The sequence below is a fragment of the Yeosuana sp. genome, from assembly GCF_057126245.1.
Map to the genome: position 1 here is coordinate 1 of NZ_DBNGMQ010000073.1, position 45894 is coordinate 45894.

The window sequence follows — 45894 nt, forward strand, 5'->3', positions numbered from 1 at the left end:
GATTCTGAAGGAACCGTAGTACTTGACAGAAATCTGACTGGAGGAACTGAACCTGACACTATTGGAGGTGTTACCTCTGCGGGAGAACCAGGTAATTGGACTGTAACAATTACAGTTACTTCATTTAATGGAGACGGAAGTTATTCTTTAAGTGCTGGCAACTAAACTAAAAGCAGTTGATAAATAAATAATTTAAGAGGCTGTCAGTAATTCGACAGCCTTTTTTTTACGAAAATTACACCCACACAACTAATTAAGTCACATCAGATATAGTATGATGTAATCAAATATATGCAGCCATATTTATACGAATAAACATGATGTTGAGATGGTTTGTACGCAAAGACAATACGGGCGTGGATTTTGGTATTTGGGAAAGCCTCTCACCTTCTTAACTCTCTTGTCCAATAGAGATGTATTCTGGCGTTTCCAGAAAAATAGGTCTTTTAAAACGCAAACAAAATGATGCAAAAGCCGCATTAGAATTGGATACTGCTTTGAGAAAACTTGATACTAAAGATCCTGTTAAATACGATTTTGTTTTATTTGGACTTGGAGTTTTTGAAGGATTTTAATATTTGTTTTCCTTATATTTAAATAATAATTTTTAAATCGAGCATATGAAAACATATCTATCACTTTTATTAACCATATCCATTTCTACTGTATTTTCTCAAAATATTAAAATACCGATTGATACAACAGTCGTCACCTCACATAATTCAACCATTAATAATGAATTAATCTCATATAAGGCTACTGCAGGTACACAACCTGTCTGGAATAAAAAAGGAGAACCTATTGCAACATTATTCTACACGTATTATGAGCGAACTAAAACGGATAAAAAAAACAGGCCTCTCATTTTTTCATTTAATGGCGGACCGGGTTCTGCGTCTGTATGGATGCATATTGCTTATACAGGTCCTAAAATTTTAATTATTGACGATGAAGGTTACCCTATACAACCTTATGGCGTAAAAGACAACCCAAACTCGATATTAGATGTTGCTGATATTGTTTATATCAACCCAGTCAATACTGGTTATTCAAGAATGGTTCCTAATAAAGAAGGAAAATTACCTAAAAGAGACACCTTTTTTGGTATTAATGCCGATATTAAATATTTAGCCGAATGGATGAATACCTTCCTTTCAAGAATAAACCGATGGGAATCTCCTAAATATATTATTGGTGAGAGTTATGGTGGCACACGCGTTATGGGTTTAGCTAAGGAGTTACAAAATCAACAATGGATGTATTTAAATGGCGTTATAATGGTTTCTCCTGCCGACTATAAACTTTACAGTACGGATCAACCCGTTTATTCGGCTTTAAATTTACCTTATTATACAGCATCCGCATGGTATCATAAAATGTTACCTAACGAATTACAAAGTAAAGATTTGCTGGATATTCTTCCAGAAGCTGAAGATTACGCGATTAATAAGCTAATGCCTGCATTAGCAAAAGGCGGGTTTATTTCTGACAAAGAAAAACAAGATGTAGCTGATAACATTAGTTTTTATAGCGGTTTAAGTAAAGATGTGATCTTGCAAAACAATTTAAATGTGTCCACCAATTTTTTCTGGAAAGATTTATTAAGAGATGAAACAGGACAAACGATAGGGCGCTTAGATTCTCGATATTTAGGTATTGATAAAACCGAATCTGGTGATAGCCCCGATTATAATGCTGAATTAAGTTCGTGGTTACATTCCTTCACACCTGCAATAAATTTTTATTTGAGAGAACAGTTAAAATTCAAAACTGATATAAAATATAATATGTTTGGAGATGTACATCCTTGGGATAATGAAAAGGATAATACTAGAGAAGGTTTAAGGCAAGCAATGGCTCAAAACCCCTATTTAAAAGTGCTGATTCAATCAGGTTATTATGATGGGGCAACCACTTATTTTGGGGCTAAATATACAATGCATCAGGTTGATCCAAGTGGAAAAATGAAAGATCGTTTTAGCTTTAAAGGCTATAGAAGTGGTCATATGATGTATTTACGTCAAGAAGATTTAAAATTAGCGAACGACGATTTACGAGACTTTATAATAAACACGTCGTACAAAGGAAAGTCGGCAAAATATTAAATAAAAAACCAGACTAAAAAGTCTGGTTTTTTTATTATGAAGTGAATTATAATTATCCTTTTAACCATGCTTCTCTCAATTTGACTTGAGTTTCAGTTGCATCTACTTTAGGCATTAATCCTTCCCCAATAGTATAAGGTTGCGTTGTTGTTGTTTTAATAACAATTTCTTCTCCATCTCTTTCAAGCTTCACCTCTACTTCCATGCCTGGTCTCCAACCAAAAACTTTAACTAAAACTTGATTTGCGTTTTTAAGTGTTACTTCTGTTCCATCAACCGATTTTATAATATCATTAGGTTTTGCACCCTGTTCCGCCCAGAAACTGTTTTCTAAAACACTGTCTGTAAAAAAGATACCTCTATTTGGATCGCCACTCACAATTGGAGCTCCATTCATTAAAATATAGTTGGTTTCAATTTTGCCTTTTGATAATTCTAAACCTACTTTATCAAAAAATTTGTTGTAATCAATCGGAACATCACCAATAACATGTGTTTTAAAGAAATCACCTAGAGACGGATAAGTCATAGCAGTAATTTCATCTATAAGTTTATCATCTTCAAATGGTTTATTTTTTCCGTATTTAGTTATTAATTCTTTCATAAGCGACAAAATTCCTCTTTGTCCATTACTTCCTTCTCGCATTAAAATATCAACACACATGCCGATTAAAGCTCCCTTTTGATACACATTATAATATTGATCTTTATATGGTTCCTTTAAAACATTCTCACTCATAATAGTGAAACTCATAGCATCATTCATTCGCTTAGATGTTTGAATTTTACTCATCATTTTATTATAGAACTCATTTTCTATAATTAACCCTTGATTAATTTGAAATAAATTAGCAAAGTATTCTGTTACACCTTCATACATCCATAAATGTTTTGAAAATGTTGGGTTGTTATAATCAAAATAGTGAACATCTTCCGAATGCACCGATAAGGGACTTACTATATGAAAAAATTCATGAGAAACCGTTTCAATAAGACTTTCTTCCATGGCCTGGTTAGGTATAGATTCTGGCATTACCACCACGGTTGATGTATGATGCTCTAATGCTCCAAAACCTTTTGGCGAATCTGCTTTTCCTTCTGATAAATACAAAAAGATGTCGTATCTAGGCGTGCTATTAATATCTCCCAAAAATGCTTTTTGTGCCTTCATCATTTTATACATAGCATCTTTTAATGACGCAGCTGAATGCGTTTTATTCGGAGAATACACACTTAATACTACTTTAATACCTCCAACTTCAAACTCTTCAACACTTAATTCTCCGTACATCATTGGGTTATCTGTAATCTCAAAATATCTTGAAGCAAAATAACTCGTAGTGATGGTCTTACCATCGTCACTAACTTTATTACCCACATTTTGTAATGCTGATGATCTCACAAAATTTGCCGGTGCAGTAACATCTACTTTATATTGGTTATTTTTTAAAGCGTCAAAATACCCAATAAAACCATGAAGGTTTAATACATAATTAGTTGATTCAATATTGGTCCCTGCTGGAGAAAAGGGATGTTCTTTGCCAATTCCGCCTTCAGATTCCATATCAAACGTATCATTAACATAGTACGTAATGTAATCTAAATTAGTAGCATTATTAATGACCCATGTATTAGTGTCAGTTTTATTAAAAGCTAACTCATTACCTTTATAATCAATAGCTTTAAAATCATCAACATATTTACCAAAATTACTGATTGAATATGTCCCCTGAATAACTTTTGGCAATTGGTAGGTTACTGTTTCAGTAGTAAAACGCCCAGGATTTATAATAACCGGCGCTTTATCATCCTGTATATCCGATATATTGATTGATGTTTCAATAGGCAAGCTAGTTGCTAAATCATTTCCAGTTGTTTTTGTTGAGCTACAACTTGCAAATAACATGACTGCAAAAAAAGCAGACAATATTTTAATTTTCATATTAATGGTTTTTATTATTTTTTTAGACGTGTAAAATACTGCTATGTTACTCCTTATTTTCTTAATGTTTTGTTAAATTCGTAGCATGCAAAAACCCTTGATAAGCATTTTAACACCTTTTAAAAATACAGAGTTGTTTTTAGAGGAATGTATAACATCAATAATCCAACAAACTTATACTAATTGGGAATTATTAATTATTGATGATCATTCTAATGACAATAGCCATAACATAGTTACTAAATTTGCTAAAAAAGACTCTAGAATAAAACTTTTTAAAAATTCTGGAAGTGGACTTATTGATGCCTTAAAGCTTGCTTTTTCTAAAAGTACTGGCGAATTAATTACGCGAATGGATAGTGATGATATTATGCTTCCGCGCAAATTAGAAGTACTATCAAATAACCTGATAAAGTATGGTAAAAAACATTTGGCCATTGGCTTGGTAAAGTATTTTGCTAAAGATGGTATAAAATCAGGTTTTAAAAACTATGAAAATTGGCTAAATACCTTAACTAAGTTAGGAACAAATTATAATGAGATTTATAAAGAATGTGTTATCCCATCTCCTTGTTGGATGATTTACAAGGATGATTTAATAGCTTGTGATGCTTTTAACCCCAATATATACCCCGAAGATTATGACTTAACCTTTCGGTTTTATAAAAAAAATTATAAGTGTATTCCCTGTCAAGATATTTTACATAACTGGCGTGATTATAGTACACGCACTTCGAGAACGCATGAGCATTATGCCGAAAATCATTTTGTACCCTTAAAAATAAATCACTTTTTGGATATTGATTATGATAACCATAAAACGTTAACCGTTTGGGGCGCAGGAACAAAAGGAAAAATAGTTGCTAAAACACTCATTCATAAAAATATTGATTTTGAATGGATTTGTGATAACCCTAAAAAAATTGGAAAAGCTATTTATGGAAAAACCTTAAAGAATTTTAAAGCTCTAGATCAAATTAAAAACCCACAAAGTATTATTACTGTTGCTAATCAAACCGCTCAAAAAGAAATAAGAGCCTATTTACATGGCTTAAATTTAAACCCTAAAAAGGACTATGTGTTTTTTTGTTAATTATAATAATTAGAAGCATAAGTCAATTTCATTTTCTATATTTGAACAATCTAAATAGAAATGCAGTTTAAACACCCCGAACTTCTTTACGCTTTATTTTTACTGCTAATACCTATTATTGTTCATTTATTTCAGTTTAGAAAATTTCAAAAAGAAGCTTTTACTAATGTTGCTTTTTTAAAACAAGTTACCTTACAAACCCGGAAAAGTTCTCAACTTAAAAAATGGGTAGCATTAATTACTAGATTATTGCTTTTAGCTGCTATTATTTTTGCTTTTGCCCAACCTTTTTTTACTAAATCAGATTTAGAAAACTCAAAAAAAGAAACAGTCATTTATTTAGATAATTCCTTTAGCATGCAAGCTAAAGGAAATCAAGGAGAACTTTTAAAACGTGCTGTTCAAGACCTTATAAGTAACATCCCTGAAGACGAAAACATTTCTTTACTAACTAATGACGCCACTTATAAAAATACGACTATAAAGTCTATTAAAAACGATTTATTAAATCTTGGATATTCATCGAAATCATTATCTTATGATGCCGCACTGTTAAAAAGTAAAAAGCTGTTTAAGTTGTCAAATACAGTAAAAGACCTAGTTTTTATTTCAGATTTTCAACAAAGCAACACTCCTTTTAACCCGACGATTGATTCAGTTTTTAAAATTCATGCGGTAAAATTAAACCCAGTTAATTCTAATAATACCTCTATTGATTCTGCATATATTTCAAATATATCTAGCAGTGCTATAGATTTAAAAGTGATCATAAAAAACTCTGGTGAATTGATTGATAATTTGCCTATTTCATTATTTAATGCTACACAATTAATAGCAAAAACTTCTATCTCTGTGAACAAGAAGGCTGAAGCCTCTTTTTCAATACCCATAAATGAAACTATTAATGGAAAAATAACAATTGAAGACACTCATTTACAATATGATAACAGTCTGTTTTTTAACATCAATAAAACACCTAAAATAAATGTTCTAACAATAAATAACGAAGATGATTCTTTTTTGAAGCGATTATATAATGAGAACGAATTTAATTATACATCTACTCTTTTAAATCAATTAGATTACAATATTGTAAACGAACAAAATTTAATTGTTTTGAATGAGTTGGAAACAATTCCTGCTAGTTTATTAAGCGTTTTAAAATCTTTTACTATGCAAGGTGGCAACATTATTATTATTCCTTCAAGTACCATTAATGTTCCGTCATATAATTCATTTTTAAATAACTACAACACTGCTTTTATTTCCCTTATTGAGTCTGAAAAACTAATAACGACTATAAACTATTCAAACCCATTATATATAAATGATGTTTTTGAAAAACGAGTCAGCAATTTCCAGTACCCAAAAGTAAATAATTTTTATACTGTCTCAGGAAATTTAAGTTCCCAAATCCTACAATATGAAGATGGAAAACCTTTTTTGTATGAGAGCAATCGGGTGTATATTTTTACAGCCCCATTAAATACAAAAAATTCTAATTTTAAAAACTCACCCCTTATAGTCCCAACACTTTACAACATTGCAAAATTTAGTTTTAAAATCCCTGAACTATATTATACAATTGGTAATGAAAACTCTTTTGATATTTCTATAAATTTACATCAGGATGATATATTATCTCTTTTTAACGACGATGTTAACTTAATTCCAAAACAACAGTATTACAATAACAAAGTGGTTATAACTACTAACGAGGAACCATCTTTATCGAATATCTATACTGTAAAGGATAAAAATGAAAGCATTATAAATGTAAGTTACAATTACAACAGAAAAGAAAGTGATTTAGTGTATCAAAATCTATCAAATTTTAATTACATAACAGTAAGCAACTCCGTCGCTGACATTTTCAATACGTTAAAAAGTGAAACAAAAGTTAATGAGCTATGGAAATGGTTTGTTATTTTTGCATTAGCGTTCTTGATTATTGAAATGCTCATATTAAAATACCTTAAATGAACATACTTATAAAATCAGCTAGAATAATAGACTCTAAAAGTGAATTTCATAACACAGTTCAAGATATATTGATTGAAAAAGGAGTTATTTTACAAATTGGCTTAAACTTAAAAAATCCAAAAAAGTATCAAGAAATCACTTTTGATAATTTACATATTTCGCAAGGTTGGTTTGATAGTGGCGTTTGTTTTGGCGAACCTGGATTTGAAGAACGTGAAACTATCAAAAACGGACTTAAAACAGCGGCTGCTTCTGGATTTACAACTGTAGCCATGAATGCCAACACCAATCCTGTTATAGATTGTAATTCAGATATTACATTTGTAAATTCAAAAGGTGAAGGTCATGCTGTAAAACTTTTACCCATTGGCGCCTTAACAAAAGATGGTAACGGTAAAGATTTAGCTGAATTATATGATATGAAAAGTGCTGGTGCAGTTGCCTTTTACGATTATAAAAAGCCTATTTCAAATCCTAACTTAATGAAATTAGCTTTGCAATACACAGGTAATTTTAATGGTTTAGTATGCTCTTTCCCAATAGATAAAGAAATTTCGGGCTTTGGCGTTATGAATGAAAATATTACCAGTACATCTTTAGGTTTAAAAGGCATTCCAAACCTATCAGAAGACTTACAAGTGTCTCGAGATTTATTTTTATTAGAATACACGAACGGAAAACTTCATATCCCTACTATTTCTACAGCCGGTGCAGTTTCATTAATAAGGGAAGCTAAAAAGAAAAAGTTAGATGTAAGTTGTAGCGTTGCCATTCATAATTTATTTTTTACTGATGACATTTTAGCAGAATTTAATACGACATACAAAGTATTACCTCCACTGCGCACTCAACATGATGTTGACGCCTTATTAGAAGGTGTTAAAGATGGCACTATAGATATGGTTACAACAGACCATAACCCCTTGGATATTGAACATAAGAAAATAGAATTCGACCATGCTGCTTACGGAACCATTGGTTTAGAAAGTGCTTTTGGTGCTTTACAAACATTATTTAGCTTAAAAAAAACAGTAGACCTTTTAACTAAAGGGAAATCAAGATTTGGTTTAGAATCATCACCTATAAATATTGGTAATAAATTAAATATCACACTATTTAATCCTGATACTAAATATACTTTTTCTTCTAATAACATTTTAACTAAATCAAAAAATGCTATTTTTGAAAATCAGGATTTGAAGGGAAAAGTCTACGGAATTATTTCTAATAACAAAATAGCTCTAAACTAATTATATGGCAAATAAAGGTGCTGAAGAAGAAAAAGGTTTAGCAATTATTAGCTATCTATCTATTGTAGGTACTATTATTGCTTATTTTTTGAATAATGACAAAAGAAACAAATTAGCTTCTTTCCATATAAGACAATCTCTAGGTTTGTGGTTAATGTTTCCTATATTAGGATTTATAACCAGTTATTTTGATAGTTGGCTCGCAACCTTTGGATTTTATATGTTTTTTGGTGTGTTATGGATTTATGGTTTTATAAACGCCATTGCAGGTAAAGAACAAGAAGTTCCTTTAGTAGGTGGCTTTTTTCAAAAATTATTTGCTACTATAGGACAATAAATGATAAACAATTCTCTTTCATTACAACATATTATTAGAACATCTTCTTTATCAGAAAATGCGCCTTTATTGATTATGCTTCACGGTTATGGCAGCGATGAAAATGATTTGTTTTCGTTTGCAAATGAATTACCCGAAGAACTATTTATTATATCTGTCAGAGCTCCCTATGAATTACAGCCTTATGGACATGCCTGGTATGCCATCAATTTTGATGCAGTGCAAGGAAAATGGAGTGATAATGAACAAGCTATAGAATCAAGAGATTTAATTGCTAAATTTATCGATGAAGCAACATCAACTTATGCTGTAGATAAAAACAATGTGACACTTTTAGGCTTTAGCCAAGGTACCATATTAAGTTATGCTGTGGCTTTAACCTATCCTGAAAAAGTAAAAAATATTATTGCGTTAAGTGGTTATATTAATAAAGATATTTTGCCAAAGAACTTTGAAACGAAAGCGTATTCAAATTTAGAATTTTACTGTTCGCATGGTAGTGTAGACCAAGTTATCCCTGTAGATTGGGCAAGACAAACGGCACCCTTTTTAACTCGTTTAAACATTAAGCACCAATATTCAGAGTTTCCTGTTGGTCATGGCGTAGCTCCTCAAAATTTTTATGAACTTAAAGATTGGCTGTTACAGAGACTTAGATAATTTCAATGCGTCTCCATTTGGGAAATAAATGTATTCTGATAAAATCCCAAGCGATGACAATAAATGAAAAATAATATGCTGTTGGACTTTTATCTGATTATCATAGAGCTATAAAAAAAATGATTTTTATAATATTGAGTAAAATCAAACTCAAAAAATATAAGAATAATGTCTTAATTATGTTCTCAAAATAATGCATAAAAAAACCAGCTACAAAGCTGGCTTTTTATTACTCCTTTATAAAATTTTAGCTATTAACCACTAATCTAAAACCTTCACCATGAATGTTAAGTATTTCTACTTTCGGGTCCAATTTTAAATACTTACGTAATTTAGCAATGTAAACATCCATACTTCTTGAAGTGAAATAGTTATCATCTCTCCATATTTTAGTAAGTGCTAGTTGACGTGGCATTAAATCATTTTCATGCAAAGCCAATAACCTAAGTAACTCATTTTCCTTTGGAGACAATTTTATAGGATCCCCACCTTTAAAACGCAAGAAACGAAGTTTTGAATTTAAATCAAAATCTCCTATCTTAAATTCAAATTGTTTACTATCAGAAATTGTTTCTGTCGCTTTACGCTGCATGATTGCTTTAATTTTCATAAGCAACACTTCACTATCAAAAGGTTTATTTAGATAATCATCTGCGCCTACTTTATACCCCTTTAAAACATCTTCTTTCATGGTTTTAGCGGTTAAAAAAACAATAGGCACTTCTTTGTTTTTTTCTCTTATTTCTTTAGCTAATGTAAACCCATCTTTATATGGCATCATGACATCTAAAATACATAAGTCAAAATCGTCCTTCTTAAATTTTTCAAAACCTTCCATACCATTTTTTGCATGAACAACATCATAATCATTCATAATTAAATAATCTTTAAGAATGGTTCCAAAATTAGGATCGTCTTCTACTAGTAAAATTTTCTTGTTTATTTCTTCCATAATTATGTTATTAGTGGAAGCTTTATAATAAAAATGCTTCCTTTATCTTTTTCACTTTCTACTGTTATATGACCTTGATGGTCTTCTACTATTCGTTTCACATACGCAAGCCCAAGACCATGACCTTTTACGTTATGTATATTTCCAGTGTGTTCTCTGTAAAATTTTTCAAACACTCGTTTTTGTGCGGCCTTACTCATACCGCTACCGTGATCTTTAATTTTTAATATAATATTTGTTCCAATATTTTCTGTAGAAACCTCAATTTCTGGGGCATTCGGAGAATATTTAATAGCATTATCTAAAATATTAACTATCACATTTGTAAAATGTGTTTCATTAGCCAGAATTGACGATTTATCTGCTTCTAAAAACGTTTTTATATAGCCTTGTCTATCTTCAACTATAAGTTCTACATGCGTTAAGGCATCATTAATTATGTCGTGTAACTTAACTCTATCCTTACTTATATTAAGTTCGTTTCTTTCAAGTTTAGAAATTCTTAATACATTTTCAACCTGTGCATGCATTCGCTTATTCTCTTCCTTAATCATATTAAGATAGCGAATTACTTTTTCTTTATCATCAATAATTTTTGGATTCTTTATTGAGTCTAGTGCTAAATTTATGGTTGCTATGGGCGTTTTAAATTCATGCGTCATATTATTTATAAAATCTGTTTTTATTTGAGAGATTTTACGTTGTTTAACTAACTGATACAGAGCACTAGAATACGCTATAATAATGATTAATGTAAAAATTATTGATAACAAAATCATACCAATTATAGATGATAAAATAAATTTTCTATCATCCGGAAAACTTACAAGAAGTTTATAATTACTTTGATTATTTTCATCATAAAAAATAGGAACTTTATAAGTAGACTCTAATATTTTTTCAAAACCATCACTACGGACCTTTGTTGCTAAATCATTTCCATATATAGCAAATTCATAATCAATATCTATGTGGTCTTCTTTTAATTTTTTTGAAAGTAACTCAGAAATATGTTCCTTTGAAACTCGCTGATAGACGGGAATCGTTTTTGCATAGGCCTTAAAGTTTTTTTCAAAATAATTTCTTTCAGCGTCTAATAATCTTCCACTATTAACAATATTTACAATAGGTGATTTTTTTAAATCTTTCTCAGAAATATCTTCATTTTTATAAACTTCAAGGTTTGAACTCCCAAGGATGTTTTTGATATTAATACTATCTAAACCAATGTCAAAGAGCGATGAAGATAATTTATAGTTCTCTTCTAAAACTCCACTTTTATATATTAATGTTTCTTTTGTATTATTATTCTGCTGATATATAAATAATTGAGATACTGCTACTGAATCAACTTCTTTACTATTTACTAAATTTTGATACCTCTCAAAATAAGTATTTAATTCTTTTTTTTCAATAGCATTAGACACATAACTCAATGTTTTTTTTACATTAAACTCGAAACGTTCCTTCTCATTCTTAACAGAATCATTAATGTAATATGCCTGAACAAAAATGATTCCTATAAGAGACATACTCATTAACAGAACTAATAGGACGAAAATTCTTTTGCTCATTGTTCAAAATTAACATTTTAACATTTAGGGTTCTTACCTTTTAACCTTACCTTAACAAAAATGTTAAAATTTAAGAATTATTATATGGAATCAATAATTTGCTGGTGTATTTTAGCCACTTGATCTTTGGTTTTTTCAATGTCCGAATTAATGATAATGAAGTTAGAAAGTTTTATTTTTTCTTCATCACTCCATTGATTTTTCATAATAGCCTCTATCTTTTTTTTAGTTGTTGTATCACGTTTTAAAAGGCGTTTTATTTTTAATTCTTTTGGAGCAGTTACTGTAATAACAAAATCACAGTGTTTATAGAGCTCTTCTTCAAATAAAATAGCGGATTCTTTTATTACATATAATCCATTTTGCTTTTGTATCCATTTATTAAAATGCCTAGCCACTCTAGGATGTATAATCGCATTCATTTTATCTAGAACAGTCTCATCATTAAAAATAACATTTGCTATGAAAGGCTTGTTTAACTGATTGTTTACATAAGCTTTATTGCCAAACAATTCAATAAGTTTTCTTTTAATAACTTTTGAAGTAGCCATTAACTTTTTTGCTTCTTGATCTGCAATATATATGGGAACACCAAGTTGATTAAACATTTTAGCTACTGTAGTTTTCCCACTTCCAATACCACCCGTAAGTCCAACTATTTTCATATGCCTATGTTGATTCGAATGTGATTAATTTTTAATCTTGGATGTTTCATTGTGCTATGATAAATTCAATATGCTGCTGATTAATTTTAGCACTTTTTACTTTGTTAGTTACTTTATCCAGCTTAGGTAGCAACAAGGTTTGATTGTCATTAATATTATTATAATCACAAACAACTTTAAAATCTTTAGCAGAAATATCATTAAAATTTTTCAAGTTTGTATAATAAATAACTTTAATAGATTTTGGAAAATATTTAACTTTCAAATCTTCTGGAACATTTACTAAGTCTACAGGAACTTTTATGCTTCCTTCTGTAAATTTTTCAACCGTTGCTTTTAAACTCACCTCATTATTAGAAAAAAATAAATCGCTATTATTTTTAGGTAATTCTAATTTAATAGTTTTTGATATACTCGATTTAACATTTTCAAAAATAATTTTTTCAGTTTGAATGGAGTTAATTCTATAAACCAAATCATGAGGCCCTATTACAAGAATTGAATCTGGAACAACTTCAAACACTTTAAACGCATCATAGCCTGGACTAAAATTAATATTCGCATTCGCTATAACGGGAATCTTTTTTATCAAATTAACATCATACCTAAAATACAATTCATCTGGACTTACGTTAATCAATTCAACTTGACTTCCAAATTCTGATTTGCTTTTTAAAAATATTTTAGACTTATTTAAAATATAATATGAATCCTTTTTCACGACATCTTTCATGAAATCAACTTTAATTTCTGGATTTGTAAAATAGAATTTAAGCCAATTAAAGCCAATTGTTTTTAATGTTATATCAAGTTTAGCACTTGTATCATTTAAAATAACATATTCTTTTGGCACATTTACCTTCTTGACGTTAAAAACTAAAGTATTTGTATATACTTTAGATAATTTCGAAAAAATTAAAATTAGAAAGGCCATCAATAAGAATAAAAAGAATACGTTTATTCTTTTATTCTTAATACTTTTTATAATATTTGATTTTATCTTTTTTATCATTTTAGTTTATAAAATAAATCGGGGAATACCATTTCCGGTCTTTCTTTATGAAATTTTAATAATAATGTAGACCTAAAAAAACCATAACCATACCCAAAAAATTGAACTAAAATAGCCATTAATGAAAGCAATGAGACACTAAGGCTTTTAGTCGAAATTAGCGCTATAACAAAGGCAACAATAAAATACAAAATATACATGAACAAAAGCCATTTAACATTAATAAAAAATAATCCAATAGCTACTAATAAACCTAAACAGAATAAAGTAGGAAACCAATAGGTTACTTTTTGGGTGCTAGGATGCCATTTATTTAATATAGGTCTAACCATTCCAAATTTATAAACCTGTTTATAAAATTTCTTCCAAGAAATTCGTCGTTTATGAAACACATAGGCTTCTGGTATTAACTTTGTTCTATAGCCTAAATTCCAAAGGCGAATTGATAAATCTGGATCTTCCCCAGGATGAATCGTTCCAAAACCTTTTGAGTCTTCAAACGCTTTTTTTGAAATTCCCATATTAAAACTTCTAGGTTGAAACTTGCCAATGCTATTTTTTTTTCCACGAATACCACCTGTAGTAATAAATGAGGTCATTGAAAAATTAATGGCTTTTTGAAGACTTGTAAATGATTCGTGCGCTGCATCAGGACCACCAAAACAATCTACATAGTCCGTTTTTAACCCTTTGATAACTTCGTCTAGATAATGAGAAGGCAATATACAATCTGAATCTAAAATGATGAAATAATTACCCTTGGCATGGTTCATTCCAAAATTTCTAGAATCACCCGGGCCTGAGTTTTCTTTAAAAAAATAAGAGATATTCAGTTTTGAATTAAAACTTTCAGACACTTCTTTCGAAGATATCGTTGAGCCATCTTCAACAATTACAATTTCATAATCATTATTGGTTTCCAACGCAACAAAACTTTGTAAAAGCTCTTGTATTTCATCAGGACGATTATAAACAGGTATTATAAATGAAAACTGTAATTGCATAACACAAATGTAACCAATCAAATCAAAAAAGCCACCGTTTTACAGGTGGCTAATATATCTTATTTTAATAAAAAAATTATTCTTTCATAAAAGTATCCATAACTGCATCACTTACCCCCATGTTACTAAAACCCCCATCATTATACAAGTTTTGTAATGTTACCCGTTTCGTTAAATCACTAAACATACTAACTGTATAATTAGCGCAATCTAGCGCCGTCGCATTACCAAGTGGAGACATTTTATCAGCATAAGCAATAAAACCATCAAAGCCTTTTACACCACTTCCTGCGGTTGTTGGTGTTGGTGATTGAGAAATTGTATTCACACGAACTTTTTTATCTCTACCAAAGAAATATCCAAAACTACGAGCTATACTTTCTAAATATGCTTTATTATCAGCCATATCATTATAATCAGGAAACACGCGTTGCGCTGCCATATAACTTAAAGCAACAATACTTCCCCATTCATTCATAGCATCGGCCTTGTAAAGCGTTTGCATTACTTTATGAAAAGACATTGCAGAAACATCGGTTCCTTTTTGTGTCCATTCATAATTTTGATCTGTATAGTGTTTTCCTTTTCTAACATTGATAGACATACCAATAGAATGTAATACAAAATCAATTTTCCCTCCTAGAATCTCCATCGATTTAGCTACTAAATTTTCTAAATCTTCTAAAGATGTTGCATCGGCAGGAATAATTTGAGAACCTGTTTTTTTGGCTAGCTCATTTATTTGTCCCATACGCATGGCCACCGGAGCATTTGACAACACAAATTGTCCGCCTTCTTCATGAACACGTTCTGCTGTTTTCCAAGCAATTGAATTAGAGTCCAAAGCTCCAAAAATGATTCCTTTTTTTCCTTTTAGTAAATTGTATGACATACTTTTTAGTTTATATGTTTATTCGTTTAATTAGTGCCCAAATATACAATTAATTCAATAATTCCTTTGCATGTGCAATAGCCGAAGAAGACATTTCAATACCGCCTAACATTTGAGCTATTTCAACAATACGTTCATCATGATTTAATACCATTAAGTTAGTTGCGGTAACATCATTAATATCTTCCTTATATACTTTAAAATGTGTGTGCCCTTTTGCTGCAATTTGAGGCAAATGTGTAATAGAAATAACCTGCATAGCCTTACTCATAAGCAGCATAATATCTCCCATTTTATTTGAAATCTCTCCTGAAACACCGGTATCAATCTCATCAAATATTATAGTTGGCAATTGAATATATTTAGATAGTACAGATTTTATGGCCAACATTATTCTAGATAATTCTCCGCCAGACGCTGCTTTTTTTAATTCGTTAAATTGACCCCCTTTATTTGCTGAGAATAAAAAAGTAAGTTCATCTTTTCCATTAGAATAGTAGGCATCGCTAAAAACACTATTAATTTTAAATTGAGCATTTGGCATTCCTAAACTAATTAAAATAGATTCTAAATGTTCTAGTAATTCCGGAATGGCATTTTCTCTATTGTTATGAATAGCAACTGCAATTTTGTTTAACTGAACGGTTTTAGATTCTATTTCAGCCTCTTTATCTTTAATCGTTTCATCAAGATTCTCGGTAATCGACACTTTTTCTTCTAAATCATTTTTTATTTTTACAAGTTCCGAAACATCACTTGCAGTATGTTTTTGTAATAAATTATTGATACTTAATAATTTTGAATTAACTACCTCTAGTCTATTTGGATCTGCTTCTAATTCATCATTTAAAGTATCAATCTCTCCGAAAATATCATCCACTTCAATTAAACTACTTTCAATTCTAGCATATAAATCAACATATTTTGAGGAAAATCCTTTTAATTTCTGAAAATGGTTCTTTAATTCATTAAGTGATGGTAACACACCTATTTGCTCATCATTTAATAGTTGATAAGATTCCGCTAGTTTTTCCTTTATAGCCTCAACATTACTTAAGGTTTCATATTCTTCTTCAAGTAATTCTATTTCTCCTTCAATAAGTGAAGCCTCATTTAATTCATTTAATAAAAAGGAATTATAATCATGTTCTTTAATAGCGTTTGCCTGAAAACTTAGTAACTCTTTAAGTTCCTTTTGTAAGATCCTATAATCTTTTAATTGAGATTTATACTGTTGAAGATTTTCGTCATTATTAGCCAATGCATCAATGACCTGAAATTGAAATTCATTACTTACAAGTTGTAAAGTTTGATGTTGCGAATGAATATCTATTAAGCGTTCTCCAATAATTTGTAAGCTACTTAAATTAACTGGGGAATCATTTACAAAAGCTCTTGATTTGCCTGATGGTAAAATTTCTCTTCTTATGATAGTTTGGTCCTCATAATCACAATCTTCTGCTTCGAAAAGTGTTTTTAAATGGTAGTTTGACACATCAAAAACTGCTTCAATAATACACTTTTTGGTGTCATCTTTTAAACTGCTTAAATCTGCCCTTTTACCAAGAATAAGAGACAAACCGCCTAATAATATGGATTTCCCTGCTCCTGTTTCACCTGTAATTATTGATAACCCATTGTTGAAATCAACACGTAAATCGTCTATTAGAGCGTAATTATGTATGGATAGTGAAGTTAACAATTTTGAAATCAATTTTAAATTATAAAACTAAAGATAGTTGAGTTTTAATTTTAAAGCAACTTAAAACTTAATATTTCTCCATTTACTGGCATAAGTAGGCGCAACTTTTTGTAAGGTCTCTTTAACACTTGCGATATTTACGCTCGGACCATCACTAAATATCTTTTCAATTTCATCTGATTTAGCATCAAAAAATGTTCTCAATAAGAAGGAATTTGGTCTTCGCGTATTCATAGCTTCAAACTGTTTAAGAGAAGTCGCTATAGTCTCTTTGCCTTGTTTGGCATTTGCGCTCATGATATCTAAACCTTCTCTGTGATAGCTATACATCACATTTCTAAACTCTTTAAACGTTGGAGATAGCAAATTGTCTATTAAAGCGAATCTGCTTTGTAAACCATCTTCTAGTTTCCAGCCTTTATAGTTTTCCTGTTGTGAATAATTAACAATGGTTTGCGCTTGTTTTAAATAAGGATCTCCTCCATTTTTAGAAAACGAATCAGCATCCAAAGCTAAAATCATATAAATATGAAAGGCTATCGTAGATATTAAATTTGATTCGTATTGCGTAGGATTAAAAATAATATTTTGAAATTCTAAATATCTAAACGAAAAATCTTTGTCGTTAACATTATAAATTGGTGTACCGTATGATGACCCATAAACGGGTCTTGAAGATTGCGCTTGAATGGTTCCTTGAAACGCCTCTCCACTATAATCGGTTATTGTAATAACCATGTTACAGTTAATTCGTTCTTGAGGCGCAAAGGTTCTATTAGTCCATGTAGTTTTGTTGACAAACTCAGTTAATTGCCTTTCTAAATTTTTAAATATTGTTAGGTTCTCATTTCCTGTTTGTTGTGCATTTACAACAATACTGCAATTAAGTTCTTGCGAGAATGTGGTAAACCCTAAAGTAAAAAAAAGAATAAATAATATATTACGCATTTACTTGTTTTATAATTTCACTCATTAAATCTTTGGCTACTTCTGTTTTAGATTTTAATTGAAACTCATTTATGGTCCCTTTATTATCGATTAATGTGACTTTATTAGTATCCGATTTAAAACCAGCTCCTTTATCATTTAACGAATTTAAAATAATTAAATTTAAATTCTTAGCTTTTAATTTTCCTTTTGCATTTTCAATTTCATTATCGGTTTCTAATGCAAAACCAACTAAAAATTGTTGTTTTTTAATGGCTCCTAAAGACGCCAAAATATCCTTAGTTTTTTCTAGCTCTAATGTTAACGTTATTTCTTTCTTTTTTATTTTTTGAGTTGCTACTTCTTTTGGTTTGAAATCTGCAACAGCGGCGGAAAGAATAGCTATATCAACCTGACTATAATATTGGTGCGCGGCATTATACATCTCTTCGGCAGATACAACCGGTATAATTTTTATAAAGCTATGCGACACCGTTTCATGAGTTGGCCCAGAAATTAAAATAACCTCAGCACCTAGATTTGCTGCTTCTTTAGCAATTTCAAATCCCATTTTTCCACTTGAATGATTTCCTATAAATCTAACAGGATCGATAGCTTCGTAGGTTGGCCCTGCCGTAATAAGCACCTTCTTTCCTTTTAATGGTAACTTTTGTAAAATATCATCTTCCACAAAGGAAGCAATATCTTCTGGTTCTGCCATTCTGCCTTCTCCAACTAAACCACTTGCTAATTCACCACTTGTAGCGGGAATCATGATGTTCCCGTAGTTTTGCAAAACCTTACAAGATTCAAGTGTGCTAGGATGCTTATACATATCTAAGTCCATCGTAGGTGCAAAATAAACAGGACATTTAGCAGATAGATAGACTGCTAAAAGTAAATTATCGCAAATACCATTCGCCATTTTAGACAATGTATTAGCGGTTGCAGGAGCAATAATTATATAATCTGCCCATAGCCCTAAATCTACATGACTATTCCATACAGCATTATCATCTTCATCTGAAGTAAATGAAGAAAACACCGGGTTTTTTGAAAGTGTTGATAAGGTTAAAGGTGTAATAAAGTCTTTTGAAGCCGGTGTCATCACAACTTTTACATGAGCACCAACTTTCACTAATAACCTAACAAGTGAAGCAATTTTATAAGCGGCTATACCAGCACTAACGCCTAATAGTATATTTTTGCCGCTTAATATTGACATAGTGAAATTATTCCTGAGAATCTTCCTCAGTATTTCTATAATAAACTTTATCTGTTAACCATTCTTGAACAGCTAATGCATGCGGTTTTGGAAGTTTTTCATAAAACTTTGATACCTCAATTTGCTCTTTGTTTTCAAAAATTTCTTCAAGACTATCATTGTAAGTAGCAAATTCTTCTAACTTATCAATAAGCTCTTTTTTAATTTCAGAGTTAATTTGTTCGGCACGTCTAGAAATAATTGAAATAGCTTCGTAGATATTCTCTGTCGGTTCATCAATTTGATTTCTATCATACGTTACTGTATTAACAGGAGCAGTTGTTTTTTTTAAATCTATTTTCATTATATATTCGGTTTATTGCTGTAGTTTTTTAATTCTTCTTCTATTGTACTAACCATATCATTTACCTCCTCCATATATTTTGATTTTGGATAAGCCTTTATAAAAGCTTCTCCTGTTGCTTTTGCAGCATTCAATCTTACCTGCTTTTTCCAAGGTACACTATTAATAGCTAGTTTAAAAGAGGCATCTAATTTATAATATATGGCTTCTTCACGCAATGAAGAGCCTGGAAAATCAAAAATAAAATTATCAAATGACTTTATAGAAGCTTCAAAATCTGAAATCTGATCGTATTGCTTAGCAATACTAAAAGCCTTCTTTTCTAATTTATAGTCTAATTCTTTAATCAATGTATTGGCCTCAGATACATATTCAGAATTTGGATACACATTGATAAACTCTTGAAGTTTTTCTATAGCTGCTTTTGTTTCTGTTTGATCTTTAGTATAGACAGGAGATAACATATAATTACTCTTGGCTGATAAAAAAGATGCTTCTGCCACCTTTTCACTTTTTGGGTAACTCGACGCAAAACGCTCAAACTGATAACCAGAAACATAATAATCTTTCATCTTAAAAAAAGACTGCGAATACAAATACATTAATTTTTCTGCTTGAGGTTTCCCCCTGTAATTGGGTACAATTTGCGCAAAAAGTTTATTTGCTTTTGCATACTTTTCAGCATTGTAAAGCTCTTCTCCTAGCTTAAATTTTGTAGCAATATCTTCAGATTTTAAGGCCTTTTGATACTCGCTGCAAGAACTTAAACTAACTAGTAAAATTAAAATGTATATAAACTTATTCATAAATTGAAAAACAGGATGCAAAATTAAGGTTTTAATATGGATTTTAAAAATATTATTTTAAAGCTAAAGTAAGGCTTGATTTAGAGCATACATTGGGTTTAAGTAATATTTAACTTTTTGAAGATTCAAGGCGATCAAAAAGTTTATAATCCAGAACCATTTTCCCTTTTTCATTGTAGTAGTATGCTTTTGTAAATTTGCAGTCTAAACGAATTTCTTTTAATACATATGAATGCATTTGATGAACTTCCTGATTAAAGGATTCATCATAATAACTAATCATAATTATTAACTCTCCATGCAGGTTACTAATTTCTTGTTTTGAATATTGTAACAACGGACTATTTTTATCAATTTCATGAACAATTGTCCAAGTTGTTGGTAAATAATTAATTGTATCTCCTTCTAAATTGAGTGAGTAATAATTATTCTCATAGATCCCCTTCACTATTTTGCTTTGAAAGTGATAACGTTACAGTGATTTTGGGATTAATCATGGTTGTCTTTCTGTTATTGACAAGTCTAAACATGATCGCTCTAGAATCATTAAAATCTCTTAAAATTAGATTCCTACTAAATCTTATAGCAGCTTTTGGTTTGGAGAAACGACCATAAATTAAACCAGTAACAAAATCGAAAAGCAATAGGCCTAAAAATGCCTCAAAAGACGATACTATACCACTAGCCATTCCTTGAGGTGACATATAGCCATAACCCAAGGTAGTAAATGTTTGAGCAGAAAAGAAAAAAGCATTTAAGAAATTTTCAAAAAGATTGCCTGCACTTGAAGTAATTTGCTCTACGCCTATAAAGAGATATATCAAGGCAAAAAAAGCATTAATAAGAAACCCAACTAAAAAAGTTAATCCAAAAAAAGTAAACCAAGATATGTTTACCAAATAATGGTAAGCTTCTGAAAGTCTGCGTGGTTTATTTAAATATTCTAAATTAAAAGAACCACGAGTATTCATCATGCGCTTAGCATGTTTCGAAGATGTATTACCTAAACCAGGGCCTTTTATTTGTCTCAATAACTTAAAAGTTTGCTACAAAACCTTTAATCTTATCTTTTAATTGGTTAGAAGCTGGTACCAATGGCAATCTAACGGAATCATTACATAAATTTAGAGCTTCAAAAACAGCTTTGATACCTGCTGGATTATTCTCTTCAAAAATATATCCAACAACATCCATTAATTTATAATGAATCTCATATGCCGTCACATCTCCTTTTAATCCTAATCGAATCATATTTGAGAATTCTTTTGGGAACGCTTGTCCAATAACAGAAATCACACCAGCTCCACCGGCCAACACAATTCCAAGGGCTAAATCATCATCACCTGAAATTACAAGAAAGTCTTTTGGCTTGTCTTTTAATAAACTTAAATACTGTGATACATTGTTTCCTGCTTCTTTAACGCCTATTATATTATTAAAATCATTAGCCAATCTTAATGTGGTCTCTGGCTCCATATTTTTTGATGTCCTTCCAGGAACATTGTACAAAATAACATCAATAGGACATGCTTCTGAAACTGCCTTAAAATGTTGATAAAGGCCTTCTTGCGTTGGTTTACTATAATAAGGAGATACCGATAAAATAGCGTCAAAAATACTTAAGTTCATATCTTGAATTTCCTCAATAACTTGAGCCGTATTGTTTCCACCAATACCTAAAACCATGGGTAACCTACCTTTATTAGTTTTTGCAATGGTTGCTATGATATCCTTCTTTTCTTGTTTAGTAATGGTTACACTTTCTCCAGTTGTACCACAAATAACCAAATAATCTATACCATTATCTATATTGTAATTAACAATATTTGATAAAGCTTCATGGTCTACACTTAAGTCTGATTTAAACGGTGTAACTAATGCAACGCCAGTACCAAGAAATTTACTACTCATCTTAAATTTTATTTAATATAGTTAAGTACTTAAAAAGTTCACTTTTAAATACATTGAATTCATTTAAACCCGTTTTTATAATTAAATCATTTAAACGGTCATCAGTTTGAAATATCCCAATTTTAAAAAGAGCTCGAGATTTTGCTGTTATTAATTTAAGTTCTAATTCATCAGTTGTATAATAACTAATTAATGCATCAAATTCAATATCTAAAAATGACTGTAACTCTACATTTTTAATGTTGCCTTTCCATCCAAAATCTTTTTCATTAAAACATACATCCCAAGAGTTTGGGTTGTCCTCATCATTATCTGAATAAGCAATTATTTTTAAATTATTTATGTGAATATTTAAATCTTCAGAAAGCGATCTAAACAATTCAAAATCAGCAACTTCATTAATATGTAAAACAACCCCCAAACTTTTAATCTTACTATCAGTAATGTTTACATCACGAATTGATAATATTTTGTTTAAGTGTTTTTTATTAGATTTTATCTTAAAACCCTTTAAAATCATTTACCTTTATACTTTCGGCAAAGGTAACAAAAGTACATTCAATTATTTCTTTTTATATATGAGGTTTACATATTTAATTTTTTTGTTATTTATTTTTCTTTTTTTAGGTTGTAAGAACGAAAAAAAAAACTTATTTAGAATAGAAGGCAAACAAATAACTATATCAGATAGTCTTAAATACAATCTTGAAATTAATGCCTTTATTAAACCATACAAAGATCACATCACAAAAGATTTAGATAGTGTTTTGGCTTACGCCGTTGATACATATTCTAAAACCGATGGCGATTTTAATACGGCTATAGGTAACTTTATGGCCGATGCAACATATGAACAAGCCAATCCGATTTTTAATTCCAGAACTGGAAAAAATATCGATATGGTTTTATTTAATCATGGTGGAATTCGCTCAATAATCTCAAAAGGTAATATTACTTCCAGAACAGCTTTTGAACTTATGCCTTTTGAAAATAGCTTGGTTGTTGTTGCACTTAAAGGAACGCAAATTGATAGCTTGATTACCTATTTAAGTGAAAGAAAAAAGGCACATCCTTTTTCAAAATTAAAATTAGTAATAGATAATGACCATAATGTTGTTAGCGCATCAATAAAAGAAAAACCTATTGATAAAAATAAAATCTATTATGTTGCAACTAACGATTATTTATATAATGGTGGAGATGGTATGAAATTTTTCAAACCTAATGACAGCGTGTATAATTTAAACTATAAAATAAGAAATCTGCTTATTGATTATTTTAAAAAAGTTGATACTATTAATCCTGTTGCAGACGATCGATTCGTTCAAATTAACTAATTCTATTAAAAATGAAACGTAGAGATTTTATACAACAAACATCTGCAGGAACAGCATTAATTACTTTAGGAAGCATCGGATTATCTTCTTTTACAACCTTAGTTGAATCAAAAAAAATAACCATATTACATACGAATGATGTTCATAGTCATATTGATCCGTTTGGTCCCGAAGATGGAAGAAATTCTAATAAAGGTGGCGTTTCTAGAAGAGCAAGTTTAATTGAATCTATTAGAGCCGAAAATCCTAACACTTTGTTACTAGATGCTGGAGACATCTTCCAAGGTACACCATACTTCAACTACTATGGTGGAGAGCTTGAATTTAAACTTATGAGTATGCTTAAGTATGATGCTGCTACTTTAGGTAATCACGACTTTGATAATGGAGTTAATGGATTATATGCCCAATTACCACATGCCAAATTTGAGTTTATTTCTTCAAACTATGATTTCACAAATACCGTAATGGACACTCATGCTAAAGCATATAAAACATTTAATTTTGACGATATAAAAATTGGAGTTTTTGGTCTTGGTATTGAATTAGAAGGTTTGGTTGACCCATTAAATTATAAAGAAACAAAATACCTAGACCCTGTTGAAATTACTCAAGAAATGACAAGAATTTTAAAAGTTAGGGAGCAATGTGACCTCATTATCTGCCTGTCGCATCTAGGGTATCATTACAAAAATGAACTGAATAAAATTAGTGATCTAAAACTAGCGGCTGCAACAAAAGACATAGACTTAATTATAGGCGGCCATACCCATACGTTTCTTCCAAAACCTACCATTGTAAAAAATTCAGAAGGTGAAAATATACTGGTAAACCAGGTTGGTTGGGCAGGTATAAACTTAGGTAAAATTGATTTTTATTTTGATTCTGATAAAAATAAAGCCGCAAATGGCACTTCAATTATTGTTTAAACTAAAATGTTTTTGGTTGATAGATTTTCGTTTTTATTAATATATAATTTAGGTGTTTTATTATACTCCATAATATAATTAAACAAGAAGAACAAACCTACAACATGCAAAACTCTGTCTAGCATTAAAAAGCTCCAGTGATATATAAAGTACTGACTGACATAATTTAGAATATCACTAAACACAAAACTTAAAGCCATAATTAAAAATAGTATCGATAATTTTGTTTCAGAATTTATATAAACCCCAAAGGCAACAATAACCAAGACTATTAACGAAACACTTTTCATACCAAACAGAAACACCTCTAAACTATCTGGTATTATGCTCTTTAATATCCCATAAACGGTATATAAAAAGTACATATTAATTAAAACCACAACTACTAAATATAGCGATATAAACTTATTAAATTGCTCTAACTTAAATTTAGGTATCATAAAAACTACCAAGCATAAATAACTTAAAAAGTACATAATACTTGAGGCTTTAATAAAGGTCTCATTTGAAAAAAATATAGAAGCTGAATCGCCTAAAAATGAATAAAACAAGAATAGAATAAAAGGAATACTAATTATTTTATTCTTTATAAAAAAGAATATCAGGAAAACTGGTATAAACAAAGGTTTTGTTGATTGTAAAAATAAAGCATCTTCACTAACGGTTCCAATAACGTTTAAAACGATTAAAAAAAATAAAGCTCCAATAAATACTATATTGAAACTAAATTTAAATACACTTTTCATAATAATATAACATAAGCTAGGTTAATCAAATATAATAAAATTTCAATTAACATCGATATAATAAATGTTTTTATCGATGAAATACCTATATTCTTATGTTTGATTTGTTTTATGTAACTTGATTTAGAACCTAATAGCAGAATATTTAATGGAATTTTTCAATTAACTATTCGTGTTTTGCCTCTAAATGACTGGAACAGTTTGAAAAGTAAAAATTATCACTTTTGGAGTTATTGGTGAAACTATTATAATACATGTAACAAGTTTCAATTATGTAAGGAATACTTTTTATATCAGAATTAATAAATTTTACACTTTCAGCAATAATCCTTTTCATATATAGAAAAGATATCCCTTAAATAACTATTTCTAGAAAATAAATTAACTTATAAATTGGTTAACTTCATTTGCAAGCAACGATTGTTTACAATAAAAATAAAAAGCTAAGAGCGTTAATGAGGTTGACAGAAAGTTTAATAAGTTTTGTTCTGCTATATACAAGTAAGCAACTCCAATAACTTCAGAAAAAACTATTGCTAACGAACCTAAAAACAAGAATAAAGATTTCCTGTCTTCTCTATACAAATAATTAAGTAAAGAAGAAGTTAATACTAACAACATAGATATATTATAAGTTATTTCCATAGCATACTCATACGTTAATACCATATAAGGATTTACAATAACTTGTAAAACATATGCTATGTAAATATTTAATGCGAACAATACGAATAAATGTAGTTTGAAATTTTTTATAATATAAGTAAATGAAATAGAATTTAAAATTTTTACTAAAAGTGAGATATAAGCGATAATATATAAACCATTACCTATAAAATAATAATATATATAAGGCATTGAATCCACAATGAAAATCATTAAATCTGATATAGAATAAGAAATTAAAAAAATACTAAAAAATAGATTTGGTTTAGCATTCGTACTAAAATATGCAATAGTAATTACGGGTAATATTAGAGCATCTAAAATATCAGCCCAATATAGGTTACTGGTAAATTGAAAAACAATAAACCCTACGTAAATTAACAACACGAAACCAGCAACTGCTTTTAACCTGTACATGACTACAATTTTATAGTTGATGCACAAATATAATAAAATAATACAATTAAACGATTAAAAAATACTTTTTATCGGATTATTTCTAATATTATTTAATTTTTTGTAAGAATTCATTTTCATTAATTATTGAGATACCTAATTTTTCTGCCTTCTCTTTTTTACTTGGTCCCATATTATCTCCAGCAACGATAAAACTTGTTTTTGATGAAATCGAACTACTAACTTTACCTCCATTTTTTTCAATCAGTTTTTTTAATTCGTCTCTTGACACCGTCTGAAATACACCTGAAACAACAATGATGCTTCCATTAAAAATATTAGTCTGGCCCTCTAATTCTTCGGCTGAAATTTCTAAATGTAGACCAAATTGCTTTAATCTATTTATAATATGAATATTGTCTTCCGAAGCAAAAAATTCTTGAACACTTTGTGCTATTTTGATTCCTATTTCATCAACATTGATTAAATCATCGTGTGAAGCATAGGCTATGGCATCAATACTCTTATAATGTTTAGCCAACTTTTTGGCCACCGTTTCGCCTACATACCGAATTCCTAATGCATACAAGACACGCTCAAATGGAATGTTAACCGATTTCTTAATACCTTCTATTAAATTATCCGCACTTTTTTCTGCCATTCTATCAAGAGGCACAATCTGTTCTTTGGTTATTTCGTATAAATCTGAATAATCACTAATGAGATGGGCGTTTACTAATAACGCTACAGTTTCGCCTCCAAGACCTTCAATATCCATAGCCTTTCTTGAAATAAAATGTTGAATACGCCCAATAATCTGAGGCTTACACCCATTATAATTAGGACAATAATGTTGTGCTTCTCCTTCCTGCCTAACTAATTTGGTTTGACATTCAGGGCAATGTGTAATATATTTAGTAGGTTGAGAATTTGGTAAACGTTTACTTAAATCGACCGCAACTATTTTAGGAATAATTTCGCCTCCTTTTTCAACAAAAACCTCATCACCTACTCTAACATCTAGTTTTTTCATTTGGTCTGCATTATATAATGAGGCGCGTTTTACAGTAGTTCCTGCCAATTCAACAGGTTCTAAATTCGCTACTGGTGTTATGGCACCTGTTCTTCCTATCTGGTACGAAATACTTTTTAATTTGGTAGAAACTCGTTCTGTTTTAAACTTGTAAGCAATAGCCCAACGTGGTGACTTTGCTGTATATCCCAGCTCATCTTGTTGCTGTAAACTATTTACTTTAATTACAACACCGTCAGTTTCATAGGGTAAATCATGCCTATGCATATCCCAATAATTTATATAGTTAAAAACCTCATCTATAGAATTTACCAACCTTAAAGCGTCAGGTACTTTAAATCCCCATTCTCTTGCCTTTACTAAACTTTCAAACTGCGTGTTAACACCCAGATTTGTTCCAGCTAAATTATATAACAAACAATCTAAAGGCCGCTTGGCAACTTCAGCACTATCTTGTAATTTTAAACTACCAGAAGCCGTGTTTCTGGGATTTCTATAAGGCTCTTCTCCTATTTCAATGCGTTCCTCGTTCATTTTATTGAAACCATCAAAAGGCAGAATAATTTCACCTCTTATATCAAACTTAGGTGGAAAATCGCCTTTTAATTTTAAGGGAACTGATTTTATGGTTTTTACATTAGCCGTTACATTATCACCTTGAAATCCATCGCCACGCGTTAGCGCTCTCACTAGCAACCCATTCTCATAGGTTAAACTAATGGATGCACCGTCATATTTAAGCTCACAGGTAAATTGAATATCACCATCAACTAATTTTTTAATTCGCGTTTCCCAATCGATTAAATCTTCTTTTGAATAAGAATTATCTAATGAATACATGCGAAAACCATGAGGAATGGTCTCAAAATTCTTAGTGATTTCTCCTCCTACGCGCTGTGTGGGCGAATTAGCATCAAAAAACTCGGGATGTTTAGATTCTAAGTCTTGGAGTTCTTTAAGTTTTATATCAAACTCAAAATCTGAAATAGTTGGATTATCAAGTACATAATAGTTATAATTATGCTCATTTAATTCAATTCGAAGTTTTTCTATTTGTTGTTTTATATCCATTTCTAAATTTGATTCATATTTAACCTCTTTGGCGTTGGTAATGGTTTATAATTATTCATTTTTTCCAACAAACCTTCAATTGAATCACTTATAACCAATGCATCTAAATTTGATTGCTTTAAAAAGCCTTTTTTTGCCATATTTTTGGCTAGTCCCAACAAATCATTATAAAAACCATTGATGTTTAAAATTCCAATAGGTTTGGTGTGTAACCCTAATTGACCCCAAGTTGTAATCTCAAAAAATTCGTCCATAGTACCAAATCCACCCGGTAGAATCATAAAACCATCGCTTTTCTCATACATAATTACTTTTCGTTGGTGCATATTTTCTGTTACAATTAATTCTGAAAGGTTGGGATGATACACTTCCTTTCGTTTTAAAAATTCCGGAATCACACCAATAATATGACCATCCTTATCTAACACCCCTTGAGCGACTTGACCCATAATGCCAATTTTTGCCGCACCATAAACTAAAGTAACACCCATTTCAGCAAACTTAACTCCTAATTGATAGGCCCGCGTAATAATATGAGCATCATTGCCTTCGCTACTGCCACAAAAAACTGATATTGAGTTCATATTCGTTTTAATGCTTTAATCATTCTATCTTTTTTAAAGATATCTTGTTTTAGTTGAACATTATCAAATCTATTGTCTTCTAAAAGTTGAATCATTCGGTTTCCAAGATACTCATTGATTTCAAAAAACAAAGAACCTTTATCACCTAAATTATTAACAGCATATTGGGTTATAGCTTGGTAAAACAGTAGCGGATTGTCATTTTTAACAAATAAGGCTAAATGAGGCTCGTTTTTTAAAACATTAGCTTTCATTTCTCTCATTTCTAACTCACGAACATATGGTGGATTTGAAACGATTACATCAAAATTTAATCTTTTAAATGCTTCACTCCATGTTTCTGAATTTAAAATATCTGCTTCAAAAAAATCAACAGTCACATTATTTAATGCCATATTTTGTTTGGCTAGATTGATAGCGTTTTTACTAACATCTAAGGCATAAACCTTCGCTTTTGGTAGTTTTTTTGCTAGTGAAATGGCAATACAACCACTTCCAGTACCAATATCTAGAATACGTGGTTGTTGGTTTTTGCTTGTTTTTTCTTGGTTAAGAATCCAATCTACTAGCTCTTCGGTCTCGGGTCTGGGAATTAAAACATTTGGATTTACTTTAAAAGGGAAACCAAAAAATTCTGTCTCGCCTATTATATATTGAATTGGTGTTTGTTGTTTTAAGCTCACTAAAGCATCTTGTAAATCTTGATATTTTTCATTAGGATATGAAATTTCAGGATTTAAAGCTAAATCAATACGTTTTAAGCTTAAATAACTCTCAATAAGCATAAAAAAGAAATTATCTATTTCTGTACGCTCATATAAGCCGTTTAATTCCTTTTGGAATAATTCTTTGATATCCTGTAACTTCATATATCTGTTATCATCCAAACACCACAGGAAAAATGACCAGTATCGCCCAAAGCCTTGTCTAAATGGGTAAATCCGTAAGATTCATAGATATGAATAGCGGCTTTTAATTGCGGCGCAGATTCTACATAAGCTTTTTTATATCCCAACTCTTTGGCAACTTCCATACATTTTTCAAACAATAATTTTCCGTAGCCTTTTCCACGTATTTTTGGTGAAAAATACATTTTTTGAATCTCACAAACATCTTTATCTTCAAAGTTTTTTAATGGCTTAACACCACCACCGCCAAGAATTTCACCATCTGTATCAATTACAAAATACACATCGTTGCTATTTTGATAAGACTCATACATATTTGGCGTTTCATCATCTTCGTAAGCAGTTCCTACTAAAGGAATTTTAAACTCATGAAAACACCCCCTTATAACAGCTTCTATTTGTGCATTATCTTTTGGTTGAATTTCTCTTATTTTGATATTATTTATACCCAATTTTTAATCTTATTTTTGTGATGTGAATATACATGAAAAATACATAAAACGATGTATTGAAATTGCAAAAAATGGACTAGGAACTGCACGTCCTAATCCGATGGTTGGCTGCGTTATTGTTTATAATAATAAGATTTTAGGAGAAGGCTTTACCAGTAAATATGGTGGTAATCACGCAGAAGTTAACGCTATTCATTCCGTTTCAGACAAATCACTTTTAGAAAAAGCTACCTTATATGTAACCCTAGAGCCCTGCAGTCATTATGGTAAAACACCACCTTGTAGCGATTTGATAATTTCATGTAAAATCCCTAACGTAATTATTGGATGTCTTGATGATAACGAAATGGTTGCTGGCAAAGGCATTCAAAAGCTCATAAATTCGGGTTGCAACGTCACAGTAGGTGTGTTAGAACAGCAATGCAAAACATTACATAAACGTTTTTTTACATTTCATAATAAGAAAAGACCGCACATTATTTTAAAATGGGCACAAACTAACGATGGTTTTATTGCTCCAGAGACCAAAAACAAACAAAAACCCATCTGGATTACAAATGAATTTTCAAGGCAATTAGTACATAAATGGCGTGCTGAAGAACAAGCTATTTTAGTTGGATTTAATACCGTTTTAAATGATAATCCAAGTTTAACCGTTAGAGATTGGACTGGAGAAAACCCTGTGAGAATCGTTATTGATAAAGAGAGAGAATTAGCTAAAACTGATAGTGTTTTTAACCATCAGGCTAAAACCATTTTGATAACAAAAAATGATATAGACTTTACTCATAGAGTAGCTGAGCAAATCTGTACTGTTCTGTTTGAAAACAACATAGTATCAGTTATCATTGAAGGCGGCACTAAAACACTGCAAACCTTTATAAATGAAAATCTTTGGGATGAAGCCAGAGTTTTTATAGGAGATTGCACTTTCAAAAAGGGTGTTAAAGCACCAACGATTTCAGGGCTTTTAGTTTCTGAAAAAAATATTAAAAATGATATCTTAAAAATATATAAAAATGATTAAAACATTAGTTTTTGATTTTGGAAATGTTTTTTTAAATCTTGATATTGACGGTGCATTAAAAAAAGCACTTGAGACTTTTAAGATGAATGAAGTTGCCGAAGAAATGACTGCAATTAATTGTCTTTATGAGCAAGGGTTAATGTCTACCAATGAGTTCATTGAATTTTATTTTGAAAATTTCCCTAATGTTTCTGAAGACAGCATTATTGATACTTGGAATTTTATGTTGAAAGACTTCCCGAAACAAAGGCTTGAGTTTTTAAAAGGACTCAAAGACGCCTCAAAATATAAGCTTATTCTATTAAGTAACACCAATGAACTTCATATTGATTGGGTGAAAACGAATATATCTTTTTTTGAAGATTTCAAAAACTGTTTTGATAAGTTTTACCTTTCAAATGAAATACAATTAAGAAAGCCTAATGATGATATTTTTGAATTTGTGTTAAAAGAAAATAACATAGAATCAAAACACACTTTATTTATTGATGATAATAAGGACAATATTAAAACTGCTAAAAAATTAGGTTTTAATACGTGGCACTTAAATCCTGAAACTGAAGATGTGGTGACACTCTTTGAAACTAAAAAAGAGTTATTTTAAGGTATTGACAAAAAAAGACACATATAAAACGATTAAAAGCTCATCTGAAGAAGTTTTGTTTAAAGACAAAAACAGTAAGTTTTTTGGGTATGCTTTTCCTGTTTTAAGTGAAGACGATGTAAAAAATCATTTATCTGAATTAAAGAAAATGCATCATGCAGCGAGGCATTGGTGTTATGCCTATCAATTAGGAACTGAATCTATTATATACAGAGCTAATGATGATGGCGAACCCAACAACTCTGCAGGCATGCCAATTTATGGACAAATACAATCTTTTGAAGTTACCAACATATTAATAGTCGTTGTTCGATATTTTGGTGGTGTAAAGTTAGGCGTTGGAGGTTTAATTAACGCCTATAAAACCAGTGCTCAATTAGCTTTGGAAAATTCCAAAATCATAACAAAAACAATTAATATAGACTACCTTATCACCTTTGAGTACAAAAACATGAATAAGGTGATGCGAATTATTAAAGAGAAAAACTTAACTATTCATAACCAAAAATTAGAACTTAATTGTCAGATTAGCATTTCTGTTAGAGAAAAAGATTCAGATTCAGTTTTTAAAACTTTTAAAAATATGTTTGAAGTTTCTATTAAAACCGTTTAAACTACGCATCAATAATATCTAATATATACTGAGGTGCTCTAACAGGCCGGTTCGTTTTCATATCAACAAAGGCTAAAACTACTTCTGCAGTAGTAATAATTTGTCCTTTTTCGTTAGTGATTTCATATTCAAATTCTATCTTAGCAGAAGGTCGTTTTTTAAGTTGTGTTTTTACATTAATTACATCATCATAATGCGCTGGTATTTTATAATTTAGGGCTAAAGAAATTACAGGTAACATAATCCCGTCTTCTTCCATTTTTTTATATGAAACTCCCATTTTTCTTAACCATTCAATTCTACCCATTTCCAAATATAAAGGATAGTTGCCGTGATATACGATACCCATTTGGTCTGTTTCACCATACCTCACTCTTATTTGAATTTCATCGAATTTCATTGTCATAATTAAATATTTTTTTGTAGTTTCGACTACGGTTTAAACATGAGAAAAAAATTTTTAATATTCAATAGCAAATGATTTTTTTTTTAAGAATTTTGTCCACATATTTGTCGAACAATTGGGGATTGAGAATAAACTTCTCTTTTTTATCTAACTAACAAACCAAAAAACGAAATTAATGAGTAAAACTGCGCAATCGGTATGGAAAAATTGTCTTGAATTCATAAAAGATAATATTCAACCGCAAGCCTACAAAACTTGGTTTGAACCAATTACCGCAGTGAAGCTTGACGACAATGCATTAAGCATTCAAGTTCCTAGTAAATTCTTTTATGAATGGCTTGAGGAACATTATGTAAAAATACTTAAAGTATCCTTAACTAAAGAGTTGGGCGAAAAAGCCAAACTTGTTTACATTATTAAAATGGAAAACACGTACGGCAACAAGCAACCTTTTACCGAAAAAATTCCTAGCTCTAACAGAGCTGCCGTTAAGGCACAAGATGTAGATATTCCTTTAAATAATAAAAACCCTGAATTACGTAATCCATTTGTTATTCCTGGAATTCGTAATGTAAAAATTGAATCACAACTAAATCCAAATTATAGCTTTGAAAATTTCTTAGAAGGAGATTCAAACAGATTAGCACGTAGTGCAGGATTAGCTGTCGCAAATAAGCCAGGAGGAACTTCATTTAACCCGTTATTGATTTTTGGAGGCGTTGGCCTAGGAAAAACACATTTGGCTCATGCTATTGGTGTTGATATTAAAGATAAATACCCAGAAAAAACGGTTTTATATATTTCTGCAGAAAAGTTTACCCAACAATATATTGACTCTGTAAAGAAGAATAACAGAAATGATTTTATTCATTTTTATCAAATAATTGACATCCTTATTATTGACGATGTTCAATTCCTTTCTGGCAAATCTGGTACACAAGATGTATTCTTCCATATATTTAATCATTTACACCAAAACGGAAAACAAGTGATATTAACAAGTGACAAAGCACCTGTTGATATGCAAGACATAGAGCAACGTTTATTATCTCGTTTTAAATGGGGGCTTTCAGCAGAATTACAACATCCAGATTTTGAAACAAGAGTTTCTATTTTAAAAAACAAACTATATCGTGATGGCGTGGAGATGCCTGATGATATCATTGATTTTGTTGCTAAAAATATTAAAACAAATGTAAGAGAGCTTGAAGGCGCTATTATCTCTTTAATAGCTCAATCGTCTTTCAATAAAAAAGAAATTACGATTGACCTTGCAAGACAAATTGTAGAGAAGTTTGTAAAAAATACGAAACGCGAAGTTTCTATTGACTATATTCAAAAAGTAGTATCTGATTATTTCCAAATGGATGTGGATACGTTACAATCAAAAACAAGAAAACGTCACATTGTACAGGCGAGACAATTGGCTATGTTTTTTGCTAAAAAGTTCACAAAGGCCTCTTTGGCTAGTATTGGTTCTCAAATTGGAAAAAGAGATCACGCAACAGTGCTTCATGCCTGTAAAACAGTAGATAATTTATCATCAACAGATAAACAATTCAGAAAGTATGTTGAAGATATTGGTAAAAAACTATCTATCTAATATTTCATTGTAATGACTAATATTTTAATGGTTTGCTTGGGTAATATATGCCGATCTCCATTAGCTGAAGGCATTCTAAAATCGAAACTCCCAGAAGATAAATTCAATATAGATTCAGCTGGCACTGCAAATTACCATGTTGGTAACTCACCAGATAGACGTTCAGTGTCTGTCGCTAAAAAATATGGTATTAATATTTCTACCTTAAAAGGCAGACAGTTTAATGTGAATGATTTTGATAGATTTGATTCTATTTATGTTATGGACGAAGCTAATTACATTAATGTTTTATCACTAGCTAGAAAAGAGCAAGACAGAGCAAAAGTTAAATTCATTTTGAATGAAATTTACCCCAATCAAAACTATGATGTACCAGACCCTTATTATGGTGGTGAACAAGGTTTTGAAAATGTATACAAAATGCTCGATGAAGCATGTACAATCATTGCAGATAAATTAACCTGATAAATATTGCTACAAAAATATTTAGTATTTTTAATCCTTAATTTTTAGATTAAACGATTAGATGAACGCTGTAAAAGGAAAACTATACCTTATTCCAACTACTTTAGGTGATAATGAACCTTTAGAAGTATTACCTATATCAGTCAAAAAAATTATTGAGCAAACTGATATCTATATTGTTGAAAACGAGAAAACGGCGAGACACTTTATTAAGAAAATTAGCTCAGGTAAATCACAAGCGTCCTTAAAACTATTTTTACTCAATAAGTATACAGATGCAAGTTTATTACCTGAATTCTTAGAGCCATGTCTTGACGGAATCAATGTTGGCCTTATATCAGAGGCTGGTTGTCCAGGTATCGCTGATCCTGGGGCTGATGTTGTTAAAATTGCCCATCAAAAAAACATAACCGTTGTTCCTTTAGTGGGGCCATCTTCTATTTTATTAGCTTTAATGAGCTCTGGAATGAACGGGCAAAGTTTTGCTTTTAACGGCTATTTACCTATTGACAAAGGAGATAGAAGAAAAGAACTAAAACATCTAGAACAAATCTCTTTTAAACAAAATCAATCACAAATTTTTATTGAAACTCCTTATAGAAATAATAAAATGCTCCAAGATATGTGTGACTCACTTGAAGCTAACACCTTGGTTTGTGTTGCCTGTGACATTACGTTACCAACAGAATACATAAAAACATTACCTATTAGTGAATGGAAAAAAAATATTGTAGACCTCCACAAGAGACCTACAATATTTATTATTCATAAAAGTTGATTATTGTGTTTTAAACCGAAATTGCCTTAGCATTCTTATTTGGTTTTAACGAGGACGTATCATACCCAGAAAAACGTTTCATATAATACTCCACAGTGGTGCCATAAGCATCAGAAAAGATTTCTGTTCCGTAACTTCTTAAATAATTTTTTACACTGCCTGGACCTGCTAAGTGAGCAGCAGCTAAAATACCCGATTCAGTGACAAGAATCCCATTCACTTTTTTCCCAACAAACCTTTTAATATCGCGTCTTAAAATCCACTTATTGCGCTCAGCATTTGCTATAAAAGCACGTTCTTGAAGTTCTGGGTTGTTTAAAAAATGTTCAGAATTATAAATCCCAATCATTTTTAAAGTTTCTTTTCCAAATTGATACTTACCTAAATAACCATACGTATTAACAGAAGAATAGTCTCCTCCTGATTCTTTAAATCCTACAGCTTCTTTAAATCCTACCAGAGATTTCCCTAAATAAGGAGAAAATGATTCATCTGGGTTCAACAATGCTAAATCACTAGAACTAGTTTCTGTATCTTCGCTAACTGTATAATTCAATACTAAGCCATCTGTAGAGTACTTACTAGAATCTATCGCTTTATTTGATGAAAGCGAAACATACAACAGAATAGATATTGTAAGTGCGAGGGTTGAATAACTTGCAATATTTTTTTTCATAATTTCTAAATTTCTTCAGCAAAAAAGCTTGAAAATTTGAGCGTGCAAAATTACACTTTTTTTTAAGTATATCAAAATTAATCGATTATGTGTATTCTTTAAAAGTATAACGGATGAAATACACACTTATTTTTGCTAAATTCTAGGGTAGGAAATGGAACTTTTATCGTATTAAAAGCAGTAAAAATTAATTTTAAAAATCGTGAGTTTGTATTAATATTTTCCAAATTTACATCAAAACTTATATAGAACTGCCTATGTCTATTATTATTTGTTAACATCTGATTGTCAATATCTTTCAATCCGTTTAACATACCGTGAGCCCCATAACCAACGGCAATGTTAAGCCATGGTAGAAATTTCTTTTCTTTAAAAAAAGCCTGTAAGTTAAAACTTAGCCAATATGTTTGACCGTTATAGTCTTTTAAAATTTGTTCATTAAAGCTTTTTCCTAACTTATCAGGGTTCTGAGATGCATACATGGTTTGATGAAAAGAGTATTTTATAGCAATTCTTTGCTCATCCCAAAGTAATTCTTGCCCAACAAATAAGCCGGCACCAAGGGCATTTGTGGCGACATCACCCCATGAAAATCCCCATTCTTTTGAAAAACCATCAAACACTTCAACAGCGGTAAGAAAACCAAAACCAAAAGTAGCTCCATAAATTAATTGATTGTTTTTAGGTGCTCCACTCCAATTAAATAGACCAGCTCCTAATCTGCTAAGTTGATACGATGAAAAAACATGTCCAAGTTTATCCATTTGCATCCATTCTTTATTATCATTAATGGTATGAAATTTAGATTTATCATACTCTGAATACCATAATTGATTTAAACCAATAAGGGTAACGCCCGCAATGGAAGCCTTAGAGATTAAAATTGTATTATGCCTTTGCTTATTTAAGGTATCACTAGGTTTTAAAAATGAACTAAGCGTGGTTTGGGACAATGAAGAAAAAGATACTAAAAGTAAAAATATAACATGTTTAACTATTACACGCAAAACTAATTTCTTATTCCTTGAGATGACAAATATCTTTGGTACTCTCTAGCATTAATATTATGTTGAGTCAGATTTTTTGCAAACTTATGATAACCTAGTCGTTTAGCATCAGCAGCAAAATAATAGTATTTATGTTTTTCGTAATTTAAAACAGCATCAATAGCAGATATGTCTGGCATAGCAATAAGACTAGGAGGCAATCCACGATACATATAGGTATTATAAGGCGAATCAATTTCTTTATGCACGTTTAAAACACGCCTAATCACCTTGTTCTTATATTCTGGCAATTGATAGGCTGCAAATTTGATAGTAGGATCTGCTTGCAATGGCATACCAACGTTTAGTCTGTTTATATAAACACCAGCAATTGTTGGTTGTTCTTCAGGTTTTTTAGATTCTTCATAAACAATGGAAGCTAAGGCAATTACTTGAGAAGGGCTTAGACCGATGTCTTCAGCCTTTTTGATTCTCGTATTTGTCCAAAATCGATTGTATTCTTTTAACATACGTGCTCTAAATTGTTCAGCTGACGTATTCCAAAAAAACTCATAACTGTTCGGAAGATACATTCCTAAAGCAGTTCTCTTATTAAAATTATTTTCCTTTAAAAACGTTTCATCAAACATTACCTGTACTAATGATATGCTATCTGCTTCAATTTGAGAACTTACTCTACCTGCCAGATTTTCAATGGTTTCCTGGTTATTAAAAGAGACTTGAATGGGTATATTATTACTTCTGATAGAATTAATAATATCGTTATTACTCATATCTTTTTTAATTAGATAACGACCAGCTTTAATATTTGAAATATATTTTTTTTGCTTCGCAAGCACATCAAACTTACCCATATTTTTTAGCAGCGGTTCTAGTTGCTCACGCACATTATTATAAGTTGAATTTGTTGAAATATACACATAGGCCTTTTCATTATTAAATGCCGTATTTGGTTTAAACATGGCACCATACACAAAATAGGCAAAGTACCCTGCCGCAACTAAGCCTAAAAACACAATTGATAAAAGAATTTTTTTGATATACATTTATTTATTTAATAATTGAAATAAGTATTCGTTTTTATAAGCACCTTCAACATAATTCCAATCCTTTTTTAAGCCAATTTTAAGAAATCCATGACTTTCAAAAAGCTTTATACTCCCTTCATTTTCTTCTGAGATATTGCAATATAACTGATGTAAATCTAAATGATTAAAACTATAGTTTATTAATAATTGTAAGGCCTCACTACCATAACCCAATTTTCTGTCTTTTAAGTCCTTTACCAAAATACCTAAACCTGCTCTGCTATTTTTGAAATCAAAATCAAACAAATCTATCATTCCTAATGGCTCCTCTTTATATGTGGAAATCACCAGCCTTAATTGTTTTACTTCAAAAATATCTTTATGGGAATGTTCTAAATATTGTTTGATTAAAAATTTGGAATAAGGAACCAATGTATTACTAAGTTCCCAAAGCGATTCATCATTTTCTATGGTATGAATAAAATCTAAATCTTCAGGTTCTAAAGCACGTAAATAGATATTTTCACCTTTTAATGTAATCATATAGTTCCTTTGTAAACAAATGTTGCCGGCCCTATAAGCCAAATATCCTTATAAGAATCCTCCATTCTATTAAAAGAGACTTTCAAATCACCACCCTGTGTTTTTAAAACAACAAGGTTTTTACTTGTTTCTCCTAAATAATTCATAGCTAATGCTACAGCTGTTACACCTGTTCCGCATGACAAGGTTTCATCTTCTACACCACGTTCATAAGTTCTTACAGCGAACGTGGCATCAGAAATCTTCTTTACGAAATTTACATTGCTTCCACTTTCGTTGTAAGGTTCTCCATATCGTATTTTAGCACCTTTACTTTTTATTTCAAAACCTCCTATGTCATTTTCAAACTGCACATGATGTGGCGATCCTGTATTTAAAAACACATGATTTACATGCTTTTCAATACGAGTCACATCCTGCATTTGAAGCTTCACAATATCATTTTCTATTTTCGCATGATGTAAACCATCAATAGCCTCAAAAATAGCTTTATCAGTTATTACGCCTAATTGTTTTGCAAAAGCTACTAAGCAGCGTCCGCCATTACCACACATAGTACTTTCATTGCCATCGGCATTAAAATATACCATTTTGAAATCCAGTTCTTTATGATTTTCCAATAAGATAAGTCCATCTGCTCCTATGCCAAAACGTCTGTCACATAAATGCGCAATATATTTGGTATTCTTTTTGTTAAACAATTGTTGACGATTATCTATCATCACAAAATCGTTTCCGGTTCCTTGATATTTATAAAATGACTGTTGCATAACGTAACACAAATATATAAATATTATACGGGTTTTTATGTTGTTAAATAGTCGTTAAAATTGACGTTAAAAATCGTTAAAAGAAAAATAGTCACTCAATAAATAATTATTTTTAAACGTTCTTATTAAAAAAATAAAACTGTAAAAATGATGAAGAAGATTTTAACTTTAGTAATTGTTTCGGCCTTCGGTGGGTTTCTAACTTTAGGTGCCTATAAGTTGTTTTTAGATGACAACAAGAATATTGTTCTAAATCAAACAGAAACGAAACCCTTATTTCTTCCGGCAAGTAACGTTAATAATATAAATGCGGTCTATAATGCTCCAGACTTGACGTATGCAGCCGAAAATAGTATTAACACTGTGGTTCATGTTAAAAATTTAGCTGTAAGTTCTGGCCAAATGACCATTGAAGATTTATTCTTCGGAAGACGTTCTCAACGCGCTCAAATAGGTACCGGTTCTGGTGTTATTATTACCGCTGATGGGTATATTATTACAAATAATCATGTGATAGATAATTCACAAGAACTTTCGGTCACACTGAATAATAATAAAACCTATGATGCAAAAATTATTGGTTCAGACCCAAAAACAGACATTGCCCTAATAAAAATTGATACTGATGAGGACTTACATTATGCTACTTTTGGAGATTCAGATCAAGTGAAAATAGGAGAATGGGTGCTCGCTGTTGGAAACCCTTTTAATTTAACTTCTACCGTCACAGCAGGAATTATTAGTGCCAAATCAAGAGACTTATCAGGAAGTAATACGCAATCTTTTCTTCAAACAGATGCTGCTGTAAATCCAGGTAATTCTGGTGGTGCATTAGTAAACACTAACGGAGATCTTATTGGTATTAATACCGCTATCTCTTCGCAAACAGGTTCTTATATTGGGTATTCTTTTGCAGTACCTAGTAATATTGCCAGAAAAGTGATTGAAGACATTATGGAATATGGAAATGTTCAAAATGGTATTTTAGGAATATCAGGTGGTGCTCTTAATAGTGGTATTGCTGAAAAAATTGGTGTTGCGGAAACTGAAGGTGTTTATATTGATCATGTTATTGAAGATTCTGGTGCTGAAAAAGCGGGTGTTAAAAAAGGAGATATTATTAAGGAAATTGACAATATTAAAGTATCAAAATTTTCAGATTTAACAGGGCACCTAAGTGCAAAACGACCTGATGATATTGTAAATTTAACCATTACTAGAGATGGTTCAATTAAAACAATCCCTGTAACCTTAACTAAAAAAGACACGTTTACACTACCCTTAGTTGGACAAGTAAAAAACGCCAAACCCGAAGATTTAAAAAAACTAAAAGCTTCCAATGGTGTTAAAATTATTCAGTTAAACATTAAGTATGAAGACTATTGGATAAATAATGGTGTTAAAGTAGGTTCTATTATTACATCCATTAATGACAAAAAAATAAGCACGGTTGAAGATGTTCAAAACATTATTAAGAACAGGAGTTCTAATGACCCTTTAAGAATTGAACTTATAAACACAAATGGGGAAAAAGAACGTTATAATTTTAGATAATAACTTTAAACAAAATCTATCCTTATAAACCTCTTTAGTTGATTCTAAAGAGGTTTGTTTTTTTATTAAAATACATTACGAAAACGTTTGAAATATGGTATTTTTGCCAAAATTAAAGAAAAACAAACTAATATTTTAAACAATGAGTTTTGACAAAACTTATGATAAAGAACTCGTCTTTCAAGCTGACAGAAGACGAGCTACCGTAGAATTTATTAAAATTATAAGCGATCTTTGGTATGACAAATCTATTGAGTTAGTTCTATTTAGAAACCAGTTAATTGATAGAAATGTGAGTCAAATTTTAAATCTGCATGAATATGCAGGAAAATTTGTTCAAAAACCGATTTCGGTTTTTGATTCGGTTGAAATTGCTCAAGCTATTAAAACATTAGATGTGCCACCTGCAAAACTTGATATAGGTAAACTTACTTATGAATATCATTTGGAAAGTAGTAAATATAATAATGCCACATCTTTTGTAGCGAGAAAATTAAAAGATGCTGGTAAAAAATCAGAAATAGAACCCAAAGATGTTGTATTGTATGGTTTTGGACGAATAGGCCGTTTGGTTGCTCGTGAACTTATGGCTAGAACGGGCAAAGGCTCTCAACTGCGCTTAAGAGCAATTGTAACTCGTGGTTCAACAGATGAAATTACGCTTGAAAAAAGAGCGGCTTTGTTACGTAATGATTCTGTTCATGGAGATTTTTCTGGTACCGTTTCTATTGATGTTAAAAAAAATGCACTCATTATAAATGGAACTACGGTTTATATTATTAACGCCAATCAACCTGAAGATATTGATTATACCAAATATCACATCAATAATGCTTTAGTGATTGATAATACAGGTGCTTTTAGAGATAAAGAAGCCTTAAGCAGACATATAAAATCTAAAGGGGTACATAAAGTGTTACTCACCGCACCAGGAAAAGGTGTTCCTAATATTGTTCATGGTGTCAATCATTTAGCGCATAACCCTGATCACGTAACGATTTTCTCAGCAGCATCATGTACTACAAATGCTATTACGCCTATTTTAAAGGCTGTTGAAGATTCCTTTGGTGTAATAAGTGGTCATCTTGAAACCATTCATGCTTACACAAACGATCAGAACTTAGTAGATAATTATCATAAAAAATACCGTCGAGGAAGAGCTGCTGCGCTTAATATGGTCATTACTGAAACTGGTGCTGGCAGTGCCGTATCTAAAGCCTTACCAAGTTTAGAAGGGAAATTAACTTCAAATGCCATACGTGTTCCTGTTCCTAATGGATCGTTAGCAATTTTAAATTTAGAATTAGAAAACGCAACATCTGTTTCGGGAATAAATACCATTATTAAAAAATATGCGCTTGAAGGTGACTTAGTTGAACAAATTAAATATGAATTAAGTGATGAGCTTGTATCTAGTGATATCGTTGGTAGTTCCGCGCCTTCCATTTTTGATAGTAAAGCAACTATAGTGGGTAAAGATGGTAAAAATGTTGTTTTATATATCTGGTATGATAATGAATATGGCTATAGCCATCAAGTAATAAGACTTGCAAAATATATTGCTAAAGTTAGACGTTATACATACTATTAAAATAAAAACATCTAAACTAATTTGACATTCGTATATATTTAAGCCTCATTAATGAGGCTTTTTATTAAATTTAAATTTAATACTAGACATAATTTTTTAACTTCGTAAACATATAATATAACCAATTATAATATGACCTATATAAAATCATTATCTGTTGCATTTTTTTTCTTATGCTCATTCAGCTTTTTTGCACAATCAACTCAAGAAGAAGAAACACTTTCGTTAGATAGCGGTACAATTGAAAACCAATTTGAATACGTTATAAAAAAATCTAGTAGCTGGAGAGATGAGCGCGGACAAACCTATGAGGTCATTAGGCGTAATTGGCTTTATGAATTAAAAGCTCACACACTTGACTCTTTAAATGCTGTCCGTAAAGAATTATTAGATACTCAAACTGTTGTTGGTAATCAATCAAAAGAAATTGCTGCTTTAAAAACTAATCTTGAAAACACAAAAAGTGACTTAGACAAAACGAATACTGAGAAAAATAGCATGTCGCTATTTGGCATTCAAATGAGTAAAACTGGGTATAATGGACTTATGTGGACTATTATAGCAGGGTTGCTGGGACTATTACTATTATTTGTCTATAAATTCAACAATAGTAATAAAGTAACTAAAGATGCAAAACTTGCGCTTTTTGAAATGGAAGAAGAGTTTGAAGAACATAGAAAAACAGCATTAGAGCGAGAGCAAAAAGTACGACGCCAGCTGCAAGACGAAATTAATAAACAAAAAATTGCTAAAGGTAAAAAGTAGGTTTCGCTTTATAAATAAATGTTAAAAAATCTGTAAATTTAATTACAGATTTTTTTTTGATATTACCGAAATACCAGCTTTCCAGAAACAGTTTATGAGTGTTTAATAGACCAGTTGAACGAACAAGAATCGATACTTAAATACATACACCTTAAACGACACTTTAAAAAACGACTTAGTAAAACCAAACAATTCAATTATCTTTGCAATCTATTTTAGACAAGATGCGTATAGATATCATTACTGTTTTACCAGAATTACTTAAAAGCCCTTTTGAGGCCTCTATTTTAAAACGCGCAATTGAAGCCAATTTAGTAGAAGTCCATTTTCATAACCTGCGTGATTATACCTCTGACAATTATAAATCTGTTGACGATACGCAATTTGGCGGTGGCGCTGGCATGGTAATGATGATTGAACCTATTGATAAATGTATTACTGCTTTAAAGGCTAAACGAAATTATGACGAGGTGATATATATGACGCCGGATGGTGATACTTTAAAACAGGGCATTGCCAATCAAATTTCGCTTAAAGAAAACATTATTATATTATGCGGCCATTATAAAGGCGTAGACCAACGCGTTCGCGATCATTTTATTACTAGAGAAATTTCTATTGGTGATTATGTATTGTCTGGAGGGGAACTAGCAGCTGCAGTACTTTGTGATGCAGTCATACGATTAATACCAGGTGTTCTAGGGAATGAAACCTCTGCTCTAACCGATTCGTTTCAAGATAATTTATTAGCACCCCCTATTTATACCAAGCCACGTGAGTATAAAGGCATGAAAGTTCCAGAATTATTGTTTAGTGGTAATTTACCAGAAATAGAAAAATGGCGAGAAGAACAGGCCTACCAAAGAACTAAAGACAAGCGACCCGATTTGTTAGACGAGTAGCGTCATTGCGAGTGAAACGAAGCAATCTTTTTAATTTTAGTGCCTTTCATGAGATTAGTTAGTCATTCTTCCTCGTAATTACAGTAATTAGATAACCTTATTGCTGAATATAAAATTTTATACGGCAAACAAGCCCGTGTTAAGGATAGCAGCAATATCCTTTTGTGAACATAAAAAATTTATTGGATAGCATAGCTTTTTGCAAAGCAAAGGGAAACACTATAAAAAATAAAATATTAATTGTGCATTTGTAATTATTAATTATCTTTGCACCCAATTTCGGGTTAACCTCTGGCGAAAATCGTGAATGTTGTTCCGAATCAACCATTTAAATTTAAAGATATGGAATCTTTAGTAAAATTTGTACAAAACGAATTTGTAGCAAAAAAAGACTTTCCTGAGTTTGGTGCTGGAGACACTATTACAGTATACTATGAAATTAGAGAAGGCGAAAAAGTGCGTACTCAGTTTTTTAGAGGTGTTGTGATTCAAAGAAGAGGTTCAGGATCTACTGAAACTTTTACCATTAGAAAAATGTCTGGAACCATTGGCGTAGAGCGTATCTTTCCAATTAACTTGCCAGCATTACAAAAAATTGAAGTAAACAAAAGAGGTAAAGTACGTAGAGCACGTATTTTCTACTTTAGAGATCTTACGGGTAAAAAAGCAAGAATTAAAGAAAGTAGACATTAATAAAAGTTATTGCTGCTTGTTGCAGACACAAAAAAGCTTTGAATATATTCAAGGCTTTTTTTATTAACAAATGTTAATAACTACGGTTTGTAAAAAGTTAATATCTCATAGGGCAAAAAATTTGTTTTTTTGAATTGTCACCTTATCTTAGCATAAGAATTTAATAACAGCTCAAAGTTGTTTTCATTTCAAAAGTGAATTTGTATTAGATTCTTATGAAGTAACGTTCTTTATAATAATTGTTTTTTGAGATTTGGATGTGCCACGTGTAAGCGTGTGTGAGCAGAGAATCATGACACTGTAAAAAGTCCCAGACACGAAAGTAGCTGGCAACTAGTGCGGTTGAAAGCTTTAAAAAGAGCAG

Annotated in this window: 47 protein-coding genes and 1 pseudogene; 20 read left to right on the top strand and 28 right to left on the bottom strand. The window is 30.8% G+C overall.

What is annotated here, in order from left to right; all coding sequences use genetic code 11:
- Positions 1-308: 308 nt before the first annotated feature.
- Positions 309-575: pseudogene (locus AC15TD_RS08775) on the top strand (DUF2400 family protein); the annotation flags it as partial.
- Positions 576-620: 45 nt separating this feature from the next.
- Entirely contained in the window at positions 621-2105 is a 1485-nt protein-coding gene (locus AC15TD_RS08780) for a S10 family peptidase (protein ID WP_484451766.1), read from the top strand.
- A gap of 52 nt (positions 2106-2157) precedes the next feature.
- Here AC15TD_RS08780 and AC15TD_RS08785 read toward each other — a convergent pair whose 3' ends face one another.
- Complete coding sequence (locus tag AC15TD_RS08785) at positions 2158-4047, bottom strand: M61 family metallopeptidase (protein WP_484451767.1); 1890 nt, start codon at positions 4045-4047, stop codon at positions 2158-2160.
- 85 nt (positions 4048-4132) lie between these two features.
- On the opposite strand from AC15TD_RS08785, the gene AC15TD_RS08790 reads away from it, so the two are divergent.
- From AC15TD_RS08790 to AC15TD_RS08810, 5 genes are read left to right on the top strand one after another with little or no spacing between them, the layout of a single operon-like run.
- Complete coding sequence (locus AC15TD_RS08790; protein ID WP_484451768.1) at positions 4133-5140, top strand: glycosyltransferase family 2 protein; 1008 nt, start codon at positions 4133-4135, stop codon at positions 5138-5140.
- Between the two features lie 60 nt (positions 5141-5200).
- A complete protein-coding gene (locus AC15TD_RS08795) occupies positions 5201-7123 on the top strand; it encodes a BatA domain-containing protein (RefSeq protein ID WP_484451769.1) in 1923 nt (640 codons plus the stop codon).
- Entirely contained in the window at positions 7120-8373 is a 1254-nt protein-coding gene (locus AC15TD_RS08800; RefSeq protein ID WP_484451770.1) for a dihydroorotase, read from the top strand. The genes AC15TD_RS08795 and AC15TD_RS08800 overlap by 4 nt, the downstream gene beginning before the upstream one ends.
- 4 nt (positions 8374-8377) lie before the next feature.
- Positions 8378-8710 (top strand): magnetosome magnetite crystal formation protein family, encoded by a 333-nt coding sequence (locus AC15TD_RS08805; protein WP_484451771.1) that lies wholly within the window; start codon positions 8378-8380, stop codon positions 8708-8710.
- The gene (locus AC15TD_RS08810) at positions 8711-9370 is read left to right on the top strand and encodes an alpha/beta hydrolase (protein ID WP_484451772.1); all 660 of its coding nucleotides are present in this window, start codon (positions 8711-8713) and stop codon (positions 9368-9370) included.
- A 247-nt stretch (positions 9371-9617) separates the two neighbouring features.
- On the opposite strand, the gene AC15TD_RS08815 is transcribed toward AC15TD_RS08810, so the two are convergent.
- From AC15TD_RS08815 to AC15TD_RS08885, 15 genes are all read right to left on the bottom strand, one after another.
- Entirely contained in the window at positions 9618-10322 is a 705-nt protein-coding gene (locus AC15TD_RS08815; protein WP_484451773.1) for a response regulator transcription factor, read from the bottom strand.
- Positions 10323-10324: 2 nt separating this feature from the next.
- Entirely contained in the window at positions 10325-11896 is a 1572-nt protein-coding gene (locus AC15TD_RS08820) for a sensor histidine kinase (protein WP_484451774.1), read from the bottom strand.
- Between the two features lie 80 nt (positions 11897-11976).
- Positions 11977-12561, bottom strand: coding sequence for a dephospho-CoA kinase (gene coaE / locus AC15TD_RS08825; RefSeq protein WP_484451775.1), 585 nt, complete (start codon positions 12559-12561; stop codon positions 11977-11979).
- Positions 12562-12607: 46 nt separating this feature from the next.
- Positions 12608-13414 carry a YbbR-like domain-containing protein gene (locus AC15TD_RS08830; protein WP_484451776.1) on the bottom strand — a complete coding sequence of 269 codons (807 nt, stop codon included), beginning with the start codon at positions 13412-13414 and terminating at the stop codon, positions 12608-12610.
- A gap of 155 nt (positions 13415-13569) precedes the next feature.
- Entirely contained in the window at positions 13570-14577 is a 1008-nt protein-coding gene (locus AC15TD_RS08835) for a glycosyltransferase family 2 protein (protein ID WP_484451777.1), read from the bottom strand.
- 76 nt (positions 14578-14653) lie between these two features.
- Positions 14654-15469, bottom strand: a complete 816-nt coding sequence (locus AC15TD_RS08840) for an enoyl-ACP reductase FabI (RefSeq protein ID WP_484451778.1) — start codon at positions 15467-15469, stop codon at positions 14654-14656.
- Positions 15470-15518: 49 nt separating this feature from the next.
- Entirely contained in the window at positions 15519-17171 is a 1653-nt protein-coding gene (gene recN, locus AC15TD_RS08845) for a DNA repair protein RecN (protein ID WP_484451779.1), read from the bottom strand.
- 60 nt (positions 17172-17231) lie between these two features.
- The gene (porD, locus tag AC15TD_RS08850) at positions 17232-18119 is read right to left on the bottom strand and encodes a type IX secretion system protein PorD (protein ID WP_484451780.1); all 888 of its coding nucleotides are present in this window, start codon (positions 18117-18119) and stop codon (positions 17232-17234) included.
- Entirely contained in the window at positions 18112-19323 is a 1212-nt protein-coding gene (coaBC, locus tag AC15TD_RS08855) for a bifunctional phosphopantothenoylcysteine decarboxylase/phosphopantothenate--cysteine ligase CoaBC (protein ID WP_484451781.1), read from the bottom strand. Before coaBC ends, porD begins: the two co-directional genes overlap by 8 nt.
- A 7-nt stretch (positions 19324-19330) precedes the next feature.
- Positions 19331-19660: a DNA-directed RNA polymerase subunit omega gene (locus tag AC15TD_RS08860; RefSeq protein ID WP_484451809.1), complete on the bottom strand. Its 330-nt coding sequence runs from the start codon at positions 19658-19660 to the stop codon at positions 19331-19333.
- A gap of 5 nt (positions 19661-19665) precedes the next feature.
- Positions 19666-20472, bottom strand: coding sequence for an outer membrane protein assembly factor BamD (locus AC15TD_RS08865; protein WP_484451782.1), 807 nt, complete (start codon positions 20470-20472; stop codon positions 19666-19668).
- A gap of 109 nt (positions 20473-20581) precedes the next feature.
- Positions 20582-20920 carry a hypothetical protein gene (locus AC15TD_RS08870; protein WP_484451783.1) on the bottom strand — a complete coding sequence of 113 codons (339 nt, stop codon included), beginning with the start codon at positions 20918-20920 and terminating at the stop codon, positions 20582-20584.
- On the bottom strand, positions 20904-21503 hold the full coding sequence (locus AC15TD_RS08875; RefSeq protein ID WP_484451784.1) for a potassium channel family protein: 600 nt from the start codon (positions 21501-21503) through the stop codon (positions 20904-20906). The genes AC15TD_RS08870 and AC15TD_RS08875 overlap by 17 nt, the downstream gene beginning before the upstream one ends.
- A 4-nt stretch (positions 21504-21507) precedes the next feature.
- Positions 21508-22383 carry a 4-hydroxy-tetrahydrodipicolinate synthase gene (gene dapA / locus AC15TD_RS08880; RefSeq protein ID WP_484451785.1) on the bottom strand — a complete coding sequence of 292 codons (876 nt, stop codon included), beginning with the start codon at positions 22381-22383 and terminating at the stop codon, positions 21508-21510.
- 1 nt (position 22384) lies between these two features.
- The gene (locus AC15TD_RS08885) at positions 22385-22903 is read right to left on the bottom strand and encodes a DUF6913 domain-containing protein (RefSeq protein WP_484451786.1); all 519 of its coding nucleotides are present in this window, start codon (positions 22901-22903) and stop codon (positions 22385-22387) included.
- Positions 22904-22985: 82 nt separating this feature from the next.
- Here AC15TD_RS08885 and AC15TD_RS08890 point away from each other — a divergent pair, with 82 nt between their 5' ends.
- On the top strand, positions 22986-23720 hold the full coding sequence (locus AC15TD_RS08890) for a 5'-nucleotidase C-terminal domain-containing protein (RefSeq protein ID WP_484451787.1): 735 nt from the start codon (positions 22986-22988) through the stop codon (positions 23718-23720).
- An 11-nt stretch (positions 23721-23731) separates the two neighbouring features.
- A complete protein-coding gene (locus AC15TD_RS08895; RefSeq protein ID WP_484451788.1) occupies positions 23732-24649 on the top strand; it encodes a bifunctional metallophosphatase/5'-nucleotidase in 918 nt (305 codons plus the stop codon).
- Here AC15TD_RS08895 and AC15TD_RS08900 read toward each other — a convergent pair.
- From AC15TD_RS08900 to AC15TD_RS08925, 6 genes are all read right to left on the bottom strand, one after another.
- A complete protein-coding gene (locus tag AC15TD_RS08900) occupies positions 24646-25395 on the bottom strand; it encodes a hypothetical protein (RefSeq protein WP_484451789.1) in 750 nt (249 codons plus the stop codon). The two genes, AC15TD_RS08895 and AC15TD_RS08900, sit on opposite strands and share 4 nt — an antisense overlap.
- Before the next feature lie 381 nt (positions 25396-25776).
- The gene (locus AC15TD_RS08905; protein ID WP_484451790.1) at positions 25777-26478 is read right to left on the bottom strand and encodes a hypothetical protein; all 702 of its coding nucleotides are present in this window, start codon (positions 26476-26478) and stop codon (positions 25777-25779) included.
- Between the two features lie 88 nt (positions 26479-26566).
- Positions 26567-28561 carry an NAD-dependent DNA ligase LigA gene (gene ligA, locus AC15TD_RS08910; protein WP_484451791.1) on the bottom strand — a complete coding sequence of 665 codons (1995 nt, stop codon included), beginning with the start codon at positions 28559-28561 and terminating at the stop codon, positions 26567-26569.
- 2 nt (positions 28562-28563) lie between these two features.
- Positions 28564-29145 (bottom strand): LOG family protein, encoded by a 582-nt coding sequence (locus AC15TD_RS08915; RefSeq protein ID WP_484451792.1) that lies wholly within the window; start codon positions 29143-29145, stop codon positions 28564-28566.
- Positions 29142-30014, bottom strand: a complete 873-nt coding sequence (prmC, locus tag AC15TD_RS08920) for a peptide chain release factor N(5)-glutamine methyltransferase (protein WP_484451793.1) — start codon at positions 30012-30014, stop codon at positions 29142-29144. Before prmC ends, AC15TD_RS08915 begins: the two co-directional genes overlap by 4 nt.
- Positions 30011-30505, bottom strand: a complete 495-nt coding sequence (locus AC15TD_RS08925; RefSeq protein WP_484451794.1) for a GNAT family N-acetyltransferase — start codon at positions 30503-30505, stop codon at positions 30011-30013. The genes prmC and AC15TD_RS08925 overlap by 4 nt, the downstream gene beginning before the upstream one ends.
- A gap of 22 nt (positions 30506-30527) precedes the next feature.
- On the opposite strand from AC15TD_RS08925, the gene ribD reads away from it, so the two are divergent.
- From ribD to AC15TD_RS08940, 3 genes are read left to right on the top strand one after another with little or no spacing between them, the layout of a single operon-like run.
- Positions 30528-31532 (top strand): bifunctional diaminohydroxyphosphoribosylaminopyrimidine deaminase/5-amino-6-(5-phosphoribosylamino)uracil reductase RibD, encoded by a 1005-nt coding sequence (ribD, locus tag AC15TD_RS08930; RefSeq protein ID WP_484451795.1) that lies wholly within the window; start codon positions 30528-30530, stop codon positions 31530-31532.
- Positions 31525-32136: an HAD family hydrolase gene (locus AC15TD_RS08935; RefSeq protein ID WP_484451796.1), complete on the top strand. Its 612-nt coding sequence runs from the start codon at positions 31525-31527 to the stop codon at positions 32134-32136. Before ribD ends, AC15TD_RS08935 begins: the two co-directional genes overlap by 8 nt.
- 4 nt (positions 32137-32140) lie before the next feature.
- A complete protein-coding gene (locus tag AC15TD_RS08940; protein WP_484451797.1) occupies positions 32141-32749 on the top strand; it encodes an IMPACT family protein in 609 nt (202 codons plus the stop codon).
- Between the two features lies 1 nt (position 32750).
- Here AC15TD_RS08940 and AC15TD_RS08945 read toward each other — a convergent pair whose 3' ends face one another.
- On the bottom strand, positions 32751-33149 hold the full coding sequence (locus AC15TD_RS08945) for an acyl-CoA thioesterase (RefSeq protein WP_484451810.1): 399 nt from the start codon (positions 33147-33149) through the stop codon (positions 32751-32753).
- A gap of 181 nt (positions 33150-33330) precedes the next feature.
- Here AC15TD_RS08945 and dnaA point away from each other — a divergent pair, with 181 nt between their 5' ends.
- The 3 genes from dnaA (at position 33331) to AC15TD_RS08960 (ending at position 36001) form a co-directional block, all read left to right on the top strand.
- The gene (dnaA, locus tag AC15TD_RS08950) at positions 33331-34758 is read left to right on the top strand and encodes a chromosomal replication initiator protein DnaA (RefSeq protein ID WP_484451798.1); all 1428 of its coding nucleotides are present in this window, start codon (positions 33331-33333) and stop codon (positions 34756-34758) included.
- Between the two features lie 12 nt (positions 34759-34770).
- Complete coding sequence (locus AC15TD_RS08955; protein ID WP_484451799.1) at positions 34771-35223, top strand: low molecular weight protein-tyrosine-phosphatase; 453 nt, start codon at positions 34771-34773, stop codon at positions 35221-35223.
- 61 nt (positions 35224-35284) lie between these two features.
- Positions 35285-36001, top strand: coding sequence for an SAM-dependent methyltransferase (locus tag AC15TD_RS08960; RefSeq protein ID WP_484451800.1), 717 nt, complete (start codon positions 35285-35287; stop codon positions 35999-36001).
- Between the two features lie 10 nt (positions 36002-36011).
- Here the strand turns inward: AC15TD_RS08960 and AC15TD_RS08965 are convergent, their stop codons facing one another.
- From AC15TD_RS08965 to dapF, 5 genes are all read right to left on the bottom strand, one after another.
- Positions 36012-36677 (bottom strand): peptidoglycan-binding protein LysM, encoded by a 666-nt coding sequence (locus tag AC15TD_RS08965; protein WP_484451801.1) that lies wholly within the window; start codon positions 36675-36677, stop codon positions 36012-36014.
- Between the two features lie 98 nt (positions 36678-36775).
- Entirely contained in the window at positions 36776-37684 is a 909-nt protein-coding gene (locus tag AC15TD_RS08970; RefSeq protein WP_484451802.1) for a DUF2279 domain-containing protein, read from the bottom strand.
- A 2-nt stretch (positions 37685-37686) separates the two neighbouring features.
- On the bottom strand, positions 37687-38730 hold the full coding sequence (mltG, locus tag AC15TD_RS08975; protein WP_484451803.1) for an endolytic transglycosylase MltG: 1044 nt from the start codon (positions 38728-38730) through the stop codon (positions 37687-37689).
- Positions 38731-39255 (bottom strand): GNAT family N-acetyltransferase, encoded by a 525-nt coding sequence (locus AC15TD_RS08980; protein WP_484451804.1) that lies wholly within the window; start codon positions 39253-39255, stop codon positions 38731-38733.
- Positions 39252-40025 carry a diaminopimelate epimerase gene (gene dapF / locus AC15TD_RS08985; RefSeq protein WP_484451805.1) on the bottom strand — a complete coding sequence of 258 codons (774 nt, stop codon included), beginning with the start codon at positions 40023-40025 and terminating at the stop codon, positions 39252-39254. Before dapF ends, AC15TD_RS08980 begins: the two co-directional genes overlap by 4 nt.
- A gap of 150 nt (positions 40026-40175) precedes the next feature.
- Between dapF and AC15TD_RS08990 the strand changes: the two genes are divergently transcribed.
- From AC15TD_RS08990 to rplS, 5 genes are all read left to right on the top strand, one after another.
- The gene (locus AC15TD_RS08990; RefSeq protein WP_484451811.1) at positions 40176-41579 is read left to right on the top strand and encodes a trypsin-like peptidase domain-containing protein; all 1404 of its coding nucleotides are present in this window, start codon (positions 40176-40178) and stop codon (positions 41577-41579) included.
- 142 nt (positions 41580-41721) lie between these two features.
- Entirely contained in the window at positions 41722-43170 is a 1449-nt protein-coding gene (locus AC15TD_RS08995; protein WP_484451806.1) for a glyceraldehyde-3-phosphate dehydrogenase, read from the top strand.
- Between the two features lie 132 nt (positions 43171-43302).
- Positions 43303-43935 (top strand): tRNA (guanine-N1)-methyltransferase, encoded by a 633-nt coding sequence (locus tag AC15TD_RS09000; protein WP_484451807.1) that lies wholly within the window; start codon positions 43303-43305, stop codon positions 43933-43935.
- Between the two features lie 224 nt (positions 43936-44159).
- Positions 44160-44837, top strand: a complete 678-nt coding sequence (gene trmD, locus AC15TD_RS09005; RefSeq protein ID WP_484451812.1) for a tRNA (guanosine(37)-N1)-methyltransferase TrmD — start codon at positions 44160-44162, stop codon at positions 44835-44837.
- A 342-nt stretch (positions 44838-45179) separates the two neighbouring features.
- Positions 45180-45530: a 50S ribosomal protein L19 gene (rplS, locus tag AC15TD_RS09010; protein WP_484451808.1), complete on the top strand. Its 351-nt coding sequence runs from the start codon at positions 45180-45182 to the stop codon at positions 45528-45530.
- Positions 45531-45894: the final 364 nt, after the last annotated feature.

What these genes read in the sequence shown, in the direction of transcription:
- AC15TD_RS08905 (WP_484451790.1), bottom strand. Translation starts at nt 26,478, where the DNA reads ATGTACAGGTTAAAAGCAGTTGCTGGTTTCGTGTTGTTAATTTACGTA.
- AC15TD_RS08895 (WP_484451788.1), top strand. Translation starts at nt 23,732, where the DNA reads ATGAAACGTAGAGATTTTATACAACAAACATCTGCAGGAACAGCATTA.
- porD (WP_484451780.1), bottom strand. Translation starts at nt 18,119, where the DNA reads ATGCGTAATATATTATTTATTCTTTTTTTTACTTTAGGGTTTACCACA.
- AC15TD_RS08960 (WP_484451800.1), top strand. Translation starts at nt 35,285, where the DNA reads ATGAACGCTGTAAAAGGAAAACTATACCTTATTCCAACTACTTTAGGT.
- AC15TD_RS08915 (WP_484451792.1), bottom strand. Translation starts at nt 29,145, where the DNA reads ATGAACTCAATATCAGTTTTTTGTGGCAGTAGCGAAGGCAATGATGCT.
- AC15TD_RS08820 (WP_484451774.1), bottom strand. Translation starts at nt 11,896, where the DNA reads ATGAGCAAAAGAATTTTCGTCCTATTAGTTCTGTTAATGAGTATGTCT.
- dapA (WP_484451785.1), bottom strand. Translation starts at nt 22,383, where the DNA reads ATGAGTAGTAAATTTCTTGGTACTGGCGTTGCATTAGTTACACCGTTT.
- AC15TD_RS08900 (WP_484451789.1), bottom strand. Translation starts at nt 25,395, where the DNA reads ATGAAAAGTGTATTTAAATTTAGTTTCAATATAGTATTTATTGGAGCT.
- AC15TD_RS08835 (WP_484451777.1), bottom strand. Translation starts at nt 14,577, where the DNA reads ATGCAATTACAGTTTTCATTTATAATACCTGTTTATAATCGTCCTGAT.
- AC15TD_RS08865 (WP_484451782.1), bottom strand. Translation starts at nt 20,472, where the DNA reads ATGAATAAGTTTATATACATTTTAATTTTACTAGTTAGTTTAAGTTCT.
- AC15TD_RS08790 (WP_484451768.1), top strand. Translation starts at nt 4,133, where the DNA reads ATGCAAAAACCCTTGATAAGCATTTTAACACCTTTTAAAAATACAGAG.
- prmC (WP_484451793.1), bottom strand. Translation starts at nt 30,014, where the DNA reads ATGAAGTTACAGGATATCAAAGAATTATTCCAAAAGGAATTAAACGGC.
- trmD (WP_484451812.1), top strand. Translation starts at nt 44,160, where the DNA reads ATGCGTATAGATATCATTACTGTTTTACCAGAATTACTTAAAAGCCCT.
- AC15TD_RS08945 (WP_484451810.1), bottom strand. Translation starts at nt 33,149, where the DNA reads ATGAAATTCGATGAAATTCAAATAAGAGTGAGGTATGGTGAAACAGAC.
- rplS (WP_484451808.1), top strand. Translation starts at nt 45,180, where the DNA reads ATGGAATCTTTAGTAAAATTTGTACAAAACGAATTTGTAGCAAAAAAA.
- AC15TD_RS08800 (WP_484451770.1), top strand. Translation starts at nt 7,120, where the DNA reads ATGAACATACTTATAAAATCAGCTAGAATAATAGACTCTAAAAGTGAA.
- AC15TD_RS08965 (WP_484451801.1), bottom strand. Translation starts at nt 36,677, where the DNA reads ATGAAAAAAAATATTGCAAGTTATTCAACCCTCGCACTTACAATATCT.
- AC15TD_RS08935 (WP_484451796.1), top strand. Translation starts at nt 31,525, where the DNA reads ATGATTAAAACATTAGTTTTTGATTTTGGAAATGTTTTTTTAAATCTT.
- AC15TD_RS08810 (WP_484451772.1), top strand. Translation starts at nt 8,711, where the DNA reads ATGATAAACAATTCTCTTTCATTACAACATATTATTAGAACATCTTCT.
- AC15TD_RS08990 (WP_484451811.1), top strand. Translation starts at nt 40,176, where the DNA reads ATGAAGAAGATTTTAACTTTAGTAATTGTTTCGGCCTTCGGTGGGTTT.
- AC15TD_RS08795 (WP_484451769.1), top strand. Translation starts at nt 5,201, where the DNA reads ATGCAGTTTAAACACCCCGAACTTCTTTACGCTTTATTTTTACTGCTA.
- coaE (WP_484451775.1), bottom strand. Translation starts at nt 12,561, where the DNA reads ATGAAAATAGTTGGACTTACGGGTGGTATTGGAAGTGGGAAAACTACA.
- AC15TD_RS08885 (WP_484451786.1), bottom strand. Translation starts at nt 22,903, where the DNA reads ATGATTTTAAAGGGTTTTAAGATAAAATCTAATAAAAAACACTTAAAC.
- dnaA (WP_484451798.1), top strand. Translation starts at nt 33,331, where the DNA reads ATGAGTAAAACTGCGCAATCGGTATGGAAAAATTGTCTTGAATTCATA.
- ligA (WP_484451791.1), bottom strand. Translation starts at nt 28,561, where the DNA reads ATGGATATAAAACAACAAATAGAAAAACTTCGAATTGAATTAAATGAG.
- AC15TD_RS08980 (WP_484451804.1), bottom strand. Translation starts at nt 39,255, where the DNA reads ATGATTACATTAAAAGGTGAAAATATCTATTTACGTGCTTTAGAACCT.
- AC15TD_RS08785 (WP_484451767.1), bottom strand. Translation starts at nt 4,047, where the DNA reads ATGAAAATTAAAATATTGTCTGCTTTTTTTGCAGTCATGTTATTTGCA.
- mltG (WP_484451803.1), bottom strand. Translation starts at nt 38,730, where the DNA reads ATGTATATCAAAAAAATTCTTTTATCAATTGTGTTTTTAGGCTTAGTT.
- AC15TD_RS09000 (WP_484451807.1), top strand. Translation starts at nt 43,303, where the DNA reads ATGACCTATATAAAATCATTATCTGTTGCATTTTTTTTCTTATGCTCA.
- AC15TD_RS08815 (WP_484451773.1), bottom strand. Translation starts at nt 10,322, where the DNA reads ATGGAAGAAATAAACAAGAAAATTTTACTAGTAGAAGACGATCCTAAT.
- AC15TD_RS08955 (WP_484451799.1), top strand. Translation starts at nt 34,771, where the DNA reads ATGACTAATATTTTAATGGTTTGCTTGGGTAATATATGCCGATCTCCA.
- dapF (WP_484451805.1), bottom strand. Translation starts at nt 40,025, where the DNA reads ATGCAACAGTCATTTTATAAATATCAAGGAACCGGAAACGATTTTGTG.
- AC15TD_RS08780 (WP_484451766.1), top strand. Translation starts at nt 621, where the DNA reads ATGAAAACATATCTATCACTTTTATTAACCATATCCATTTCTACTGTA.
- AC15TD_RS08840 (WP_484451778.1), bottom strand. Translation starts at nt 15,469, where the DNA reads ATGTCATACAATTTACTAAAAGGAAAAAAAGGAATCATTTTTGGAGCT.
- coaBC (WP_484451781.1), bottom strand. Translation starts at nt 19,323, where the DNA reads ATGTCAATATTAAGCGGCAAAAATATACTATTAGGCGTTAGTGCTGGT.
- AC15TD_RS08995 (WP_484451806.1), top strand. Translation starts at nt 41,722, where the DNA reads ATGAGTTTTGACAAAACTTATGATAAAGAACTCGTCTTTCAAGCTGAC.
- AC15TD_RS08805 (WP_484451771.1), top strand. Translation starts at nt 8,378, where the DNA reads ATGGCAAATAAAGGTGCTGAAGAAGAAAAAGGTTTAGCAATTATTAGC.